Raw genomic sequence first — 42,307 nt, 5'->3', positions numbered from 1 at the left:
AGGGCGACGCCGTAGTCGCGATTCATCTGGGCGATGTGATCGACGCTGATTTCCTTCGGGCAGGCCGCCTCGCACTCGTAGTGGTTGGTGCAGCCACCGAAGCCTTCTTTGTCCATCTGCTTGACCATCGAGAGGACACGTCGATCGCGCTCGGGTTGGCCCTGAGGCAAGTGGGCGAGGTGGGAAACCTTGGCTGCCGTGAACAGCATGGCGCTGGCATTGGGGCAGGCGGCGACACAGGCACCGCAACCGATGCAGGCGGCGGCGGAAAAGGCGATGTCGGCCTCTTCCTTGCCAATCGGCACAGCGTGGGCGTCGGGCGCGGCACCGGTACGCTCGGAAATGAAGCCGCCCGCTTGCTGGATGCGATCAAACGAGGTCCGATCGGTGATGAGGTCTTTGATGACGGGGAAGGCACGTGAGCGGAATGGCTCGATCCAGATGGTGTCGCCATCGCGGAACTTGCGCATGTGAACCTGACAGGTGGTGATGCCGCGGTCCTTGCTGTGGGGCACGCCATTGATGGTCAACGAGCAGGTGCCGCAGATGCCTTCGCGGCAGTCGTGGTCGAAGTGAATGGGCTCGGTGCCCTCCTCGACGAGTCGCTCGTTGACGATGTCGAGCATTTCAAGAAAGGAGGCCTCCTCAGGGATGGTTTTGGCCTCGTAGGTTTCGATCTTGCCGCGATCGTTGGCATTGGCTTGGCGCCAGACTTTGAGGGTGAGGTTCAGATTGGACATGAAGCTTCAGTTGGTTGCCTCGAAAACTAGAGAAGCTCTGCATTATCGCTAGGAAAAATCCGTACGAAGGTAGAATTGGAGCTCATTCTAGGAGTAAATGCGTGCTCCGGGTGGGTCGGGGATCGGGATGAAGGGGCTCATCGTCACTGTTTAGTGGCGTCGGCTTGCTTGCGGATTTCCACGAGACCTCCTGAAGTCAGTGAATCTGTTACCCCGTCCCCCATTCCACACACGGGAAATCTCAGTTGGTCAGGGGAGTGAGAGTCGCGTCGGTTAGGAAGGGGTCACTGAATTTTGGGTCGCTGATGACCGAAGTGTCGGTCAGGGTTTTCATGAAGGCGACCAGTGCGGCCTTTTCCGTATCCGTCAGGTTGAGACGCAGGGGAGCGCCCGGGCCGGGAGGGGGTCCACCGGGGCCGGGCGGATTGGGAGGCTCGCGCAGTTGGGCGGCGAGGTTCGGATGGTCGACCACCTCGCTGTTGTAGAACTCGACGACTTCCTCAAGCGTCGCGAAGCGGCCGTCGTGCATGTAGGGTGCGGTGAGTTCGATATTCCGCAGCGAGGGGACCTTGAATCGTCCTTCGTCCTGGTTGCGACCGGTGACCTCGCCAAGGCCTTTGTCGACGTAAGGGTTCTCGAGGCCATTGTTGCGGATGAAATTTCCGGGAACGAAGTTGTCGGAGCCGTGGCAGGTCGCGCAGGTGGCGTTTCCTCCTCCAACGTTCTGCCCGTTGAAAATCCGGCGGCCGAGATTCTCCTGGGCGGTGAAGGTTTGGTTGAAGCCTGTTTCACGCGCTTCGTCGAATTTGGATTCTCCCGATACGATGGAGCGGACGAACTGGGCGAGAGCGCGTGAGATGCGGTCGGTATCGACGCTTGGCGTGCCGAAGGCCTCGTTGAAGAGATCGGAATAGAATGGCTCCGCCGAAATCCGTGCGACGAGTTCAGGAAGCGTCAGTCCCATTTCCACAGAATCCTGAATGGGCATCAGCACCTGCTCCTCAAGTGTGCCGGCACGCTCATCCCAGAAATAGCTACCACGTTCGTAGTAGCGGCTGTTCGTCAGACCCATCGAATTGCGACCCGTCAGGCCGCCTTCGAAGCCGACGCTGAATTTCCGGGGGTCTGAAAAGCCGTGGTCGGCAACATGACAGGACGAGCAGGAAATGGTGTGATTGGCGGACAGGCGTTTGTCGTAAAAGAGCACGCGACCGAGGTAGGCGCCGCTGTCGGTGGTGGCATTGCCGACCGGGGTATTGTCCTGATCGATGATCTGACGTTCGAGGAGGTTGTCCGGCAGGAAGGGGTTGGCATAGTTGTGGCTGGTGATGTTGAGCAGGTTGGCCGGGCTCGAAAGCTGTGCCTGATTCTGGAGGGTCCTGGCCTGGAAAAACATTCTGGCTTCGCTGCCCGGCATGCCGAGGTGGACTTTGAGTGACGAATTGGCGACGCGGACCGGGCCGAGTGAGGTCCAGCCTTCAGCGGGGTTGGTGGCATACTGGACGTCCCAGACTCGGTTCTCGGTGTCAGTGATGCTGAGGGTGAGTCCTTGGGTGGGTGATGCTGCGAGTTCGCTGGACTCGGCGGCGATGATGCGGGGAGTCATCAACAGGGCGATCACGATGGGTGTTTTCATGAAGCCATGAAGAGGGGTTTGGGGGGGGAGAGGAAAAACCTTTTACTCTCCGTTAACGCTACGAGCTTGGTTTTTACACACGCTTAACATTGACGGGTACTTGCGGCCGGGCTGGCGAAACCCTAGGATGACGAACGATGATTCGAGTTTTGATCATTCTGGTCCTTGGGATTGCTTCGGCACTTGCAGGAGTGGTCGAAGAAGCCGTCGTCTACAAGGGGGTCAAGTTTCGCGTGGTGAAGCTTGATCCTTCCCATCTCGGGCTGGTGTGGCGGGGTGCTGATGGGAAGCCGTATGAGACCTTTGATCAGGTGCAGCGCGCTCTGAACAAGGATGGCGGGAAGGTGAAATTTCTGATGAATGCAGGGATTTATGAGCCGGGGCTCATTCCCAGTGGTTTGCACGTCGAGAGGACGAAGGAGTTGCAAGCGCTCAATCCGCGGGAGGGCAAAGGGAACTTTTTTCTCAAGCCGAACGGGGTGTTTGCGGTGACTGTCGGGGGAAAGGCGATCGTCTGGGATACCGTGGAGTATCAGACGAGAAGCGAGGCGGTGAGATTGGCCGTCCAGTCAGGGCCTCTGCTATTGATGGGCGGGCATCGTCATGCGGCCTTTCGTGCCGACTCTAACAGCATCAAGCACCGCAATGGGGTGGGGGTGGACGAGGAGGGTCGCGTGGTCTTTGCGATGACCGACAAGCGGCAGGAAGTGAACTTTTGGGATTTTGCCGGACTCTTTCTAAAGCTCGGCTGTAAGGATGCGCTGTTTCTCGATGGCGATATTTCGCAGATGGCCGTCAATCCTGAGGGAGAGGTGAAGAGCAATCGCTTTGCCGCAATGTTTGTGGTGGTGGAGTGAAGAGAGGCTCAAGTCATTGAGCTGATTACGGGGTCGAGGGAGTCAGCGACGAGAGGAAGAACTCGCAGATTTCCGGGTAGAGATTGCCGGCGTCTTCGGCGAGCACGCGTCCATGACCGGCGTTTCTAACAGGGCGGAATCGCTTTTGTTCGGAGGGAATCGCCTCGAAGATCTGGCGGCCCTGCTCGATCGGGATGAAGTGATCGTTCTCGCCGTGGATGATCATGACGGGCATGGTGAGGTGTTGGGCTGAATGCTGCGGGCTGATGTCCGCCGGCCACATCCCGCCGCGGCACCAGGCGCCACATGCGACGGCGAAGGTATTGATCGGGGCGAGGGGGCGAAGGTGGCGGTGAAAGTTTTCGGCGGATTTGCGGATCGGGCGGTCGAGCGATGAAAAGGCGGCGGCGCTGGCGACGGCAATCCAGCGTTGGGGGTCGAGGGCGGCGGTCTGGAGGGCGATGGCTCCGCCTTGGGAGATGCCGAAGAGGAAGGCCGGTTGCTTGGCGAAACCGAAGGTGACTTCGGCGTCATCGAGGATCGCTTCGATGAGTTGGCTTTCGTTTTTGCCGAAGGTGGCGATGGCGGAGGGGTGGTCACCGTGAGCTGGAAGGTCGGGCAGAAGGCAGCGGAATCCGGCCGCGCAGAAGCGCTCACAGATGGGCAGGTGATCTTCCTTTCTGCCGCTGTGACCGTGGAGCAGGATCACGGTGCCGCGGATCTCGCCCCATGGGTGGACATGAACGCCGCGCTTGCGGAGAGCGGTGCGTATCTGGCGTGCTTTGTAAGCGGCGCCCGGCGATTCGGCGGGTGTGACCATGAGGCAGGGCGTGGCGGCGGCGCTGTGAAATGTGGTGACTTCAAGTCCGAAGCGGGCCGGGTCGGCGAGGATTTCCTGATGGTAGTCCTGAAGGCCGCGCCGTGGTGGGGAGATGAGTCTTTCGGCACCCAGCCAGCCGATCCCCACAAGGGCGGCGAGGGCAAGCAGGGTGGTGAAGATGAAGAAGCGGAGCAGCCATTTCCGGATATGGAGCATGCGGGGGAAGTTGGGAGGGGATTTTGAAGAAATGATGGCGGGTCGGTGAAGAATCGGCGGCTGCGGAACGAAGCGTGCAGCGGGGTGGTCGGGCCATGGGGGAAAAGCGTTTGCCAAGCTGGTCCCTGGGGCCTAGGAAATTGGCATGTCGATGCTTACAGACGATTCCGCCGTGATGACGAAAGCCCGCGAGCTGTGTGCGGCGATTGCCGAGGACGCCCGTTTTCAGGAACTCCAGAAGAGCGTGGAGACCTTTCTCGATGATGACTCGGCACGGCTGATGTATCAGGGGGTGCACGAACGCGGCAGCGAGCTGCATCAGAAGCAGGGGGCTGGCGTGGAGCTTGGTGAAAGTGAAATCAAGGAGTTTGAGGCAGCAAGGGATACCTTGATGCAGAACGAGGTGGCTCGCTCCTTCATGGATGCTCAAGGCGAGCTGGAGACTCTCCAGCAGACGATCGGCAAGTATGTCGGGATGACTCTCGAATTGGGTCGGGTGCCGACGGCGGATGACATCGCCCAAGCAAATGGCGGTGGCTGCTGTGGTGGTGGCGGCTGTGGGTGCTGACCCTCCTCTCAAGGCCGCTCGCGAGATTAGCGCAAGTAGCGATTGACGATCTTTTCAGGCAATGATGCCTGATTTGTCTGGGCCCAGTTCATCGCTGAATCCGAATCCTTGCGGATCCAATCGCGAAGGTAGCGGTCATAACTCTTGTTGCGCTCGGACTCGTCGGAGATGTTCGAGATGAAGCTGAGTGAGGTCTCGGGATTCTGTCGGTAAGCTTCTCGAATGAGGGTCTGGCGGGCACCATCGTAGTCTGGGTTGTTGCCAAGACCCTGCAGCCAGTCGGCCGCTGCCACTGGATCTTGGCGGGCATAGTGGCGCGCGACGCCTTCGGCGGCTTCGGTGCGGGTATCTTCAGGAAGGCTTTCGACCCAGCGCCTGGCACCCTCAACGTCTTGCCGTGCCCAGCGGTCGGAAACGGTCTCCGAGATACTGCGACGGGTTCTGGTGTCTTCGATTCGGGCATTCCACTCGCCAGCGCGGACCGGGTCGAGCTCGGTGAGATCATCGGCAAGTTCGTGTGAAGCACGGTTCTGGATCTCCGGATCGGAAATGCCGGCAATCCAGTTTTCCGCGTAATCGGAGCCATATTGCATCACGTAGGCCTGCATGCTCTTGAGCGAACGATTGCGGGTCTCGCCATTTTCCATCTGCATGAGGTAGTCGCGTGCGAGTTCGGGGCTGGTGGCGGCGATGCCACGCATGGCACCGAGCATCCAGTTGTTGGTGCCTCCATCATCTTCGGAGGTCGATGCCCAGGCAAAGGCTCCGGCGGGATCGAGGGCAGCCCAGGTTCCGAGAGTTGTTTCACGCTCCCAGTCCGCGGCACCATTCTCCTCAAGGTAGCCGATGGCTGCCATCGGATCCCGCTCGGACCAGGCCTGGAGAATCAATGACCGCTCGGAGCCTCTGATGTTGGCCATCGGAGAGTTGGCAATTTCGGCGTAGACCGAGGTGAACTGGTCGGTCGGCAGTCGATCCAGGAAGGCGATCAGGCGTTGGGTCCGGTCGAGGCGGCTGCTTGATTCGAGAATCGCGGTGAGTTGGAGCTGGCTGGTGTCTGCCGAGACATCGCGGTTGCTCGTGGAGCGCTTCGAGGCGCTCGAGCCACTGGCTGAAGAAAGGTCGCTGCGGGTAGGAGCATTCCGGCTTGGAATCGCCGTAGAATCCTTTTCAGAAGCAGGTTCGGAACTAGTGGTGGAGCGGCCCAAAAGGATCCCCGCGATGAGGGCGACTGGGATGGCGGTAGCAGTCCAAGTCCACGAGGGCAGCTTTTTCATGATCCGTAAACTACGGCTGCGGGATCCAAGATTTATCAGGACTTCTTAGATAGAGGCACCCGGTGGGCTTCGAGCGTGTTGCCGACGTGCTCCAGGACGAAGTCCTCTTTGCTGATGCCGTCTGAGGTCGAGCCATGCGCGACGCGGACGCGCAGGATGCCGTTGCGATTCTCGACCTTCAGCAGGCGAAAGACCGGCTCGCGTCGCATCCTGAAAAAACAGTGCAGCGGAACATCGGGGTGGAGGGCGTTCCAGAGCAGGTTGGCGGGCTCGAATTCGGGGACCTTGGAAAGGGCGGCGAGGATGTGGCGGATCCGCCAGATGCCATGGCGGCTCGACCAGCGGTCGGCAGCACGTTTGGCGAGCATGTTGTCCCACCAGGCGGCGACGGGATTCTCATGAGCTTCGATGATTTCCTCGACCAGTTCCTGGGCGTGCCATTGGAGGGCGGCGTGAAGTTGGGCGCGGTTGATTCGGCCTTCCTCGAAATCGTCGAAGAGCTGGGGCGGTGTCGGGTGAAACGCCATGCGCGAGACTACACGAGAATCGAGAAGGTCACGACTGGATTTGCGACTGCCTGAAAACGGCCTCGGGAGAGGAGAATTCGACTCCTACGGTCAGACTTTGGAAAGCATTGCCGGGTCCGAAGATTCGGCCGCTGACGGGCATGACGCCGCGCGGGTGGTGGCTGGTGCCGGTGACGATGTGCCGGTGATCGCAGGCTTCGCCGATCGTGGGGTCGAAGCCGCGCCAGCCGAGTCGGGGGAAGTAGACTTCGGTCCAGGCGTGGGTCGACCCTCTGGCGGCCCGGGTGTTCGGGCAATCGAGGTAGCCGCTGGCGAAGCGGGCGGCGATGCCAAGATGGCGCAGCGCTTCCATCAACAGCGTGGCCACATCGCGGCAGGATCCTGTTTTCAGCGAGAGGGTGGTGTCCGGAGTTTGAACCCCTTTTTCCTCGCGTCTTCGGTAGCCGATGGTCTGGTGAATGATCTTGGTCGCAGAGATCACGAAGTCTTCGGCGCTGGCGAACCCGCCCGGCTGCGGAATGCTTGCGATCCACTGCTGGACGCTGGCACTTTCCTCTGGATAGACGGGTGTCAGGTAGCCGGTGATGATGCCGTGTTCAAGCGGGTCGTATTGCAGCGGGTAGCTGCTGGCACCGGTGTCGAGGTGAGGCGGCTTGGCGGGGTCGAAGAAGCGGCGGACCGTGACGTCCGATTCGATGACGAGTTCCGCCGCCTGATGATCGAAATGGGCTTGCGCGACCGAATTACCGAAAATGTCCCGGGTCCATGTCACGGACGCCTGCGGTTCGATGATCATTGAGAGCGACTCGACCCGGAGGTCATGTCCTTCACGCGGACGAATGACGAGGCGGTGAGGCTCGAAGGTAACTGGGAAATGGTAGAGGTAGTGGGTACGGTGCCTGATTCGGAGGAGATGGCTTTCGATGGAAGCGGGGATCATGGTTCGAGAACGACGGCTTTTCCGTAGAGGTCATCCGCACTCATCGGGACGAAATCATTGGCGGTGCAGGAGACCATGAGGGTCTCCATTTCCACGGAACCGAAGATCGTGGCGAGGGAAGCGTCCGCTGCATCGCGGCCGGTGGCAATACGAATCAGGCCATTGGGCGATGACAGTCGGGTGGGATCGAAGATGAACCATTGGTTGCCGACGCAGACCTCGAAGCAGGCGTGAAAGTCGGGCGGCTGCATGTTGCAGGCGTAGCCGGTGAAGTAGCGCGCCGGAATGGAAAGGGCCCGGCAGAAGGCGATGGCGAGATGGGCGAAGTCGCGGCAGACTCCTTCGCGCTGAATCACGGTGTCGTAGGCGGAGGTGGTGGCATCGGTCGACCCCGGAGTGTAATCGAGGTTTTCGAAAATCCAGTCCGAGATGGCGCTGGCCTGGACGAGCGGGTGATTGAGGTGGCCGAAGAGCTTGTCGGCCAGCTTGCCCAGACGGTCCGACTGGCAGTAGCGGCTGGGGAACAGGAAGCGGAGGGAGTCGACCTGGAGATTGACGATCGGGATCTGGTCGATGCCGTGAATCTGGCGGGCGTCGGGATTGGTCCAGGCGGTGACTTCGTAAGTGATCAGCAGTTGGGTCAGATCGCAGGTATCGATGCGGACATAGCGGTTCATGCCGGTCTGGATCGGAAAGAACTCGCAGGTTGCGCCCGCGGTCACGGTGAAGGACTCGTTGCAAAGGGACTGATTGGACGTCGAGAGAGCGTGCAGATTGAGGAGGATCGTGCTTCTTTGATTCACTCGATAACCGAGTTCTGCAGCGATTTGAAAGGGCATGCCTGAATTCATCGCACGATCCGTGCCCATTGCAATGCTTGGTGGCGGGCGCTTGGCCCGCTTCAGAGCTTGGCTTTCACCTGTTCGATCTCCTCGGTCAGGGTTTCCCAGCGGGAAAAGGCGTTTTCGAGTTTGGTGGTGAGCTGTTCCACGGTGTTGGTGGCGAGCCGGAACTTGGCGGGCGAGGCGACGACTTCGGGCTTGGAGAGGTCGTCGGTGGCCTTGGTCTGAGCGGCCTCGAGGTCGGCGATGCGCTTCTCGAGCTCGACAAGTTCCACTTCGAGGGGTTTGAGGACGTCGGAGCGGAGTTTTCTCTGCTGGGCTTCGAGCCGCTTCTGCTCCTTGCGGGAAAGGTTGGGAGCCGCGCTCTTGTCGGTGCTTTTGGCGGATGACGACACAGCCGGGACGCCTGTGCCCGCCGAGCTGTCGTCGGCGGTCTTGTCGAGGTAGTAGGTGATGTTCCCCGCGAACAGCCGCGGCTTCTCGCCGGGGCGGAACTCGAGGGTCTTGGTGACGAGTGAATCGAGGAAGGAACGGTTGTGAGATACGATGAGTACCGTACCTTCATAGTCCTTCAGGGCGTTGAGCAGGACTTCCTGCGACTGGACGTCGAGGTGGTTGGTCGGTTCGTCAAGAATCAGGAAGTTCGAAGGCTGCACGAGCATGCGGACCAGCGCGACCCGCGAACGTTCGCCGCCGGAGAGGACGCCGACTTTCTTGAAGACGTCGTCACCACGGAAAAGAAAGCAGCCGAGGATGTTGCGGCATTGGCTGGCCGCCTCGCGGGTCGCGGTTTCTTCCACCGTTTCGAGAACGGTGAGTTCGGGATCGAGTTCGTCGGCGTGGTTCTGCGAGAAGAAGGCGACGCTGACTTTCTGGCCGAAGGCGTGTTCACCCTTGTCGGGGGCTTCCTGCGCGGTGATCAGGCGGCAGAAGGTTGATTTGCCGGCACCGTTCGGGCCGACGATGGCGAATTTTTCTCCACGGGTGATTTCGAAATCGAAATTTTCGAAGATGGTGAGGTCGCCGTAGGTTTTGGAGACACCCTCGAGGCTGGCGACGCTGTGGCCGGACTGGGGTGGCTGGGGGAAGCGGAAGTTCATCACCGCGTCGTCGGCTTCCGGCTTGGGAATCCGTTCGACCTTGGCGAGGAGCTTGATGCGCGACTGCACGAGGGTGGCCTTGTTGGCCGATGCGCGGAAGCGGTCGATGAAGCGTTGGGATTCGGCGATCTCCTTTTGCTGGGCTTCGTAGCGACGCCGTTGGACTTCCTTTCGATGCACCGATTCCCGGAGGTAGTAGGAATAGTTTCCGGCATACTCTTCAGCACGTCCGTGGTGGAAGGCGATGGTCCGGGTGCAGAGCGTGTCGAGCAGGGCGAGGTCGTGGGAAATGAGCAGGATGGCTCCGGCGTAGTTGATCAGGTACTGCTCCACCCAGCGCTGCGAATCGATGTCGAGGTGGTTGGTCGGTTCGTCTAACAGCAGGACTTCCGGCTCTTGAAGGAAGAGCTTGGCCATCGCGATACGCATCTGCCAGCCGCCGGAAAACTGGCCGCAGTCGCGCTCGAAGTCATCGCGCTTGAAACCGAGGCCCTGAAGGACGGACTCGACCTTTGGTTTCATCTGGGCGGGGTCGTTGTTGTCGAGCCGGAGTTCGAGTTCGCCAATCTCTTCGAGCAGGTCACCGTAGGGTGAGGATCGCGGATCAAGCTTGCCGAGTTCGGCGGAAAGGCGATCGATCTTCTTTTGCAGTTCGAGCGTTTCGCCGAAGGCGGACATGGTTTCCTGCCAGAGGGTACGACCTTTGATGTGGATGCCTTCCTGCGGCAGGTAGCCGATGCGGAAATTCTTCGGGGTCGACATCATGCCGCCGGAGGGCTCGATGACGCCGGCGATGCATTTCATCAGGGTCGACTTTCCGGCTCCGTTGTGGCCGGCAAAGGCGATCCGTTCCTTGGGCTGGACAGCGAAGGAGAGGTCGGAAAAAAGGACGCGGGCGCCAAATTCGACGCGGAGGTTCTGAATGGAAAGCATCGGCGGGGGCGGAGGATGTACAGAAGCTCGCGAAGGTCCATCCTAGAAGGTGCTGAAGAGGAAATCGGCGAAATTGCGTAGGAATCGGGTCGTGAGAAGCGTTACATCAGCGGATGAAAGGCTGGCTGATGATTCTACTGACCACGCAGCTTGCGGTGGGGAGGGTGGATCTGTGGGATATGCCGCCACTATCTTATTCGGACACGCCGGCGACGGACGCGCTGGCGACGATTGCGGGCAAACTGGAGCGTGGGGAGATGAAGCTGGAGGGCGGGACGGCGCTCGAGAAACTCGCCTTCGTGCTGCGCGAACTCAAGGTGCCCGAGTCGTCGCAGATTCTGGTGTTTTCCAAGACCAGCAAGCAGATCGGCAAGATCACGCCGAGGAACCCACGGAGCCTCTATTTTTCCGAGAATACCTATGTCGGCTACGTGCCGGGCGGGGAAATTGAAGTGATTGCCCAGGATCCGGTGCTTGGGCCGGTATTCTACTTGATTGATCTGACGGACGAAACGGGTTTCGAGGTGATGCGTGATACGAGCGACTGTCTTTCGTGCCATGGGACGACGCGGACCGAGAATGTGCCGGGTTTGTTGATTCGCTCGGTCTTTCCGGATGAAAGCGGGCACACCTTGCTTCATTTGGGGACCACGACGGTGACGCATTCGACGCCGATTGAGGAACGCTGGGGTGGCTATTTTGTCACGGGTGAAAGTGCGCTGCCGCATCTGGGAAACCGGGTTTACACCGATGAGGATTCGACCATGCCGATGGATCAGGCATTTGGTGATTTGTCCGCAGTGATCGATACCCGCAAGTACCTGCGCGGGACCAGTGATGTGGTGGCGCTGGTGGTGATCGAGCATCAGTGCAAGATGCACAACTTGATGACGGCGGCTTCGATGCGCTATCGTCGGGCATACTTTCTCAGCCGTGTGATCGATCCTGAATCGAATCCTGACGAAGGCCAGGCGGGACGGATCGCGGACCGGATGAGCGAGAGCATCGTCGATGAACTGCTGTTCAAGGATGAGGCCGATCTGGGTGATGGGCTTGAGGGGGACGCATCTTTCCAGCGCCACTTCGAGTCGGCCTATCCACGAAGCAAGTCCGGAGACTCATTGGCGGACTTCAAGCTCTACCGGCGGATCTTCAAGAACCGCTGTTCCTACATGGTCTATTCGGAGGCGTTCCGGGCGATGCCGCCGCGGGTCAGGCGAGCCGTGCTCGAGCGCTTACGTTCGGCTTTGTCCGGGGACGAGGAAGAGATCGCGCCGCATTTAGGGAATTCCGAGAAGGAGAGAATCCGTGAGATTCTTGAGGACACGCTGCCGGAGTGGCAGGAGTGAGGTTTGAAATGAAGAAGGAAGGCCGGCGCCCGATCCGGGCGGCTATCGGGGGGCTGTGCTAGGAATGCCCGGAGTCGGACGTCGGCACTTCAATTTCGGGGGGAGAGTTGAGTGATGGTTGCAGGAGACAGATCAGGGCTTTGATTCGTAGTCGCCAATCTGGGCGTTGACGGCCAGGACGCGATCGACTTGGAAGCTGAGGTAAGTCAGGCGCTCCGGACCAAAGGGAGTTTCGGTGATGATTTCCATGGTATACTCACCTTCGCTTTCGAAGGCACCTTCCCAATCGGTGATGGCAAGGATGCGATCTTCCTTGGTGTCCTGGTCGATTACCAGAATCGAGCCGTCGATCTTTCTTCCCGTGACTCCGAGTTGCGGGGCACCTGGGTAAATCTGAAGGTAGGTGGTGCTGGAGGGATAGAGATCGTGAAGGTGGAGTTGCAGCGGCGGGGCACTGAAGCGAACGGTCTCTCCGGGCTGGAGGCCTTCGATCGAGGCGCTGGCGACAGGCCAGACTTGGACGAAGTTCGAGGCGATCTGAGTCTGGGGTGCATCGAGGTCGGGCAGCGAGTGGACGACGAAGTGTTCTTCGCCGAGCGCCATGGTGGGATCACCGGCGGGGAGGCTGGAGGAAGTGAAGTTCAGAACGGTCGTCCCGTTGCTGGTGATGAAACCGCTGCTCGACGGGGTGCCGCCGGTGGCGATGCGCGGATCGATGGAGCTTTGGCCGGGTGTGTAGGGAGCGAGGTGATGCTCGGTGAGAACGCGCTTGGCGGCGTCCGGGACACCAGCTCCGCCGAGCAGGCCGCTGACCTCGATCTCGACGGTGAAGGGCTGATCTGCACGGGTGCGGTGCACGTGGGGATAAGGATCGGCGGTGGTGATCCGGATCTGGGCGGAGGGCAGGTAGGTGCCGACGACCTTTTGGTCGAGCAGGTAGTCCTTGAAGTTGCTCTGCTGGATCGTCCAGAGTTGGAAGAGGGCGCCATTTTCTTCAAGCACCAGGGCGGAAGGGCTTTGGCCTTCGGGGTCGACGGGCATGTCCCAGACGACGCCGCTCTTGACCTGATTCTGGCGGATGAAGTTCACCCAGTTGTCACCTGCGAACGCGGGTGCCGTGATCAGGGCGGCGAGGATGAAGCAGGCTTTCATGGATTAGAGGGTGTTGTCGGTTTCCTTGGTCGGAGCGACGACCGAGATGGGGCCGCCGAGGTGAACGGCGACGATGATCTTGTCTTGCTTCGGCCAGAACGCGGTGCGGCGATCGTCGAGTTGCTGGACGCCTTCCGCCTGGCGGAGGGTGATTTCTTCGGCGCTCACCCAAGATCGGTTGACGGTGACGAACTGCTTCCAGGAGAGAAGATTGCCAACCGGGCGACCTCCGATTTTGCCCTGATGAGCTTCGGGAAGGTGAAGGACGGCACCGCGGGGAATGAGGGTCCAGTTCGTGCCATCGGAAAGGATCATGGATTGTTTGATGATGCTCTCGTTCGAAGGCCGGGCGACACGGGGCTCTTCTTCGGTCGGTTGGGCCAGAGTGGAGACCGGTGAGGCGGAGGCCATGCGGCGGGCGGAGAGTTCCTCTCCGGTGACCCGGTCTTTCATGGGCGCCGCAGACGCGATGCCGGTGAGGACGAGGGTCAAAACAATGGGGGGTATGGCTTTCATGTTGGGGGGATGTCTGTTTGTTTTTGTCGATCAGGTCAGGGGCAGGAGCGGTTCATTCGAAGGTCAGGAGGACGACGAGGTCCTGCATGTCGAAATAGGTGGTTCCGGGTTTGGCGGTGGAGGCTTCCCAGAGGATGATGAGGTCGCGGTCTCCGATGCTTATCCGGCCGCTGGAGTCGATGTAGGGACGGAGAAAGCTGGTGACGCTGCCCTGGTTGTAGGCAGGGGCATAGTCGGGGGCGCGGTCGCCGTTCTTGAGCACGATGAGGTAGGGATCCGTTTTGCGGGTGTGGTGGAAGGGAAGCCAACCGCCCGACCATCCGCGTGCGCCGAAGTCGATGCGGTCGTTCTTCTCCACCTTCTGGTTGATCAGGACCCTGCCCGGGTTGACATTATTTCCAGTGTCGTAGAAGAAACGTTGCCAGGCCGAGTTGTTCTTCGACCAGTAGGCATCGAGGGGAAGGAGGTTGCGTCCCGACTGGAAGGCGACGCCGAGGACGCGGACTTTCATCCGAACATTCTTCTTCGGGACGATCGTGCTTGGCGGGACGATGTCGATGATCTCGGTGACGCCGCTTGGGTACTGGATGTTCCAATTGAGCTGCGAGTTGACACCTGTTCGGACCATGTTGCGGTCGACGTTCAGGGTGCCGGTCGGAATGTCTTCAGAAAGAAGAGGGGCGGTAGCAAGAGCCATGAGCGATCCGAGGATGCTGATGAAAAAGCGACCACCGCGGGGGGAGCGATGAGTGTTCATGGGGGGTGTGTTTGGGGGAGTTGACGCTTGGCTGGGTGGCCGCCCGACGGGGAGGAGAAAACACCCTTTCGAATGGAAAATCAAGGGGAGTTGATTGTCTTACGCGATCATGAGGGGTTTTGGTAGGTGGAAAAAACGACACCAAACATCACAAAAAACGCCAGAAGCAGTGCTTCTGGCGTCATTTGACTCCTGTTGATCCCCGGGTTTTCCACCGAGGTATTTAGTTAAGGGATCTTAAATATTTTGCAATTGGCGTGCTCGGGGTCAGGCGTCGAGGATCGAATTCCAGTGCTCGACGTGGTCTTTCTGGGCTTCAAGCAGCGGTGCAATATCGTCGTGGATGGTGATCGAGATGATTTTGTCTCCCTGGGCGATGCTATCGACCACGTTCTGGCCACTGGTGACTTCGCCGAAGACGGAGTGATTACCGTTGAGGTGAGGTGTCGGGCCGTGGGTGATGAAGAACTGGGAGCCGTTGGTGCCCGGGCCTGCGTTGGCCATGGAGAAGATGCCCGCCTTGCTGTGTTTGAGCTCGGGGACAAACTCATCACCGAATTTGTAGCCTGGGCCCCCGCGGCCGGTGCCTGTCGGATCGCCGCCTTGGATCATGAAGTTGGGGATGACGCGGTGGAAGGTGATCCCGTCGTAGTAACCACGCTTGGCGAGGTTGAGGAAGTTCGCGCAGGTGATCGGTGTCTTCGAAGCAAACAAGGTCGCGTCGATGTCTCCCTTGTCGGTTTTGAGTGTGATTTTGATGTCAGACATGGGGGCCAGCTTCGGAGAGGGCTTGAAGGCTGGCCAGCGGAAATACTGCTAATTCGGCGTCGGGTATTCGACGCACGAGGGGAAACTGGCGAAAATCTCTTCTACGGACGTTCCCGACTCGCGAAGGCTCCGGATCGAGCGGTCATGGTCACGTTTTGCCAATCGGCGGCCCTGATCGTCAGTGATCAGAGGGTGGTGGAGGTATTCGGGCTCTTTCAGTCCAAGCAAGGCCTGAAGAGTCCGGTGGACATGGGTGGAGGGGAGAAGGTCTTCGCCGCGGGTGACGATGGTGATTTCCTGCGAGGCATCGTCGGTCACCACCGCGAGATGGTAAGCGGTGCCGATGTCCTTTCTGGCGAGAACCACATCGCCGAGCAGCGAGGGGTCGACGACCTGTTCGCCAAAGCGCCTGTCGGTGAAAGTTAGGGAACCTGTCTGGCTTGCCGCTGCCGAAGCATCGAGTCGCCAGGCGGGATTCAGGCCGGAGGCGATTCGCTCCGCACGCTCGTCGTGAGAAAGGTTGCGACAGGTGCCGGGGTAGAGCGCACCCTCAGGTCCGTGCGGTGCTGAGGCCATGCGTGCGATTTCCTCCTCGATTTCCCGACGGGTGCAGAAGCAGGGATAAGCCACTCCGGCCTCCTGCAGGCGGGCCAGAGCGTGTTGATAGGCTTCCATTCCTTCCGATTGACGGACAGCTACGCCATCCCAAGCCAATCCCAGCCACAAGAGATCTTCTTCAATGGCGGTGTAGAATTCCTCGCGGACGCGGGTCGAATCGATGTCCTCAAAACGCAGTCGGAAGCAACCCCCACGCTCTCTGGCAAGGCGATGAGCGACCATGGCGGCATAGCCATGGCCAGTGTGGAGGAGCCCGGTGGGACTGGGAGCGAAACGGGTGAGAGTCACAATTGATGCCAAAAGTGCAAATTTTCGGTAGCGCCGCAAGCCGGGCAATCTATGAATAAGGCGCGAAAGCTCAATCATGAGAGACAAACGAGTGGTGATTGTGGGTGCAGGCCCCGGGGGATTGACGGCAGGAATGATCCTTGCCCGTCGCGGATTCGACGTCACCATCGTCGAGAAGCAGGACCGGGTCGGCGGCCGCAATGGCGAGCTGAAAGTCGGCGATTTCTCGTTCGATACGGGTCCGACCTTTCTTCACCAGAAGTTTACCCTCGACGAGGTGTTTTCCGAAGCCGGGCGAAAAACCGAGGACTACCTTGATCTCATTGCGCTCGATCCCATGACCCGCCTGAGCTGGGGCGATCGGTCAATGGAGACCACGACCGATGTGGACCGAATGGCGGCCAACGTGGCGGAGACTTTTCCGGGGGACGAGGACGGCTACCGGCGATTCATGGCCGACCATGCCCAGAAACTAGGGGTGATTTTCCCCTGTCTTCAGCAGCCTTATCACAAGCTCGGGTCCTACATGAGCAAGACCTTGATGAAGGCTGTGCCGTATGTTGCGACAGGCAAGTCGGTGGTCGATGTGCTCGACAAGTATTTCACCAATGACGACCTGAAGCTGGCCTTCACCTTTCAGGCGAAGTACCTGGGAATGTCACCATGGAAGTGCCCTGCTTTGTTCAGCATCCTTTCTTACATCGAGTATAAGTATGGGATCTACCACGTTCAGGGAGGACTATGCCGGATCTCGGCGGCCATGGCCGAGGTGTTTGGAGAACACGGGGGCAAGCTGCGACTTGGCACCGGGGTCAAGGAGTTGCGCTTCACCGGTAACAAGGTGACGGGAGTCTTGCTGGATGACGGTGATTTGCTTGAGTGCGACGATGCCGTCGTCAACGCGGATTACGCCCACGCGATGGCGAACCTGATGAACGGCCAGTCGATTGCTCCTGCGAAGCTCCAAAAGAAGAAGTATTCCTGTTCGGCCTTCATGCTCTATCTCGGCCTCGACAAGATTTACCGGGATGAGCCGCATCACCATATTCTTTTCGCGGACAACTACCTGAACAATGTGAAGGACATTCAGGGCGAGAGGAAAGTCTCCGATGACATGTCGATCTACGTCCGTAATTCGAGTGTCACGGATCCGCTGGTGGCTCCCGAGGGGGAATCCGGGATCTATGTGCTGGTGCCGACGATCAACACACGTCATGCCGATGACTGGGATCGAATCACGGGTGAGTATCGCGACAGGGTGCTGGAGAGAATCGAGCAACGGACCGGGATGAAGGATCTGCGAAGCCACATCGTGGAGGAGCGGATCATCACGCCCGCCGGATGGAGGGACGAGCTCGATGTCTTCATGGGTGCAACCTTCAATTTGGCTCACACCCTTGATCAGATGCTCTATCTGCGACCTCACAACCGGATGAAGGGTTACGAGAATCTCTACCTTGTTGGTGGGGGAACCCATCCGGGAAGTGGACTGCCGACCATCTACGAAAGTGGTCGTATTTCCTCGAACCTCCTCTGTGAAAGCTACGGAATGGAGTGCGAACGGGTGGATATGGCTCCGGCCTTCGTCTGAGCGGGTGGCTTCAAGCAGCGGCTTCTGAGGCCGTCTGGCACGCTGCATGACGATGCTTTCCGACTGCCCAAGGCCTTTCGGCGAAAGGTCTTCCTCGGGTTTGTCCTTGCCCCTGAGGGGATCATCGGGAGAATCCGCGGGCCCGGAGCGGGGTTTCCACCATGAGCAGTTCATCCACCTTCCAAGAAATCGGCGAATGGCTGAATCAGTACGATTCTTTTGCCCTTCTCAGTCACGTCCGGCCGGATGGCGATGCCATCGGGTCCCAGATTGCGCTCGGCTTTGCGCTCGAGGCGGCGGGGAAAAAGGTGCGGATGATCAATGAGGACGGTCTGCCGGACAATCTGAATTTCATGGCCGGCTCGGACCGGATCGAAACGCCTCCGGCGGATCCGGTGGACGTCGATGTGGTCATCGCACTGGATACGGCGACCAAGCCAAGGCTCGGCGACAAGGTGCTCGCGGCGGTAGGGCACTGTGAGCGGTGGATCAATATCGATCACCACAAGTCGAACCCCGGCTACGGGGACCTCAACTTGATCGACGACAGCAGTCCGGCCACCGGTCAGATTCTTTACAACCTGATCAACGCGCTCGGCCTTCCGATGCCCGATGAAACCCGTGATGCGATCTACGTGGCGGTATCAACCGACACCGGGTCATTCCAGTATTCAGGGACGACCGTCGCGACTTATGAAATGGCGGCGGACCTGACCCGCAGGGGATTGGATGTTGGGAAGATCAACGCGCTGACCTACGACAATCATCCGATGCGCCGGGTCGAGTTGATGAGGGCACTCCTCAACACCTTGGAACTGAAGTCGGACGGGAAGCTCGCCCACTGGGAGTTGACCTGGGACACCGTCACCCGCCTCGAAGTCAAGCCGGAGGACAGCGAAGGGCTCATCGACATCATCCGTGCGATTCAAGGAGTGATCGTAGCGGTATTCTTCGAGGAACTTCACGACGGTAAGATCCGCGTTTCGATGCGCTCGAAAGACCGCAGGATTGACGCCTGCAAGGTGTGCATGACCTTCGGCGGCGGTGGCCACGCGCTGGCTGCGGGGATTCGTATGGCCGGACCTATTTCCGATGCCAAAGCGAAGGTGCTCGCGGCGATTGAGGCCGAGATCGCGGCCCTTTGATTTGAACAACAATATGAGTAGACCCAATCCTGCGTCCGGAGTTCCCAGCGGTGTGCTGCTGGTGGACAAGGCGCCCGACATGACCTCGCACGACGTGGTCGCCATCGCCCGCCGATCGCTTGGAACCAAAAAGATCGGCCACTGTGGGACGCTTGATCCGATGGCGACCGGGCTGTTGATGCTGGTGATCGAGAGAGCGACCAAGATCCAGGACCTGTTGATGAGCGAGGACAAGGAGTACGATGGCACTCTAACACTTGGTTCGGTGACATCGACACAGGACCGTCAGGGTGAGGTGCTCGAGGAGAAGGAAGTGCCCGCGCTTTCAGCCGAGGATATTGACCAGGCCTTCTCCGGGTTTACCGGCAAGTTCGAGCAGATTCCACCGATGGTTTCCGCGATCAAAAAGGATGGGGTGCCGCTTTACAAGCTTGCCCGCAGGGGCGAGGAGGTGAAGCGTGATCCGCGTCCGGTCGAAGTGACGAAGTACGAGGTTTCCCGTATTGATCTTCCCGAAGTGGATTTCACCGTTTTCTGCTCGAAGGGATTCTATGTGAGAACCTACGCGCACGACATTGGAGCGAAGCTCGGGTGCGGGGCTCACCTGAGTGCCTTGCGCAGGGTGAGGAGTGGTCGCTTCGTGCTCGATCGGGCGGTGAGCGTTGATACCTTGAAAACGGCGCCGCGCGAGGATCTCTTCAAAGCGATGGTCAGTCTTGCTGAAATTTCACTGATGCGGGGTGCTTGATCCGGGTTTCTCATCCGGCTTGGCAGGAGAAGAACCTCAGCGCAGTATCTTGATCGGATGAGTGAGAATCCTTATCAAACACCCTCCGTAGTTGAAGTATCGGCACCTGTGCTGAGTGATGCGGAGTTGATTCGAGAAGCTCATTTGAAGCACGAAGCATCCTTGAAGGGAGTTGGTTCGCTCTTCTTTCTTGGCGGGGCTTTGGGAGTGATTGGCCTCGCCGCGATGGTGGGTCCCGCTCTTGCCGGTTCAGGCGGAGCGATGTTTGCGGGGCCGGACTTTCTATTGTTCGTCTCGTTGGTTGGAATCATGATTCCTCTCCAGTTCGTGGCTTGGTGGGGGCTCAGGAATTTGAGGCCGTGGGTTAGGATTCCGGCCACGCTGGTCGCGGTGCTGGGACTATTGGCCGTTTTGAGCGGCTCGATTCTCAGTGCTGCGCTTTCCGTGTACATTCTCTTTCTCCTCTATTCGAAGAAAGGGCGAACCATTCTATCGGCGGGATACCAAGAAATCGTGGATCAAACGCCCGGGATGAAGTACCGAACACCAAGGTGGATGTGGATTGTGCTGCTCTTGATCGTGATCGGAGTGGTCGCGCTATTCGGTTCGATCATTTATTTCAGCCCATCGTGACGAACATGAAGCGATTGAGTGATATCGAGTCGCTGAGTGAGTTTGATGGAGGCGTCCATCTCGCGCTCGGTGTCTTCGACGGTGTCCACCTGGGTCATCAGGAGGTGATCGGGAGAGCCGTGGCGGCCGCCCGTGAGCAGGGCGGGGTGGCCGGTGTGCTGACCTTTGATCCCTATCCTCTGAGAGTTCTGGCACCCGAGAAGGCTCCGATGAGGCTGCTGTCCTCGCTCGACCACAAGGCGAAGATTCTAGAGCCGCTCGGCGTGGACTTGCTGCTGGCGCTGCCCTTCGATCAGGAACGAGCGAAGGTGTCGGCCGAGGATTTCATTGGTGACCTTGTCGAAGCAGGGACGCGCACCATTTCAGCGGGTGAAGACTGGCGATTCGGATACCGGAGGGCGGGGGACAGGAGCCTTTTGAGGCAACTCTCGGAGGACCTCGGATTTCGCTTTGAAGCGGTCCCTCCCGTCATGTCGGAGGGTGAGCGGATCAGCAGTACCCGGGTGCGGCAAGCGATTCGCGACGGCAATCTGGCCGCGGCGGAAAGAATGCTCGGCCGGCCCTACACGGTGGCCGGAAAGGTGATTGAGGGCCGCAAGCTAGGTCGTCAGCTCGGTTTTCCCACGGCCAATCTGGAAAGGGGCGAGGAACAGTATCCCCCTGACGGCGTGTGGGCGGTGCGGACGCAGGTAAATGGCGTGAATTACGATGGCGTGGCGAATCTTGGACTGCGTCCGACCGTGGATGGCAAGCTCAGGGCCTTGGAAGTTCACTGCTTTGGCGAAGTTGGGGACCTTTATGGCGAACTGCTTGAGGTCGAGTTTGTTCGGTACCTCAGGGACGAGCAAAAGTTCGCCAATCTTGAGGATTTGAAGGCTCAACTGGCGAAAGATGCCCGAGCTGCCAAGGAGCTGCTAGGGGGCGAGCCATGAAAGCGGACACAATTTCCGGGATTTTCGGCTTACCCTCGCCGCCTTGCACCCCTATAAGCCTCCGCAAACCTGCATGCCTTTGACTGATTTCCCGACCTCCCGTCGATCCTTGAGAGCCGCTCTACTCGCGTTGGCTCCCTTGTGCGTATTGATGGTGCCTCTTGCTGCTCAGGATGGACCCTCGGCCATGGCCCAAGCTGAGCTTGAACGTCGGTCCGCCGCTGCGGGCGAGGCGCACGAGCTGCTCAAAACGGGCGATGAAGCCTACGAAGCCGCCCGCTATGAGGAGGCTGCTACCGCTTATCGCAAGGCTCTCGACCTGCTCCCCACAGGAGCGCCAGCCATCGAGGGCTTGAGAAAGGAAGCGGTCCAGCGTTACGCACAGGCGACCATCGAGGTCGCGCGAAAGCAACGCCGCCTTGGTGATGTCGAGGGAGCGGAGACGACAATCAATCAAGTGTTGATCGATGAAATTGCACCCGATCACCCTCAGGCTTTGGAGACGCTCGAGTGGATCAATGATCCGATCCGCACCAACCCCGCCGGGTCCAAGGAACATACCCGGGACGTCGAGGAAGTTCGCCAGTTGCTTTACAGCGCCGAGGGCGCATTCAATCTCGGGAAGTTTGATCAGGCCAAGATGGTCTATGAGGACGTGCTGAAGGTGGACCCCTACAACGTCGCTGCCAGACGGGGTATGGAGCAGGTAGTGGCTGCCCAATCCGACTACTATCGGGCGGCCTACGATCAGGCCCGCGGTGAAATGCTGATGGCGGTCGAACGCGAGTGGGAACTCCAGGTCGATGATTTGGTCGACTTCAATACTGGATTTGATCCGCTCGTCGAAGGGGAAATGGGAACCAGTATCCCAGCCAAACTTCAGGAACTCGTCATTCCGGTCGTCTATCTTGAAGATGTGACGATTGAGGAAGCGGTGGACTACCTGCGTCAGCAGTCAGTCGCGCTCGATACGGTCGAGATGGATCCGATGAAAAAGGGGATCAATATCGTGCTTGAGCTTGGTTCCGCGGATTCTGAGATTGGGAAAAGGATTCGCGAGACGCGGTTCAATCTGAATCTGAAGAACGTGCCCCTCGGGATTGCGCTGGACTATATCGAGGAAGCGACAAGGACCGTGGCGGTTGCTCAGCCCTACGCGCTGGTCATCCGACCGGCAGGGTCCGACTCGACGGACATGATGCTCCGGACCTACCGGGTTCCCCCGGACTTTCTCACCGCCGGAGCGACGAGTGGTGGGACTGGTGGCGACGTGGCTTCCAATGACCCATTTTCCGAACCCAGTGATACCGGTCTGTTGGCCAAAAAACTTTCTGCAGAAGAGATTCTCGAAAGCCGTGGTGTCTCGTTTCCTGACGGGGCAACGGCGACCTTCAACTCCGGGAACAGCACCTTGAGAGTGCGCAATACCCCGACCAATCACTCGCTCGTTGAGCAAATTGTCGAAGCACTTGCCAACACCGAGCCCACTCATGTGATCGTCGAGATCAAGATGGTCAAGACGCAGAAGAAAATCCTTGAGGAACTCAGTTTCGATTGGCTGCTTGGTGACTTCAGGCTCGGCGGCGAAGGCATCGCGCCAGGCACTGCGGGTGCCTACCTCTCGGGTGGAACGCGGGGGAATGGGGGCGATCTGAGTGACGTCGTAGTTCCATCGCCATTGGCTCCAAGAAACCCGATCACGGCGGGTAACCGCAGTGGAACGGGAGCGATTTCAGCCGACAGCATCGATGAACAGATTCTTCAGGCTGCGTCCGAAGTTGCCCGCAGCGGAACGGCCCGAGCCCCGGGTGCCCTGTGGTTCAATGGCACGCTCAACGATACCAACGTGACGATGCTGATGCGGGGTCTCGATCAGAAGACCGGCGTCGATCTTGCCGCCGTTCCCTCCGTGGTGACCCGAAGTGGCCAGGCCGCTTCGATCAAAATCATCCAGGAGTTTATTTACCCGACGGAGTATGAACCGCCTGAACTTCCAAACTCCGTTGGCGGTGGCGGAACCGTGGACTTGGTGACAGGTATCGTCACACCGGATGCCGTCGGCGTGACTCCGGTAACTCCGGCAACTCCGACATCATTCGAGATGCGCGAAACGGGCATCGTCATGGAAGTACTGCCAACTGTTAGTCAGAACAAGCAGTATGTCGACATCACGCTGGCTCCCAACATCACCGACTTCGATGGTTTCGTGAATTATGGAAGCCCCATCAACTCATCGGTCCCGGGAGGGGTCGGAGGATTTGGAGCACCCGTGCAGGTCACCATTACGCCGAACCGCATTCTGATGCCGGTCTTCTCGGTGATGAAGGCGGGCACCTCACTGACGGTTGCCGACGGCCAGACAGTCGTCATCGGCGGATTGATGCAGGAAAAAATCCAAACGGTGGAAGACAAGACTCCGATCCTCGGGGATATCCCGTACATTGGTCGTCTGTTCCAAAGTCGTGCCTATTCACCCGTCCAAACGGCGATTGTCTTCCTCGTCAAGGTGAGCGTGGTGGATGCCGCAGGCCGTCCCTTCAATCCATAAGACGGGTTGCGCTTGCACGGCTCGCTTGCCGTGCTCATTCCTTTTGCACCGATGTCAGATTCCGAGCAGGATAAGTATTCAATCGACGAGATGATGAACCGGCTGCGCACGCGTAGCGGGGGGGACTCGGACGAAAAGCCGCGACTTGTCGTCCGCGAAGATGGGACGCAGGTCATGAAGGTTCGCAAGCGCAAGCGGCGTTCGAACCAGCCTCACAAGGAGGCAGAAGCCAAACAGAGGAAACGTAGTCTCGTCCTCGCCGCAGTGGTCACCGTTTTGGTTCTGGCTATGGGACTCGGAGTGCTCGCCTGGGTCTTCTATCTCAACAGCAAGGGCTTCCGGGAGAACCTGGAAGCCGAGGTGGGTGCATGGACCGGTGCCGAAGTTAAAACGACCCAGTTTCGTGCGACTCCGGTGAGTATCGGGGCGGGTAGCCTCATGTTGTCGTGGCCTGAGACCGAACCCGCCGCGCGCTTGACCCTCAATGGTCTCCAAGGTGACGTGAAACTTTCCAGCTACTTCGGCACCGAGCTACGGGGTGAGCAAATTGTGGCGCGAAGCGGCGGTGAACTGGTGCTTCGAGCCGCCTCGAAAGAAGCTTCTGGCGCAGCGGGTCTTCCGGCAGGATCCTGCCCTTTCAATTTCTCCTACCGGGCCAAGCGCTTCAGCGTCAGATTTGGCGACGGCCCGCAACCGGCGATGGTCCTTTCCGAATCGGAAGCGTCCTATCTGGTGCCCGACCCGGCACGGGCAAGCGGCAATCTCGTCCTTCAGGGCGGAAAGTCTCGGGTCATGAACTGGGGAACCTTCGTGCTGGAGTTCGCGTCCCTGCAGCTTTCGACCGAAGGAGTGACGGTGGGCAATATTGAACTGGTTCCCGAAGGGTCTCCGGATGCCCAGATACGCTTGAGAGGTCGACAGCTTCCTCCCATCCTGACACGTGGTGGCCAAAGCGAATTGAGATTTGAACTGAAGGAGATGCCTTCGATGGCTCTGTTAGGAACGGGTCTGGGCAGAATCGTGGAAGCCCGCTTCGAAACCCCTGAAGATGAGGTGAACACCGGGCGCCTGTTTTTCGATGTGACGGACCCCAGCAGTCTTCGAATCGAAGCTCCAATTCATGTGACGATCTCCTCCACGTTGACCCTTCACAGCCTTGGATTCTTCAATGTGCTCGCGCTCGAGACAGGCAACGAGCGATTTTCTCAGGCAAGGTTTGAAACCGAAGCGCGGGCGAAGTTGAAGAAAACACTCACGGAAACCCGGCTCGAGCAGATCTCGCTGGTTTCCCAAAGTTTGATCAAAGTCGAAGGGACCCTCGCCGAGAAACAAGGCGGGGCTCTTGAAGGGGTATTGGAGGTCGGGTTGCCCGATTCCACAGTTCTGGGCAGTGCCTCGAGAGCCATTCCGGCGGTATTCAACCGGCGTAGTGGTGGCCACTACTGGGCGAGGGTCAAGGTCTCTGGAACAAGCACGAAGCCGATCGACGACCTCGGGGATCAACTCAAGACCGCGCTTCAAAGCACTTCGCCGGCGAGCGGCGGAGTCAACAGCCTCGAGGATGAGTTTCGCGACCTGACAACTCCCCGCTAGCGCGGAGAATCCTGAGATCGCGATCCAAATAGGCTCCTTGACACCGGGGCGCTCTTTCTTTTGCTTGTGACTTAGAAGTCCGCCGAACAGTCTCCCCCCGAAACTGATTTATCGAATGGAATCTCCTGTCTCTTTCCAGCCCTTTTTCGAGAACTTCGGCCAGTCCGGAGCGCCCCATGCTTCGGCCGTCAACTCCGATGGTGTCACTCGCCTTGAGGATGTTCTCCGAGTGCCCACCGAGGCTTCGGGTCGCGGGATCCTGCTGCGGGCGCCACGTGCCGGTTACGGCAAGACCCACCTGCTTGAGCAAGTTCGACAACGCCTGTCCCACGGACATGAATTCATTCCCTTGCGGCCGCTCGATGGGAGCAAGGTGGATCCCAGAGCCGCGATCGAGGACGCGCTGCGTCGCTTGACCCGGCAACTTCCGGCGGGTGGGGGACTCACCGTGCTGGACATTCATGCCCGCCACCTGCTTGCCCATGGCCTTCAGCCTCTGGTTCTTTCAGGCGAAGTGCCTTGTCAGGATCGGGAAGCGGCGGTCGAGGCCTTGCAGCAGCGTCCAGTCGAGACCTTCGATTTCCACCACCCCCAGGCCGTCACGGCTCATTGGACACGCGAGAATTTTGAAGTGCTTGGACCGCGGCTTTCACTGGAAGTGAGCAAAACGACCGGATGCTCCCTCAATCAGGTCGCATTCTGGTTGGCAGCACTCTTCCGCTTTGCCGTCGCAGCTCCCGAGCATCCGGGTCGAACCGGTATGCTGATGCAAAAAGCCGTCGAAGGCGCGGACGCGGAGCGCTTCGGAACTTTGCTGGCGCTGCTGTCTCGCTTCCACCGAGTGGCCCTGGTGGTCGACGATCTGGAAGGCGTTCATGGTGATCCCGATGGCGCCCGTCGCGTGGCAGGTTTCCTTGCCACCGTCCGCCAGGAAGCCCCCCGTGTCGATCTGGTGGTTTCCCTGAATGATGATGTTTGGGAAAGTGCCTTCGTTCCGGCCTTGAGCGCGGGACTTCTGGATCGCTTGTCGGAAGTAACGATCCGTCTCGATGTTCTGAATGATGACGCGATCATTTCTCTGTTGAACTCCCGGCCGGGTGTCGATGGACGAGCTGCCTTGGAGCGAATGAATCTCTCTCCAGCTGACCGTTATGCAAGGCGAGTGCTGCGGATGGCAGCCGATGCCGTTCCCGAGCAACCCAAGCCCGAGGCCGAACAGGATTCCTTTGAAGGGAGCCCTCCCCGTCGCGACGAAGGTCCAGCGAAAGACTCGGATGAAACACCCACCAGCGAGCGGGTCGAGGCAAAGCAGGCTGTTTAGTAAGGTAAGCGCGGCGAGCACGGTTTTTTCATGACGAGGTCGGGCTGATTAACGAAAATGAGCGGATGGCGGTTCATTTTTCACTTGCGTCGGACCCTGTGTCGAATCCATCTTCCGCCCGCCCTGAAAGGGGCGACTTTCAAATCACAATCCGGTGTAGCTCAGCGGTAGAGCGGGTGGCTGTTAACCACTAGGTCGTAGGTTCGAACCCTACCGCCGGAGCCAATGAAAGGCCCTGATCCTCAACGGATTGGGGCTTTCGCCTTTTTGGGGTAGGGAAAATATGACCACTAATGGTGAACTCTTTCTTAATTCGATTGAAGGAATGTGGAGGATCGCCTCGCCGTGGTTGAGTGAGAGCTAGAAGGGAAAGTCATCGATCCGGAGAAGAGCTGGGCAGTGGCGCGGAAGATCACGAAGTTGCCGAGTGAGAGCTAGAGGGTGATCTACAAGTGGCTACCTCACGTCCTGATCGATGTTGTCGGGCGCTTTCGGAATTCGCCTGGACCCACCCCGACCTGACTCCGGAATGCGCGATGGAAACTCGCTGATGACTGGTAGCCGCAGCGATCAGCAATCTCGGCGATCGACAGGTCGCTTGTCGCCAGGAGGCCGATGGCGCGCCTGATGCGGTAGTTCTTCAAATAGACTCCGAGCGAGACTCCGAACTGGGCCTGGAACTTCTGACGCAGATGCCGTTCGGAGATCGACAGTCGGTGACAAAGCGGAGCGATGCGAAGGTCTTCAGGCGGCAGTTTTTCGAGCTGAAGCTGAAACCGCTGCCACAGTCCGGCATCCTTGCGCGAGTGATTGAACGGCACGGGGTTTTCTTCATCTTCCACGATCCGGCACCATCGGCAGAGCAGTCGCGACAGGTCCAGGCTCAGGGCATCACCTTGACCGGAACTCTGCTCCGCGGCGAAGCAGGTCGCCATGTGGAACAGGGAATCCAGGTCGGCCTGCGCGAGATCCAGGGTCCGTTGTCGGAGCTTCGTGAGGCGCTCCGACTCCCGGGTCTCGAAGGTGACCATGAACCATAAGAGGGACGGCTTGGTCAGTTTCAGAAAATGGTGGTAGGATTGGGGGAACACCAAATGGGCCTGTCCCGGCTTCAATGCGAACGGAATGCCGTCCACGGAAACGGTACCTTCGGTCTCCAGACAAACCACCAGGACGAAGCGGCGGTGCAGGTGGGACTCCGCGCTGCGTCGTTGAAGGTCGTTGGCGTCCCGTCTCGCAAAAAGCAGGATGTCATCCAAAGCGCAGGCATGTTCCCTCACGCGGCCTTCAAAATACGCGGCAGGAGATCCGGGAACCGGTAATCGCATGACCGCGGAGCGCAGCTCGCGGGAAATCCTCATCGTTCGACCCTCTCAAGGGCGGAGATCTAGCACAAGCAAATTTGCCGGAAAAGAGAATCTATCAGCCGTTATAGCGACTCAAAAGCCCAGATGATCGAATACAAGTGGTCTCATCACATCCAACGATCCAGTCCTGCCGCAAAGCGTGTCCGGCCATCCCGGAGTCGTTGTGCATCATGATGCCGTCGACGCCTGCCGGCAATTGGCGGCCGAGATTGCCGCTGGAATTCGCCAGCGTGCGGCCGAAGGGAAGCGGCTGGTTCTGGGGCTTGCGACCGGCTCCACGCCCATTCCTCTCTATGGTGAGTTGATCCGGCTTCACCGGGAGGAAGGTCTCAGCTTCGCCAACGTCGTGACCTTCAACCTGGACGAGTATCAGGGACTGCCAGCCGATCACGAGCAGAGCTACCACACCTTCATGAGGCGGAGGTTTTTCTCTCAAGTCGATCTGCCTCTTCATCAGGCCCATCTTCCCGGCAGCATGGTGGCTGCCGAGGAACTCCAGTCCCATTGTGCGGCGTACGAAGAGGCGATCGAAGATGCTGGTGGGATCGATCTCCAGATCCTCGGGATTGGTCGCTCGGGACACATCGGCTTCAACGAGCCGCCTTCTTCAGTGGACACGGTGACACGACTGGTAAGTCTCGACCCGATTACCAGGAGAGATGCGGCCGATTTATTCGGCGGGTTGGATCAGGTGCCGATGAAAGCCATTACGATGGGAGTTGGAACGATTCTCCGTTCCCGACGGATTGCCCTTCTTGCATGGGGGGAAGGGAAGGCTTCGATCATTGCGCGAGCGCTTCGCGAATCCCCGTCAGACGACTGTCCGGCGACCCACCTTCATCATCACCCGAACGTCACGTTCATTCTCGATGTGGCAGCTTCATCCCAACTCAACGGATCCCAATGATGATATCATCAATGAACTCGGCTCCCCTCCACCTGCCGGAACTCGATCCCCAGTTTCTGGCGGCCTCGTTGTGGACGAGGAATTTCGAAGCCCTGTGTGCGGAAAACGGCGGACGTAGTATCGTCATCGATCTACTTCGACCGGACGGCACCGGCACCAGTCACCGCGAAATTCTCCTTCCGGACGAGCCCAGATGGAGGATGTTGAATCGCTGCCATTTGGAACGTATCGTGAAGTTTCTTCTTTGGGGTCGCGGCGGCAGCCGCTTGCGCATTTCCGGGGCACCGGAGCTCTGCATGGAGCTTCAGGCCCGCTACTCGCCCCGCGGCGAGCGGGCCTTTGATGCTGACTTCGTCCAGCGTGTTTTTGATGAGACCCTCACCATAAGTGACGTTTCCGAAGGTCAGGATGAACCGCAGATCGCTGCTGGTCGGGGTATCCGGGAAGACAGCGCGCTGAAAGGCTGTCGGATCGGATTCGACCTCGGGGGTTCGGACCGCAAGTGTGCCGCGTTGATTGATGGCAAGGTGGTCTTTTCAGAAGAAATTCCCTGGGATCCCTATTTCCAAAAAGACCCCTCCTATCACTACGACGGGATCATGGACAGTCTCCGAAGGGCGGCCGCCCACCTGCCGCGTGTTGACGCCATCGGTGGTTCGGCCGCAGGAGTTTATGTCAACAATCTGGTCCGTGTCGCTTCGCTGTTCCGCGGCGTTCCTGATGATCTGTTCAAGGAGCAGGTGGAAGGCATCTTCCTCAAGGTCGCCCGTGAATGGAACGATGTGCCGATGTGCGTGGTCAATGATGGCGACGTCACCGCGCTCGCCGGATCGATGTCGCTGCGCGATGGCGCGGTGCTTGGTGTTGCCATGGGAACCAGCGTTGCGGCGGGATATGTCGACGGTGCTGGAGAGATCACCAACTGGCTGTCCGAACTGGCGTTCGTGCCGATTGACTATCGTGAGCACGCGCCGGCCGACGAATGGTCCGGCGACCTCGGTTGTGCGGTTCAGTATTTCAGTCAACAAGGCGTTTCCCGCCTGATTCCACGCTCGGGGCTGGAGATCGATATGAATCTCGGCAAGCCCGAGCAGCTGGTGGCAGTGCAGGAGTTCATGGATGCGGGGGATGAACGAGCCGCCGCCATCTATCGCACCATCGGAACCTATCTCGGCTATGCGATTCCCCACTTCGCCCGATTTTATGAGATCCGCCATCTGCTTCTGCTCGGCCGGGTGCTGAGTGGCAAGGGAGGCGAGTGGATTATCGATAAGGCGAACACCGTTTTGCAGGACGAGTTTCCGCGCCAGGCTGCCACCCTGCAGATCAGCACTCCTGACGAGAAGCTCAAGCGCCATGGCCAGGCAATCGCGGCTGCCAGTCTTCCCCGAATTCCATGAACCCCACTCTTGTATGAACTTGTTCCAATCCACCGCGGATCTCTTTATTCCGGACTCGACCACGATGCCCGGTGCGCTGGTGCGAACCACTCATCTGGGGATTGGTGCGCACCAGGATGACCTCGAGTTTTTTGCCTATCACGGCATCGAAGCTTGTTACGGAAAACCCGACGCCTGGTTTACCGGCATCACCTGTACCGATGGTGCCGGCAGTTCGCGCACGGGTCCATACGGGCACGTCACGGATCAGGAAATGCAGGCCATCCGTGTCGACGAACAGCGCAAGGCTGCGATGGTCGGCGACTACGCCGCCATGCTGCAGCTGGACTATCCGAGTTCCGCCATCAAGGATCCGGCAAACGAGCACCCGGTCGAGGACCTCACGAGCATCTTGTCGATCGCGCTGCCCGAAGTCGTCTATCTTCACAACCCTGCCGACAAGCACGACACCCACGTCGCGGTCTTCCTCCGCAGTCTGGAGGCGATTCGCAACTTGCCGGAGGAAAAGAGGCCGAAGCAGGCGTGGGGCTGCGAGATCTGGCGGGCGCTCGACTGGCTCATCGACGAGGACAAGGGGCTCCTTCCGACATCGGCGCGCCCTAATTTGCAGGCCGCCCTCAATGGTGTCTTCGATTCCCAGATCATGGGTGGAAAGCGCTACGACCTGGCCGTCATGGGCCGCCGCCTCGCCAATGCCACTTTCTTTGACTCCCACGCTTCCGATACCGAAACCGGCATGACTTTCGCCATCGACCTGAATCCCCTCATTCATGGAGATAGCGAAGATGTCGTCGATTTTACGCTCAGCCATGTGGAGCGCTTGAAAGACGACATTGAACTCCGCCTCAAGAAGTTCCGCTAAGCCCAAACCGCCTCATCATGAATCTTCAAACCATCGACTGGATCATCATCGCCGCCTACATGTCAACCATCGGCACCCACCTGAACTGGGGCTCCTCCTATTTGGTGAACGACTTCTACAGTCGAAGGATCCGATCTTAGTCCTCGTCCTTGATGAAGGCACCGAGTTCGCCGTCGCCCATGTAGATCAGGAGGATGGAGCCTTCGGTAGCGATGGCTTCGAAAAGATCCATCATCAGGCGTTCTTCGCCAGGCCAGGGGAAAACATAGAACAGGTCGACCTCACTGGGATCGAGGCCTTCATACTCGGGATGGGGAACAAAGGTGTCGGGGTCTGCCGGCGGATCCGGGGGCACCAGGTCTTTTCCGCCGACGCCTTCACAGTCATCGAAGCCTTCGGGAAGGTAGTCGATGTTGAGAATCTCGACCTTGAGGTCGAAGTCTTCGGCGAGTTGGGAGGCGAGATCGGCGAGTTCCGGGACGAACTCGATGCCGTAGGATTCGAATCCGTGGATGGCCGCGATCGAGGCGGCGACGCCAAAGCCGCAACCCCACTCACAGAAGACGTTTCCACGCAGCATTTTGGCCTGCTTGAGATAGGCGATGGCAGCGTGGACGACGGTGGGGTCGCTGGGGACGTAGCGAGAATACTTTTTTCCCAGACCGGCGGCATAAAACGCGGCGTCGCGCTTGTCGGCTTCGTCGATGAGGTCGGAAACCATTTCCGGCATGTCGGAAGGGTCGAGCTTGAGGGTGAGTTCTTCGAGAGGCACGGCGAGGAGTCGAGCTTGGTGTTGAGGCGTGCTGTCGCCTAGGGGAAAGTGTCTGATCCTGATGAGGGAAGGGCTTGATTGCCGGGGAGAGGCCTGCCTACGTGGGGGGAGATATGAGCGATGTCGTTTTTCTATTCTCCGGCCAGGGCGCCCAGAAGGTGGGCATGGGTAAGGATTTTCATGAGGTATCCGATACCGCCAAGGCGATGTTTGCCGAGGCGGATGAGGCTTTGGGGATGCCACTGAGTCAGGTGATGTTCGAAGGGCCGGCGGAAGAACTGACCCGGACTTCGCGCTGTCAGCCGGCACTCTACCTCCATGGTCTGGTGGCAGCGGCATTGCTGCAGGAGCGACTGCCGGATCTCAAGCCGATGGCGGCGGCGGGATTGTCTTTGGGTGAGTTCACGGCGCATGCGGCAGCGGGAACTTTTTCGCGGGCAGCTGGCCTGACGTTGGTGGCGCGACGTGGGGAGTTCATGGAAGAGGCATGCGAGGCGACGACGGGATCGATGGCGGCGATGATCGGCGGCGATGAGTCCGCGGTGAAGTCATTGGCGGAGGAGTGCGGTGTCGACGTCGCGAATTTCAATGCGCCGGGCCAGATCGTGATTTCTGGTACGGAAGAGGGGATCGATGCGGCTGTGGCGAAGGCGCGTGAGAGCGGGATTCGAAAGGCGGTGAAGCTCAAGGTGGCTGGTGCTTATCACAGCCGCCTGATGCAAAGTGCTCAGGACAAGCTCGCGGCCGAGCTCGCGGGTGTGGAGATGATTGCTCCGTCGATTCCCGTGGTTTGCAATTTTGGGGCTTCGGTGGTTTCGGATCCGGGTGAGATTCGTGCGATGCTGGAGCAGCAGGTGACGGGTTCGGTTCGCTGGACGGAGTCGATTGAGCATCTGATTGCGCAGGGTCATCGGGTCTTTATTGAATTGGGACCGGGTAAAGTCCTCGCCGGGCTGGTTGCGAAGATCTCCAAGGACGCGGTGGTGCACTCGGTCGAGGATTTGGAATCGCTGGAAAAGGCGGTTTTGGAGCTTGGTTGAGCGGCTGAAAGCCACCACGCCCGTCCATGGCGACCGCAGGAAGCCATTCCATGAAATTTTCCTAAAAATGGTGTTGCACGGGCGTTTGCTGGCTCCTAGCGTCCGCCCACGCCGCGAGGCGCTACTACCTTTGGAGCGGTAGTTCAGTTGGTTAGAACGCTGCCCTGTCACGGCAGAGGTCGCGGGTTCGAGTCCCGTCCGCTCCGCCACTTCAGCCCCTGCAAGTCGATGATTTGCAGGGGCTTTTTATTGCCGCTCGTCGCCGATATTGGTGGCACTTTTCCTGCTTGAGGGAGGCGATCCATCCCCCAAATAAGATGATTAATCTAGAGATCCGCGTCAGTGGTAACGGTCCCACTCATTTCAATTTCAGTAGCGGCAGCGTGACCGCCGTGCATCTGATTCCCCCCGACCAGGGAGTGGACCTCGGAGTGACGGTGGAGAATCTCCAGCTTACGACCTTGACCCTCTCTTCAAGCAACGGAGGTGAGAGCCTCGTAAACGTCGAGATTGCCGAAGGGCCGGACCCGGTCTGGCTTTCATACACCATCGATTGCACGCAGGGTGGGTCGGTGAGTGTCAGCTTTGCAGGTTCGCCGACGGTCCGGGTCAATGCGGGCTCCTATCTTGGGGTGGAATACGACAATGGCAATTCCGGGTCGGGTGTGCTGGAAGGATAGCAGGTTTGTCAGGCTGTTGAATGACGCCCTAGCGTGCGACGAGTCTGGCTTGCATGCCGAGCCGCTGGGCAGGTTCGATGTCGTTGACGATGGAATCTCCGACCATGAGGGTTTCATGGGGTCCGATGCCGTGGGTTTTCAAGCGATCGAGTGCGATCTGAAAGATCGCTCGTCCCGGTTTTGAAGTACGGTGTTCATAGGAGAAGATCATGAGGTCGGGGGTGAAGTGGCTCCAAGCTTCGCCAAGATGTTTTTCCAAAAGGATCCGGGTGTATGCCTGGGCATTCGAGACGATGCCAAGGAGTCGACCCTGCTTGTGGAAATCCACGACGAGGTCCCTGGCTCCTGCTTTCAGTCTCACGGGGTGGATGGCTTCCTCTGCAGCCAGAGAGAAGGCATCGGGACGATCGAGCGAGGGGAAGATCCGCTTCCAGATCTCACGAATATCGACTTCCGGGTGGGGTTCCTGGGACTGCTGGTTTTCGATGCGGATTTCGCGGTCCAGTCGATCGCATAGGGACTCACTTGATGGGTAATCGAGGCCGAAGTGACTGAGGACCTGCCGCAATCCCGGTTCGCGGTCCTGCAGGCGGGTTCCGGTGAGGAGAGTTTCGTAGACGTCGAAGAGGACGGCTTTCAAGTGCATAGGAAGTGAAAGGATCCTGGCTTGAGGAATTCTTTGAGGACCTTGTGTTTGGGCAGGTAGAAAGGGGTTTCCGGGGTGGCTTCGGAGGCCATGGTATAGAGTTCTCGGAGTCGCCGCAGGTAAGCTTTGGGTGTGTAGGGGCCGAGTTGATCGGGCGTCACCGTTGGTGTGGTTTTGGCAAGGGTCTCGGCCAACCATTCGTTCAGCGGCTGGGTCTTGTGACCGGTCTGTGCCAGGATTTCGTGGTGTTCGCTACCTGCGAGCAGGCGATGGATCACCTGCCGCTGGAGGCTCTCCGGCAGGTTGCCGAAATCGACGTAGCCGCGATGTCTTATGGCGGCGAAGGAACGTTCGAGGTGCTGGTTCGACATCGGTTGACGGTAGCTTTCGAGGGCCGCTCGCATGCTGCGCACAAGCTTCTGACGCAGGGTTTCGAGTCCGACCCATGAGTCAGGGACAAGCAGGCGGTCGTAGAGCGTGCCGGGTATGATGTTTGCTTTCGCGAAGTCGTTGGTGACCACGGGAAGATTGCGGCCGAGCAGCGGCTTGCCGATGGTGGCCGGTTCAAGAAAGCCGAGGCCGAAACCTTCGGCGACCGAGGTGGTAATGAAGTGGGTGGAGTGCTTGATCCAGGAAGCGTAGGTCCGAGGTGCTTTCGGAGCGGGCGAGACTCTGCCGACGGCATCGAGGATGACGGGCAGGCCGGTGTCACTGGCGAAGGCGACCCACTCTTCGTGGATCGGGTTCCAACGGCGATTGTCAGGTCGGAGGCTGACGGCGAAGCGGGTTCCTTTCGGAGCCAGGGCAGCGAGGAGAAAGAGTTCACCCAGGTTTTTACGACGAATGCCGCGCACCGGGTAGAGGACCAGAGGTCGGCGGGGTCTTCGAGGCAGGGGCTTGACTCTCGCCGGTGGGGTGACGGCATCGGGGTGGAGAAAGGTCTGGGCTTCAGGAAGGCCGGCGTTGATCAGATGCTGGCGGTCGCGCGAGTTGATGAAGGCGTGGACGATCTGAGGGGCGAAGGGGTAGAGAGACTCCGAATCAGCAATGGTTGGATAGGCGTTGGGACGACCGTCCTCGGCGAAATCGTGATACTGAAGGACAAGCGGCTCACCAGATTCTGCGAGAATTCCAGCCGCATCAGAGAAATGCCGGTTCTTGCCGATGGAGTGATTGTGCAGGTGCCAGATGACTCGCCCGGAGCCGAAGGTTTCCCTGAGAGCGGCACGCATCGCCTGAACCATTCTCAGGCCTGAAGCGCTCTTGCTGGTCTCATTTTCATAGCCGAGCTCCTCGACGATCTTGACTGGTAGCCGATGGCGGCCCTCTGGAGGAGAACCGCAGAGAATCACGTGGGGAATACCGGCTTTTGTGAGACAGGCGGACGCAGTCTCGATAACCCGGGTGACTCCGCCGCGGCGGAGGTGGTAGTGAACGATGGCGATGGCGGGATGGTCCATGGGAATCAGCGTTGGAAAGAGGCGATCTGCTTGACGAAATGGAAGCCCCAGATTTCAAAGCCAAAGCGATGGTAGAGACGGTGGGACGGATGGTTGGAGGTGTAGCTGTCGAGTACGAGTAGATTGCAGCCATGCTGCTTGGCCAGCTGTTCGCAGTGCTTGATCAGGCTACTTCCAAAACCCTTGGAGCGGTAGTCGGGGTGGACCACAAGATTGTCGACTTCGAGGTAGCGGCCGCACCACACCTTGGTGGCGATCCAAGCTCCGGCAAAGGCAACCATCTTGCCTTCAGTGAAGGCACCGAGAGGGTGGTAGTGGGGGTGCTCGGCAACGATCGTCTCGAATCGATCGACAAGCACCTCGGAACTGCAGTCCGGGTTGAGAAAAGCGAGCAATCGAACCGCATCGCGGAGCTCCTTGGGTTGAAGCGGTCGGACGCAATTCTCGCTCATGCGTTCTTTCTAGCGCCTTTCGCTGATTTGGAAAAGCGCTCATGATAATCCGCCAGAGAGATCATCGGTGGGCGCTCTTCGCTTGCTTCGGTCACTTCCGGGAAGCGGGCGAAAAAGGCATCAAGAATTTCACCGGACATGCGGCCGAGGTCGGCGAGCGAGCGATTGCGATGAATGCGCTCGTCGAGGTCAGTCTGGGCGATGGCACCGATGCCGAAGGTGCGCCAGACATCGATCAGATGGGCGGTTTCAACACCGTAGCCGGTGGGGAAGGGGATCATTTCGAGCACCGATCGGCGGGCGGCATACTCGCCGGCGAGCGGCTGGTGGAGGCCGGTGAGATCGGGACAGAAGCGGGCGAAAAGCGGGCGGACGAGCAGTTCGGTAACTCTTCCGCCGCCGCGGGGATCGACGCCTTCGGAAGCGAGGAGGGGTCTCTCGTAGAATCCTTTGACGTAGCCGAGATCTTCGTCGCGGATCAATGGACCGACGGTGCCATAGACGAAGCGTGCATGGATGTTGCCGATGTCTCCATCAACGAAGCAGATGATGTCTCCCTTACACTGGTGCACGGCCTTCCAAAGGTTTTCCCCTTTGCCGGTTCGCTTTCCTTGGAAGGGCAGGATGGAAGAAGCTTCGATCACTTGAGCTCCGGCCTCGGCGGCGAGGGTTCGGGTGCGGTCGGTGGATCCGGAGTCGATGACGATCAGTTCATCAAGCAGGGGGCGTGAGTCGACGAGTTCACGGCGCATGCACTCGACAATCCGTGCGATGGTTCCTTCTTCGTTGAGTGTGGGGATGCAGAGGGAAACGCTTAGTCCTTTGGCTTCCTTTTCAGAAATCAGAGATCCGAGGTCGGCGAAATCGTGATGATGGAAGGTGCGCATCGTAGAAATTTTCAAGGTCCCAAGCAACAATGCCAAAACGAATGGCTTAGGCCGCAATGGTCGAGGCGAGTTTATAGCCGAGAAACACCATGACGATTCCGCCGACCGTTGAGACGAGGACGTTGGTGAAGGCGAGGGTGTTGAAGCCTTCGAAGAATAGCTGGCGGGTGTCGTTGCCGAAGGCGGAGAAGGTGGTGAATCCACCGAGGAAGCCGGTGACCGCGAGCGGGAACAGCCATGAGGGATGCTCGCGCTGGGCATAGGCTCCGAAGAGGATGCCGACGAGGAAACATCCTAACAGATTGCAGGCGAGGATGCCCCAGGGAAAATGCTTCAGGGCGGACTTTTCCGCGAGGGACTGGATGCTCGTCGAGAGACCCCAGCGGGAGACTGCGCCGAGGCCACCTCCTAGGAAGACGAGAAGGATGGTTGGCATGAGGGAAACATTAAGTTCCAAGTTCCAAGTTCCAAGTTCCAAGTTCCAAGTTGGTGAGGCGGATGGTGTCGACGAGGAGATTGCTCCTTCCTGAGCTTTACGTTTGAGTTCGTCAGTTTGGACGGATTTTTTCTTTCCTGAATCAATCCATTGCGACTCCGAGATTGCTGACTTCGTTGAGGGGAGACCGGTTTCGGACTCGTAATCAAGCAGCCTAAAGACACGGCAAACTTCGTTGGTCGTTTTCGGATTCTTTCAACCGACCCCGGAGCGCAGATCCCGAGCTGACCAGACCGTTCCGGCCAGCTCTGCCAGAGCTCCACGAGGCCTCCTTGCTCCGTCCACACGGCGTGCTCCAAATCGTTCACGACATCCTTTGAAAACGTCATCCACAAATTCCCGACCGCCAATCGCCACACCATCTGTGAAATATCTCACCCGATGGCGGATCGCTTTCGAAATCGCCAGATCGCTCCCGCGATTTTCCATCGCCGCAAGCTCGGCCTCCACTCGCTCGGGTTTCATTCCCTTGCGCTTCACCTCGCCATCAGTCTTCACCTCTGCAGCGGCTCCTAACAGCAGCGCGCGATACTCCTTTGCCAGTCCTCCCTGGGCCCATGCTCGGGCCGTGCCTCCATGATCGTCCCCAAGCTTGAGAGCCCGCACCAAACCACCACGTGCCCGCTTTCCACCTGCCACCGCCTCGGCATATCCACTCCATCGATAGTCCGCCGGATCCACGCAAATGCCAGCACGCACCGGATTCAAATCGATGTAAGCCGCCATCGTCCGCGATGCCACCCCGCTTTCCACCATCACACTCTTGAAGCGCTGTTCCCAAAGCCGCCCGGTGCGATCATGCGCCTTGTTGAACCAGTGACTGAAGCGCTGTAAAAGCACCTTCATGAACTCGCTCAAGTCCTGCATCCGGTAGGAGTAGGACTTCATCAAAGCGAGCTCCGCTACCTGGTTGCCGCGCTTTCTTAGGTCGGCCAATTCCTCGGTCACCGCCGCCACGCGACCCTTTGAATACAGTGCCCGCAGCCGGTCAAACAGCACCTCATCCGCCAAGCCCGCCTCGGGCATCGGCGGCACCTCCAGCAGGATGTGGAAGTGATTGGACATCACACAGTAGGTGAGGACTCGGCAGCCCGTGAAGTTTTCCGCCATGCGCATGAACATCCGGAATTTCTCTTTTTCCTCCGGTCCGAAGGCAAAACGCCGATCCACCACTCGGGAAATCACATGATAGACGCTCGGCTTGTCTGCCGAGTCCTTCCAAGGGCTGATCCATCGCTTCTGTGCCATGACGGAGGGGAGCTTGAGCACCGGAAAAAGCGGTGTCAATGAGATCTTCATAAAAGGTGTGTCCTTTTATAAAGAAGGACAGAAGGGTAAAAGGGGGACAGAGTATTTCTGCCACGCCGTCGAACTCCCATGCGGAGGGCCGGGCCCTCACGGGTTGGTGCTGATGCGGAAGGCGTAGCGGTAGGTGCCCTGGGCCGGGAGGCGGTATTGGGGGAGGGGCAGCTGGCCCCAGGAGTTGGTGCCTCCGAGGCCCATCTGGCCGTAGTCGATGTTGACGAACAGGGTTTCCGAGGGCCGCAGGTCAATCGGATGACGCGCGAGTTCAATCTCAAGGGGAGAGTGTGGGTAGGCCGCCACTTCGAGCAGGCGTTCCGGGAGGGCAGTGAAGGTGATGCCGGTGTCCGGGCCTTCGAAGCGCGCCCAGCGCACCTCGGTGCGGTTTCCCGATTCCTGCGGGTCGAGGTAGTAGTCGAAGAGCTCGCCGGCCTCACCGGAGTGCACGCCGATCCAGGCGGATCTACGACGGTCGACGTAGTTCTCATGCGGTCCGCGGCCGAACCAGCTCCACTGAGATTGCGAGGCGGGAAGTTGGCACTGCATGCCGAAGCGGGGAAGCATGGGCGCTTCGCGCGGCCAAATCTGCACGGTGACGTCGAGGCTGCCATCCTTGAGGAAGTCGTAGGCGACGACGGCATCGCTATTGCCCACTCCAAGCCGGACATCGAACCAGGCACGGTTGTCCTCGAGCTTCACCTCCTTGGACTTCGCCTTGCCGGCGACATCCTGCCACGCGTTGAGCCTGAAGGGGAGCTTGGCCCCTTCGTCGTTGTTGATGGGCGGGCGCCAGAAGTTGAGCTGAAGCGGGCCGGCGAGCTGCTCCTTGCCATCGACCTGATAGGAGAGAAGTGAGCCGTTGGATTTCTGGAAACGGGCGACGACCCGGTCGGTCTTGGCAGTGACTGTGGCGTCGTCCTGACGGAAGGCGACCTCGGCCTTGTCACCGCCGAGCTCAGGTTTTGCCTGCTGGAGGACGAACTGATGGCGGGCGACGATGTGTCCGGCCGCAGCCCACGGAGTATCGTCGCGGAGTTTGAAGGTGATCAGCCCATGGTAGTCCGAGCCTGGCTTTCGCTCGGCTGGGGTGGGTTGAGGGAGAGGAAGGGTGACGCTTTCCCCGGGTTGGCACTCTGGCAGTGTGAGGACTGCTTCGCCGATCACGACCCCGTCTTCCTGAAACTCGACCGTCGCGGTGAGATGGGAAAGGTCGATGAAGTCATACTCGTTGGTGACAGTGAGGGAGTTGCTTTCCGGGTTGAGGCGCATCTGCACCGGTTCGTGCACCTTGTGGACCTCGTGGGCCTGCGGGCTCCACGAGCGGTCCGGGCGGACCACGCCGTTCATGCAGAACGATCGGTCGTTGGGCTGGTCGCCATGGTCACCGCCGTAGGACTGGAACTCGCGGGTGCGGGGCTGCTTGGCGAGCACGGTGAAGTCGAGGTCCAGCTGCTCGCGGCCGTCGATGCTCAGCTTGACCGCCTTGATGGCGCCATCGAAGCGTCGTGACGGCTTCTCGGTATTGAGGCCGATGGCGAGGTCATATTGATTCCGGTTCGGGGTGCCTGTCACTGCCCTGCTGATGGCTTCACCTTCGTTGAGTCGGAGGGAGATTTCCGAACCATTCCATTCCGCGGTCACCTTGTGCCAGCGTCCCAGCCAGTTCTCTGGTAGGGGGATTTCGATGGTCTGCCAGGTGCCGTTGTAGATGAAGAACTGGAGGCTGCGGTTGGAGGCCCCGACCTTGAGGGAGTAGCAAGTGTCGCCCTTGGTCAGGATTGGATAACCGTCGGACTCGTTGCGGTTGTTGTTCTCGGCGCCAGTGGTCGGAGCCTTGTTGCCCCGGACCCAGGCTTCGATGACGAGGCTCTTGCTCGGAGTGAGCGATGGCTTATCCGCTACCAGAACACCACCTGCCGGAAGGCCGTGCGCTTCCGTGAGCGTGCCCATGAGGTGGGTGCCGGGGCCACAGATGTCGGTGGCGTGTTTCTTCGCCGTGATGCCCTGATCGATGAAGTCCCAGATGAATCCTCCCTGCAGGAGTCGTTCCTCGCGCCAGAGGTCCCAGTAGTCGGCGAGGTTGCCGGACGAGTTTCCCATGGCGTGCGAGTACTCGCACTGGATCATCGGGCGCTGTTCGGCGAGTGGCTTCTTCTCTTCCCTGCGGCACCAATTGGCGAGGTCTGGAAGCGGCATGTACATCGGGCTGATGACATCGACGTGCGGGCGCTCGTGGGCCTGCTCGTAGTGAACCGGTCGGGAGGGGTCGCGCTGCTTGACCCACTCGGCGCAGGCTTCGGTGCAGACTCCATCGCCGGACTCGTTGCCGAGGGACCACATCACGATGGACGGGTGGTTCTTGTCGCGCTCGACCATGTTCTTCACGCGGTCGAGGTGGGCTTCCTTCCAGGACGGCTTCTTGGCGAGCGAGTCCGGGGCGTTCGGCCCCCAGCCGGTCCCGTGGGCCTCAATGTTGGCCTCATCGATCAGGTAGAGCCCGAGTTCATCACAGAGTTCGAGGAAACGTGGGTCATTCGGGTAGTGGGAAGCGCGCACCGCGTTCATATTGAGCTGCTTCATCACGAGAATGTCGTGGCGCATCGATTCCTCGCTGACAAAGTGGCCGGTATCCGGGTGGTGATCGTGGCGGTTGACCCCCTTGAAGAGGACGGCCTTGCCGTTGACGAGGAACTGGCCGTTCTTCACTTCCTGGCGTTTGAAGCCGACGGGGATGGTGTAGGTGGCCTCCTTGTGGATTCCGGATCGGATGGAAATCCGGAGTTGATGGAGATTCGGAGTCTCGGCGCTCCAGCGGGCGATGTCCGGATACAGGATCTCAGGCAATTCAGGCCTTGCCATCCCGCCCGCCTCCACGCCGATGGTAGTGGAGAAGAACTCACTCGGGGCTTTGCCCTGCTCCTCGAAGGTGACCTTGACGGTACCGGTGATCTTCTCGTCGGAGAAGTTCCGCAACGTCAGTTTCGGGCTGAGTCTTCCGGTGGTGAAATCATCCTGAAGCGTGGCCTTCACCTCGACGTCCCACAGGTCCAGCGGCGCGAGCGATTTCAGATAGACGTCGCGGAAGATCCCCGAGAGCCGCCACATGTCCTGATCCTCGAGGTAGGACCCGTCGCAGTGCTGATAGACTTCGACCGCGAGGGTGTTCTCGCCATCGACGAGGTAGTCGGTGATGTGGAACTCGGCGGTGGTGCGCGAGTCCTGCGAGTAGCCGACCTTCTCTCCGTTCACCCAGAGGTAGAAGGCGGAGTCGACTCCCTCGAAAGCGATAAGGGTTTCGCGGCCCTTCCAATTATCGGGGATCTTGAAGGTCCGGCGGTAGGAGCCGACCTGATTGCGGTTCTCTTCTGGAAAGGTCAGGTAGTTTCCCGGAGGCGTGCCCATCACGCGCGGCGGGTCCTTGTGGAAGGGGTAGGTGATATTGGTGTAATTGAAGGTGCCGTAGCCCTTCATCTGCCAGTTCTAGGGAACCTCGATTGAGATGCAACTGATTTTTGGACCGATATTTGGTTAGTTTAGCGTGTTGAATGAGGCCTCGAACTGGGCCGGGGTGCGGTAGCCGAGGGAAGAGTGTTTGCGGTGGATGTTGTAGTAGCCTTCGAT

At 59.2% G+C, this 42,307-nt stretch carries 39 protein-coding genes and 2 tRNA genes; 19 read left to right on the top strand and 22 right to left on the bottom strand.

Features of this window, described 5'->3' with window-relative positions; all coding sequences use genetic code 11:
• Nucleotides 1–740: succinate dehydrogenase/fumarate reductase iron-sulfur subunit (locus tag WBG04_RS04455; RefSeq protein WP_424313175.1), on the bottom strand; the 740-nt coding region annotated here is incomplete at its 3' end.
• Between the two features lie 241 nt (nucleotides 741–981).
• Nucleotides 982–2,376, bottom strand: a complete 1,395-nt coding sequence (locus WBG04_RS04450; protein WP_424313174.1) for a cytochrome-c peroxidase — start codon at nucleotides 2,374–2,376, stop codon at nucleotides 982–984.
• A gap of 137 nt (nucleotides 2,377–2,513) precedes the next feature.
• On the opposite strand from WBG04_RS04450, the gene WBG04_RS04445 reads away from it, so the two are divergent.
• Nucleotides 2,514–3,233: a phosphodiester glycosidase family protein gene (locus WBG04_RS04445; RefSeq protein WP_424313173.1), complete on the top strand. Its 720-nt coding sequence runs from the start codon at nucleotides 2,514–2,516 to the stop codon at nucleotides 3,231–3,233.
• Between the two features lie 25 nt (nucleotides 3,234–3,258).
• Here the strand turns inward: WBG04_RS04445 and WBG04_RS04440 are convergent, their stop codons facing one another.
• The gene (locus WBG04_RS04440) at nucleotides 3,259–4,269 is read right to left on the bottom strand and encodes an alpha/beta hydrolase (RefSeq protein ID WP_424313172.1); all 1,011 of its coding nucleotides are present in this window, start codon (nucleotides 4,267–4,269) and stop codon (nucleotides 3,259–3,261) included.
• A gap of 145 nt (nucleotides 4,270–4,414) precedes the next feature.
• Here WBG04_RS04440 and WBG04_RS04435 point away from each other — a divergent pair, with 145 nt between their 5' ends.
• A complete protein-coding gene (locus WBG04_RS04435) occupies nucleotides 4,415–4,837 on the top strand; it encodes a YlbF family regulator (RefSeq protein ID WP_424313171.1) in 423 nt (140 codons plus the stop codon).
• Nucleotides 4,838–4,863: 26 nt separating this feature from the next.
• Here WBG04_RS04435 and WBG04_RS04430 read toward each other — a convergent pair whose 3' ends face one another.
• The 5 genes from WBG04_RS04430 to WBG04_RS04410 form a co-directional block, all read right to left on the bottom strand.
• A complete protein-coding gene (locus tag WBG04_RS04430) occupies nucleotides 4,864–6,114 on the bottom strand; it encodes a hypothetical protein (protein WP_424313170.1) in 1,251 nt (416 codons plus the stop codon).
• 35 nt (nucleotides 6,115–6,149) lie between these two features.
• Complete coding sequence (locus WBG04_RS04425) at nucleotides 6,150–6,641, bottom strand: hypothetical protein (RefSeq protein ID WP_424313169.1); 492 nt, start codon at nucleotides 6,639–6,641, stop codon at nucleotides 6,150–6,152.
• Between the two features lie 28 nt (nucleotides 6,642–6,669).
• A complete protein-coding gene (locus WBG04_RS04420) occupies nucleotides 6,670–7,581 on the bottom strand; it encodes a transglutaminase family protein (protein ID WP_424313168.1) in 912 nt (303 codons plus the stop codon).
• The gene (locus WBG04_RS04415; RefSeq protein WP_424313167.1) at nucleotides 7,578–8,420 is read right to left on the bottom strand and encodes a transglutaminase-like domain-containing protein; all 843 of its coding nucleotides are present in this window, start codon (nucleotides 8,418–8,420) and stop codon (nucleotides 7,578–7,580) included. Before WBG04_RS04415 ends, WBG04_RS04420 begins: the two co-directional genes overlap by 4 nt.
• A 62-nt stretch (nucleotides 8,421–8,482) precedes the next feature.
• A complete protein-coding gene (locus tag WBG04_RS04410; RefSeq protein WP_424313166.1) occupies nucleotides 8,483–10,456 on the bottom strand; it encodes an ABC-F family ATP-binding cassette domain-containing protein in 1,974 nt (657 codons plus the stop codon).
• A 113-nt stretch (nucleotides 10,457–10,569) separates the two neighbouring features.
• Here WBG04_RS04410 and WBG04_RS04405 point away from each other — a divergent pair, with 113 nt between their 5' ends.
• Nucleotides 10,570–11,805, top strand: coding sequence for a hypothetical protein (locus WBG04_RS04405; protein WP_424313165.1), 1,236 nt, complete (start codon nucleotides 10,570–10,572; stop codon nucleotides 11,803–11,805).
• Between the two features lie 132 nt (nucleotides 11,806–11,937).
• On the opposite strand, the gene WBG04_RS04400 is transcribed toward WBG04_RS04405, so the two are convergent.
• The 5 genes from WBG04_RS04400 to gluQRS all read right to left on the bottom strand — a co-directional run bounded on the left by WBG04_RS04400 (nucleotide 11,938) and on the right by gluQRS (nucleotide 15,904).
• Nucleotides 11,938–12,957: a hypothetical protein gene (locus tag WBG04_RS04400; RefSeq protein WP_424313164.1), complete on the bottom strand. Its 1,020-nt coding sequence runs from the start codon at nucleotides 12,955–12,957 to the stop codon at nucleotides 11,938–11,940.
• A 3-nt stretch (nucleotides 12,958–12,960) separates the two neighbouring features.
• Nucleotides 12,961–13,473: a hypothetical protein gene (locus WBG04_RS04395; protein WP_424313163.1), complete on the bottom strand. Its 513-nt coding sequence runs from the start codon at nucleotides 13,471–13,473 to the stop codon at nucleotides 12,961–12,963.
• A 52-nt stretch (nucleotides 13,474–13,525) separates the two neighbouring features.
• Complete coding sequence (locus WBG04_RS04390; protein WP_424313162.1) at nucleotides 13,526–14,230, bottom strand: hypothetical protein; 705 nt, start codon at nucleotides 14,228–14,230, stop codon at nucleotides 13,526–13,528.
• A gap of 267 nt (nucleotides 14,231–14,497) precedes the next feature.
• On the bottom strand, nucleotides 14,498–14,998 hold the full coding sequence (locus WBG04_RS04385) for a peptidylprolyl isomerase (RefSeq protein WP_424313161.1): 501 nt from the start codon (nucleotides 14,996–14,998) through the stop codon (nucleotides 14,498–14,500).
• Between the two features lie 48 nt (nucleotides 14,999–15,046).
• Nucleotides 15,047–15,904 carry a tRNA glutamyl-Q(34) synthetase GluQRS gene (gluQRS, locus tag WBG04_RS04380; RefSeq protein WP_424313160.1) on the bottom strand — a complete coding sequence of 286 codons (858 nt, stop codon included), beginning with the start codon at nucleotides 15,902–15,904 and terminating at the stop codon, nucleotides 15,047–15,049.
• Between the two features lie 76 nt (nucleotides 15,905–15,980).
• Between gluQRS and WBG04_RS04375 the strand changes: the two genes are divergently transcribed.
• From WBG04_RS04375 to WBG04_RS04335, 9 genes are all read left to right on the top strand, one after another.
• Nucleotides 15,981–17,495: a phytoene desaturase family protein gene (locus tag WBG04_RS04375; protein ID WP_424313159.1), complete on the top strand. Its 1,515-nt coding sequence runs from the start codon at nucleotides 15,981–15,983 to the stop codon at nucleotides 17,493–17,495.
• Nucleotides 17,496–17,656: 161 nt separating this feature from the next.
• A complete protein-coding gene (locus tag WBG04_RS04370) occupies nucleotides 17,657–18,640 on the top strand; it encodes a DHH family phosphoesterase (protein WP_424313158.1) in 984 nt (327 codons plus the stop codon).
• 13 nt (nucleotides 18,641–18,653) lie between these two features.
• Nucleotides 18,654–19,388 (top strand): tRNA pseudouridine(55) synthase TruB, encoded by a 735-nt coding sequence (gene truB, locus WBG04_RS04365; protein WP_424313157.1) that lies wholly within the window; start codon nucleotides 18,654–18,656, stop codon nucleotides 19,386–19,388.
• Between the two features lie 57 nt (nucleotides 19,389–19,445).
• Nucleotides 19,446–20,021, top strand: a complete 576-nt coding sequence (locus WBG04_RS04360; protein ID WP_424313156.1) for a hypothetical protein — start codon at nucleotides 19,446–19,448, stop codon at nucleotides 20,019–20,021.
• 5 nt (nucleotides 20,022–20,026) lie between these two features.
• Nucleotides 20,027–20,953 carry a bifunctional riboflavin kinase/FAD synthetase gene (locus WBG04_RS04355; protein ID WP_424313155.1) on the top strand — a complete coding sequence of 309 codons (927 nt, stop codon included), beginning with the start codon at nucleotides 20,027–20,029 and terminating at the stop codon, nucleotides 20,951–20,953.
• Between the two features lie 73 nt (nucleotides 20,954–21,026).
• Nucleotides 21,027–23,501 (top strand): Amuc_1098 family type IV pilus outer membrane protein, encoded by a 2,475-nt coding sequence (locus tag WBG04_RS04350; RefSeq protein WP_424313154.1) that lies wholly within the window; start codon nucleotides 21,027–21,029, stop codon nucleotides 23,499–23,501.
• 51 nt (nucleotides 23,502–23,552) lie between these two features.
• The gene (locus WBG04_RS04345) at nucleotides 23,553–25,094 is read left to right on the top strand and encodes a hypothetical protein (protein ID WP_424313153.1); all 1,542 of its coding nucleotides are present in this window, start codon (nucleotides 23,553–23,555) and stop codon (nucleotides 25,092–25,094) included.
• 115 nt (nucleotides 25,095–25,209) lie between these two features.
• On the top strand, nucleotides 25,210–26,415 hold the full coding sequence (locus WBG04_RS04340) for a hypothetical protein (RefSeq protein WP_424313152.1): 1,206 nt from the start codon (nucleotides 25,210–25,212) through the stop codon (nucleotides 26,413–26,415).
• A 150-nt stretch (nucleotides 26,416–26,565) separates the two neighbouring features.
• Nucleotides 26,566–26,640: transfer RNA gene (locus tag WBG04_RS04335), tRNA-Asn, on the top strand.
• A gap of 236 nt (nucleotides 26,641–26,876) precedes the next feature.
• Here WBG04_RS04335 and WBG04_RS04330 read toward each other — a convergent pair.
• Nucleotides 26,877–27,776 carry a helix-turn-helix domain-containing protein gene (locus tag WBG04_RS04330; RefSeq protein WP_424313151.1) on the bottom strand — a complete coding sequence of 300 codons (900 nt, stop codon included), beginning with the start codon at nucleotides 27,774–27,776 and terminating at the stop codon, nucleotides 26,877–26,879.
• Nucleotides 27,777–27,921: 145 nt separating this feature from the next.
• Here WBG04_RS04330 and WBG04_RS04325 point away from each other — a divergent pair, with 145 nt between their 5' ends.
• From WBG04_RS04325 to WBG04_RS04310, 4 genes are read left to right on the top strand one after another with little or no spacing between them, the layout of a single operon-like run.
• Nucleotides 27,922–28,689 carry a 6-phosphogluconolactonase gene (locus tag WBG04_RS04325; RefSeq protein WP_424313150.1) on the top strand — a complete coding sequence of 256 codons (768 nt, stop codon included), beginning with the start codon at nucleotides 27,922–27,924 and terminating at the stop codon, nucleotides 28,687–28,689.
• 11 nt (nucleotides 28,690–28,700) lie between these two features.
• Entirely contained in the window at nucleotides 28,701–30,089 is a 1,389-nt protein-coding gene (locus WBG04_RS04320; protein WP_424313149.1) for an ROK family protein, read from the top strand.
• A 13-nt stretch (nucleotides 30,090–30,102) separates the two neighbouring features.
• Nucleotides 30,103–30,951, top strand: coding sequence for a PIG-L deacetylase family protein (locus WBG04_RS04315; protein WP_424313148.1), 849 nt, complete (start codon nucleotides 30,103–30,105; stop codon nucleotides 30,949–30,951).
• Between the two features lie 17 nt (nucleotides 30,952–30,968).
• On the top strand, nucleotides 30,969–31,091 hold the full coding sequence (locus tag WBG04_RS04310) for a hypothetical protein (RefSeq protein ID WP_424313176.1): 123 nt from the start codon (nucleotides 30,969–30,971) through the stop codon (nucleotides 31,089–31,091).
• On the opposite strand, the gene WBG04_RS04305 is transcribed toward WBG04_RS04310, so the two are convergent.
• Nucleotides 31,088–31,723 carry a hypothetical protein gene (locus WBG04_RS04305; RefSeq protein ID WP_424313147.1) on the bottom strand — a complete coding sequence of 212 codons (636 nt, stop codon included), beginning with the start codon at nucleotides 31,721–31,723 and terminating at the stop codon, nucleotides 31,088–31,090. The two genes, WBG04_RS04310 and WBG04_RS04305, sit on opposite strands and share 4 nt — an antisense overlap.
• A 113-nt stretch (nucleotides 31,724–31,836) precedes the next feature.
• Between WBG04_RS04305 and fabD the strand changes: the two genes are divergently transcribed.
• From fabD to WBG04_RS04290, 3 genes are all read left to right on the top strand, one after another.
• The gene (gene fabD, locus WBG04_RS04300; RefSeq protein WP_424313146.1) at nucleotides 31,837–32,763 is read left to right on the top strand and encodes an ACP S-malonyltransferase; all 927 of its coding nucleotides are present in this window, start codon (nucleotides 31,837–31,839) and stop codon (nucleotides 32,761–32,763) included.
• 132 nt (nucleotides 32,764–32,895) lie between these two features.
• A tRNA-Asp gene (locus WBG04_RS04295) sits at nucleotides 32,896–32,972 on the top strand.
• 108 nt (nucleotides 32,973–33,080) lie between these two features.
• Entirely contained in the window at nucleotides 33,081–33,443 is a 363-nt protein-coding gene (locus WBG04_RS04290) for a hypothetical protein (protein ID WP_424313145.1), read from the top strand.
• Nucleotides 33,444–33,471: 28 nt separating this feature from the next.
• On the opposite strand, the gene WBG04_RS04285 is transcribed toward WBG04_RS04290, so the two are convergent.
• From WBG04_RS04285 to WBG04_RS04255, 7 genes are all read right to left on the bottom strand, one after another.
• Nucleotides 33,472–34,089 (bottom strand): HAD family hydrolase, encoded by a 618-nt coding sequence (locus WBG04_RS04285; RefSeq protein WP_424313144.1) that lies wholly within the window; start codon nucleotides 34,087–34,089, stop codon nucleotides 33,472–33,474.
• A complete protein-coding gene (locus WBG04_RS04280) occupies nucleotides 34,080–35,549 on the bottom strand; it encodes a hypothetical protein (protein WP_424313143.1) in 1,470 nt (489 codons plus the stop codon). Before WBG04_RS04280 ends, WBG04_RS04285 begins: the two co-directional genes overlap by 10 nt.
• 5 nt (nucleotides 35,550–35,554) lie before the next feature.
• The gene (locus WBG04_RS04275; protein WP_424313142.1) at nucleotides 35,555–36,001 is read right to left on the bottom strand and encodes a GNAT family N-acetyltransferase; all 447 of its coding nucleotides are present in this window, start codon (nucleotides 35,999–36,001) and stop codon (nucleotides 35,555–35,557) included.
• Nucleotides 35,998–36,888 (bottom strand): glucosyl-3-phosphoglycerate synthase, encoded by an 891-nt coding sequence (locus WBG04_RS04270; protein ID WP_424313141.1) that lies wholly within the window; start codon nucleotides 36,886–36,888, stop codon nucleotides 35,998–36,000. The genes WBG04_RS04275 and WBG04_RS04270 overlap by 4 nt, the downstream gene beginning before the upstream one ends.
• 46 nt (nucleotides 36,889–36,934) lie before the next feature.
• Nucleotides 36,935–37,324: a fluoride efflux transporter CrcB gene (crcB, locus tag WBG04_RS04265; protein WP_424313140.1), complete on the bottom strand. Its 390-nt coding sequence runs from the start codon at nucleotides 37,322–37,324 to the stop codon at nucleotides 36,935–36,937.
• A 255-nt stretch (nucleotides 37,325–37,579) separates the two neighbouring features.
• Nucleotides 37,580–38,632: a transposase gene (locus tag WBG04_RS04260; RefSeq protein ID WP_424313139.1), complete on the bottom strand. Its 1,053-nt coding sequence runs from the start codon at nucleotides 38,630–38,632 to the stop codon at nucleotides 37,580–37,582.
• Between the two features lie 147 nt (nucleotides 38,633–38,779).
• Entirely contained in the window at nucleotides 38,780–42,157 is a 3,378-nt protein-coding gene (locus tag WBG04_RS04255) for a glycoside hydrolase family 2 TIM barrel-domain containing protein (protein ID WP_424313138.1), read from the bottom strand.
• Nucleotides 42,158–42,307: the final 150 nt, after the last annotated feature.

The organism is Haloferula sp., from assembly GCF_049672945.1.
GTDB lineage: Bacteria > Verrucomicrobiota > Verrucomicrobiia > Verrucomicrobiales > Akkermansiaceae > Haloferula.
This window is presented reverse-complemented; position numbering and strand designations above follow the sequence as displayed.

Excerpts from the sequence above, each read along its gene's own strand:
- WBG04_RS04450 (WP_424313174.1), bottom strand. The coding sequence starts at position 2,376 with ATGAAAACACCCATCGTGATCGCCCTGTTGATGACTCCCCGCATCATC.
- WBG04_RS04445 (WP_424313173.1), top strand. The coding sequence starts at position 2,514 with ATGATTCGAGTTTTGATCATTCTGGTCCTTGGGATTGCTTCGGCACTT.
- WBG04_RS04440 (WP_424313172.1), bottom strand. The coding sequence starts at position 4,269 with ATGCTCCATATCCGGAAATGGCTGCTCCGCTTCTTCATCTTCACCACC.
- WBG04_RS04435 (WP_424313171.1), top strand. The coding sequence starts at position 4,415 with ATGTCGATGCTTACAGACGATTCCGCCGTGATGACGAAAGCCCGCGAG.
- WBG04_RS04430 (WP_424313170.1), bottom strand. The coding sequence starts at position 6,114 with ATGAAAAAGCTGCCCTCGTGGACTTGGACTGCTACCGCCATCCCAGTC.
- WBG04_RS04425 (WP_424313169.1), bottom strand. The coding sequence starts at position 6,641 with ATGGCGTTTCACCCGACACCGCCCCAGCTCTTCGACGATTTCGAGGAA.
- WBG04_RS04420 (WP_424313168.1), bottom strand. The coding sequence starts at position 7,581 with ATGATCCCCGCTTCCATCGAAAGCCATCTCCTCCGAATCAGGCACCGT.
- WBG04_RS04415 (WP_424313167.1), bottom strand. The coding sequence starts at position 8,420 with ATGCCCTTTCAAATCGCTGCAGAACTCGGTTATCGAGTGAATCAAAGA.
- WBG04_RS04410 (WP_424313166.1), bottom strand. The coding sequence starts at position 10,456 with ATGCTTTCCATTCAGAACCTCCGCGTCGAATTTGGCGCCCGCGTCCTT.
- WBG04_RS04405 (WP_424313165.1), top strand. The coding sequence starts at position 10,570 with ATGAAAGGCTGGCTGATGATTCTACTGACCACGCAGCTTGCGGTGGGG.
- WBG04_RS04400 (WP_424313164.1), bottom strand. The coding sequence starts at position 12,957 with ATGAAAGCCTGCTTCATCCTCGCCGCCCTGATCACGGCACCCGCGTTC.
- WBG04_RS04395 (WP_424313163.1), bottom strand. The coding sequence starts at position 13,473 with ATGAAAGCCATACCCCCCATTGTTTTGACCCTCGTCCTCACCGGCATC.
- WBG04_RS04390 (WP_424313162.1), bottom strand. The coding sequence starts at position 14,230 with ATGAACACTCATCGCTCCCCCCGCGGTGGTCGCTTTTTCATCAGCATC.
- WBG04_RS04385 (WP_424313161.1), bottom strand. The coding sequence starts at position 14,998 with ATGTCTGACATCAAAATCACACTCAAAACCGACAAGGGAGACATCGAC.
- WBG04_RS04375 (WP_424313159.1), top strand. The coding sequence starts at position 15,981 with ATGAGAGACAAACGAGTGGTGATTGTGGGTGCAGGCCCCGGGGGATTG.
- WBG04_RS04370 (WP_424313158.1), top strand. The coding sequence starts at position 17,657 with ATGAGCAGTTCATCCACCTTCCAAGAAATCGGCGAATGGCTGAATCAG.
- truB (WP_424313157.1), top strand. The coding sequence starts at position 18,654 with ATGAGTAGACCCAATCCTGCGTCCGGAGTTCCCAGCGGTGTGCTGCTG.
- WBG04_RS04360 (WP_424313156.1), top strand. The coding sequence starts at position 19,446 with ATGAGTGAGAATCCTTATCAAACACCCTCCGTAGTTGAAGTATCGGCA.
- WBG04_RS04355 (WP_424313155.1), top strand. The coding sequence starts at position 20,027 with ATGAAGCGATTGAGTGATATCGAGTCGCTGAGTGAGTTTGATGGAGGC.
- WBG04_RS04350 (WP_424313154.1), top strand. The coding sequence starts at position 21,027 with ATGCCTTTGACTGATTTCCCGACCTCCCGTCGATCCTTGAGAGCCGCT.
- WBG04_RS04345 (WP_424313153.1), top strand. The coding sequence starts at position 23,553 with ATGTCAGATTCCGAGCAGGATAAGTATTCAATCGACGAGATGATGAAC.
- WBG04_RS04340 (WP_424313152.1), top strand. The coding sequence starts at position 25,210 with ATGGAATCTCCTGTCTCTTTCCAGCCCTTTTTCGAGAACTTCGGCCAG.
- WBG04_RS04330 (WP_424313151.1), bottom strand. The coding sequence starts at position 27,776 with ATGAGGATTTCCCGCGAGCTGCGCTCCGCGGTCATGCGATTACCGGTT.
- WBG04_RS04320 (WP_424313149.1), top strand. The coding sequence starts at position 28,701 with ATGAACTCGGCTCCCCTCCACCTGCCGGAACTCGATCCCCAGTTTCTG.
- WBG04_RS04315 (WP_424313148.1), top strand. The coding sequence starts at position 30,103 with ATGAACTTGTTCCAATCCACCGCGGATCTCTTTATTCCGGACTCGACC.
- WBG04_RS04310 (WP_424313176.1), top strand. The coding sequence starts at position 30,969 with ATGAATCTTCAAACCATCGACTGGATCATCATCGCCGCCTACATGTCA.
- fabD (WP_424313146.1), top strand. The coding sequence starts at position 31,837 with ATGAGCGATGTCGTTTTTCTATTCTCCGGCCAGGGCGCCCAGAAGGTG.
- WBG04_RS04290 (WP_424313145.1), top strand. The coding sequence starts at position 33,081 with ATGATTAATCTAGAGATCCGCGTCAGTGGTAACGGTCCCACTCATTTC.
- WBG04_RS04285 (WP_424313144.1), bottom strand. The coding sequence starts at position 34,089 with ATGCACTTGAAAGCCGTCCTCTTCGACGTCTACGAAACTCTCCTCACC.
- WBG04_RS04280 (WP_424313143.1), bottom strand. The coding sequence starts at position 35,549 with ATGGACCATCCCGCCATCGCCATCGTTCACTACCACCTCCGCCGCGGC.
- WBG04_RS04275 (WP_424313142.1), bottom strand. The coding sequence starts at position 36,001 with ATGAGCGAGAATTGCGTCCGACCGCTTCAACCCAAGGAGCTCCGCGAT.
- WBG04_RS04270 (WP_424313141.1), bottom strand. The coding sequence starts at position 36,888 with ATGCGCACCTTCCATCATCACGATTTCGCCGACCTCGGATCTCTGATT.
- crcB (WP_424313140.1), bottom strand. The coding sequence starts at position 37,324 with ATGCCAACCATCCTTCTCGTCTTCCTAGGAGGTGGCCTCGGCGCAGTC.
- WBG04_RS04260 (WP_424313139.1), bottom strand. The coding sequence starts at position 38,632 with ATGGCACAGAAGCGATGGATCAGCCCTTGGAAGGACTCGGCAGACAAG.
- WBG04_RS04255 (WP_424313138.1), bottom strand. The coding sequence starts at position 42,157 with ATGAAGGGCTACGGCACCTTCAATTACACCAATATCACCTACCCCTTC.